Origin of the sequence: Ensifer sp. M14 (genome assembly GCF_003355565.1) — a bacterium.
In the GTDB taxonomy this organism is placed as follows: domain Bacteria; phylum Pseudomonadota; class Alphaproteobacteria; order Rhizobiales; family Rhizobiaceae; genus Ensifer.
The window spans coordinates 3057429-3112126 of sequence record NZ_QJNR01000004.1 but is presented as its reverse complement, the minus strand read 5'-3'; the positions used below and the strand labels follow the sequence as shown (position 1 = coordinate 3112126).

Sequence of the window (54698 nt, the reverse complement as noted above, 5' to 3'; positions counted from 1 at the left end):
GGTAGCTTCACGACGCTGTTTACCGCCTATATGGTCACACGCCGGATCGCCAAGGCGTGGCTGCGCGGCTGGAAGGCGCAACATCTGCCGAAGGGTATTCGCACCGGACGCTTCAGCGATCTCGACATCCGCTTCATGGCGATCCGCAACCCGGTGTTTATCGTCATGGCGGCGCTGTCGGTTGCTTCCGTCCTGCTTCTTGGCAGTCTCGGTCTCAACCTGGGTGTCGACTTCAAGGGCGGCTCGATCATCGAACTCGAAAGCAAGGCCGGAAACGTCGATATAGCCGACCTGCGCGTGCGGCTTGACGAGTTGAACCTGGGCGAAGTGCAGGTGCAGCATCTGGGGTCGGGCAACGGCGTTTTGGTACGCGTGCCGTCACAGGAAGCCGGCGACAACGCCGAGCAGACGGCGATCGGCGTCATCCGGGCGGAACTCAGTGACGAGTATGCCTTCAAGCGTGTCGAGGTTGTCGGTCCGGTGGTGTCGGGCGAACTGACCCGTGCGGGAACGATCGGTCTTGCCGTCTCCTTCGCCGCGATCCTGCTCTATGTCTGGCTACGTTTCGAGTGGCGCTTCGCACTCGGCGCGATTGTCGCGACCCTGCACGATGTACTGCTGACGATCGGTTTCCTTGTGGTAACCGGCATCGAGTTCAATCTCGGCAGCATCGCCGCTGTCCTGACCATCATCGGCTATTCCCTGAACGACACCGTCGTCATCTATGACCGCATCCGCGAGAACCTCGGCCGCTACAGGAAGATGCCGCTCTCGGTGCTGATCGACGCTTCGATCAACCAGACACTGTCTCGCACGATCCTGACGGCGCTGACGACGGTGCTGGCGCTGACGGCGCTCTACCTCTTCGGTGGTGGTCTTATCCGCGCTTTCAGCGTTACCCTCTTGTTTGGCGTTATCGTCGGCACGATCTCTTCGATCTATATCGCTGGTCCGATCCTCATTCTCTTCCGCAAGCGGACGGACCATTTCCAGGGCGGGGAGAACGCCTCCGGCCCGGGCGCCGGGGCGGCGCAAACGGCAAAGGGTTCAGTCTGAAATGCCAAGGGGTATCGAGATCCGCGAAGCGCATTTTCCGGGGCGCGCCCCGATCGATGCCTATGGCAATGGCGGTTTCCGCTTTGCCGACATGTCGCACCGCGGCTCCGTGCTGATGTTGCCTTCGGGCGTCTATGCATGGGATGTCGCAGAGGGCGATCCGCTGGCGGTTGAAAAGTTCCAGCGCGTGCTGGACGAGGCGCGCGATATCGAAGTTCTGCTCGTCGGCACCGGCCGTGACATCCGCCCGCTGCCGGCCGAGCTGAAGACCGCCCTGCGTGCGCTGAACATCTCGTCCGATCCGATGAGCACAGGGGCTGCCGTCAGAACCTACAATGTGATGCTGGCCGAAGCGCGCGCGGTTGCCGTGGCGCTGATTGCCGTCTGATCGCGGCCAGGGAAGACTTGCGTGCAAGAAATCGATACCCAGATCCTGAGCGACCTCAGGGACATTGATCGTGACCGCTACCTCGCCTGCCTGCTGGCGCCTGCAGCCAGTCAGGCGTCACTCGCTGCACTCTACGCGTTCAACGCCGAGCTCGCCCGTATTCGTGAGTTGGTGCATGAGCCGATCCCGGGTGAGATCCGCATGCAATGGTGGCGGGAGTTGCTGGAAAACGAAGATGCGACGGGTGTGGGGCACCCGCTCGCACGTGCGCTGCTCGATTGCATTCGTAAGCATCGACTTCCCATCTCAGTGTTTCAGAACATGATCGACGCCAGGATCTTCGATCTCTACGATGATCCGATGGAAGACCGGGCGGCATTCGAAGGTTACGCCGGCGAGACTGCATCGGCGCTGATCCAGCTGTCCTGCCTTGTTCTTGATCCGCAAAATGCAGCGAAGTCCGCCGAGGCGGCCGGCCACGCCGGCGTCGCGCAGACGGTGGCGGGTGTGCTGCTGCTGCTCCCGCAGCATTGCCGCCGAGGGCAGGTCTACCTACCGGCCGAGCTCCTGCGGGCAACTGGCCTCGACAGGGAAACACTGCTCGCCGGGCAGGATCATGACGCGATCGGAAGGGCGGTCAGGGCGTTTGCGGGCTACGGCCGGGACCACCTAACCAAGGCGCGTGCCCGGCTCGACACGATCACCCCCAGCAATTTCGCCGGCTTTGTTCCCCTGGCACTCGCCGAGCCGATCTTCGACCGTGCCGAGACCGTAGGCGCGGGGGTGTTGCGCGATCCGATCAGACCGGCGCAGTGGCGCCGGCAATGGTGGATGTGGTGGGCGAGCAGGCGCAGGCGGTTCTAAGTGGCCCGAGCGGGCATCAGATGGCGCAGCATATGGTCAAATTGGCGCAAGGCTCACACCGTATAGAAGCAGTTTATCGGCTTCTTGCCCACTGAAGGGGTGCCCGTCTGATGCTCTGGCTGCTTTTGATCATCGTCGTCATTCTTGCCGGCTCGTTCTACATGTGGATGAACGCGCGGGCGGAACGGGATTGGAATGATCCGGATGCCGGCTCGGCGATGGTCGAGTTCGGGCGGGCCTTTCCGGACGAGGCAATTCGCGCCCTTCATTCGACCGCGGACCGCAAGGCGATCTTCCTGCGACTGCATGACGGCAAGGCCGGTTTCATTCAATCACATGGCACGCATTACGTTTGCCACGTCATTCAGCCGGGAAAGGTCCGGGTCAACAGTTCCGAAAGCGGCCACGGGTTGATCGTTCATTTCCCCGACTTCGCTTATCTCGACAATGCGTTCGAGTTTCACAACGCCAGTGAGGCGGCAGAAGTCTCGCTCTGGCTGCTGGGCAGCTTCAGCCCGAAATCGGAATTCGTCGCCGATGAGGCGGACGTGCCATCGCCGGCGAAAGCGAGCGAATAGCAAGCATTTGGCAGCAGCCGTCGCTGCCACCGGCCCTGATCGGTGCAAAACTGCAAAAGGAAAAGACCTGCAAATCGGGGGTGATCCGGATTGCATCAAATGATGACTGCATGTTTCCTTAAATCGTCTCCGGTTTAAGGATAAAAACATGCAGCAATTCAAAGTGCCACAACGACCTTTGCGCGTCTGACAAGACGCGCGGCGCTGGAGTGCCTGATCAGCCGTTCAGCCAGGCTGCGCAGTCGCTGAGCGCGCGCGCGGCAGTCGCCTGCTTCTTCGCCGCAGCCTTTTCCTTGCCGCGGAAGCGCTTGACGCCCTCAGGCTTGGTGATGGCGCCCGGGTCGAGTGGCGGGAACAGCCCGAAATTGACATTCATCGGCTGGAACGAGCGTTTACCCGGCTCGTCGTCGGAAACGATGTGGCCGCCGGTGATATGGTTGAGCAGCGCGCCGAAGGCGGTGGTTGCCGGCGGTACGGCCAAAGTCTCTCCCTTGCGCTCCGCTGCTGCGAACCGACCGGCCAGCAAGCCGATGCTGGCACTTTCCACATAGCCCTCGCAGCCGGTGATCTGTCCGGCAAAACGTAGGCCCGGCCTGGACTTCAACGTCAGCGTTCCGTCGAGCAGCGTGGGCGAGTTGATGTAGGTGTTGCGGTGCAGGCCGCCGAGGCGGGCGAATTCCGCGTTCTCAAGGCCCGGGATCATGCGGAAGACTTCCGCTTGGGCGCCATACTTCAGCTTGGTCTGGAAGCCGACCATGTTGTAGAGCGTGCCAAGCGCGTTGTCCTGTCGCAGCTGGACGACGGCATAGGCCTTGACCGTCGGGTTGTGGGCGTTGGTAAGGCCCATCGGCTTCATCGGCCCGTAGCGCAGCGTTTCGCGGCCGCGTTCTGCCATCACCTCGATCGGCAGGCAGCCATCGAAATACGGTGTGCCTTCCCACTCCTTGAAGCCGGTCTTGTCGCCGGCCACAAGTGCGTCGATGAAGGCGTTGTACTGCTCCTCGTTCATGGGGCAGTTGATATAGTCCTTGCCGGTGCCGCCGGGGCCGACCTTGTCGTAGCGCGACTGGTACCAGCAGATGTCCATGTCGATCGTCTCGGTATAGACGATCGGTGCGATGGCGTCGAAGAAGGCGAGCGCATCGGCGCCCGTTTCCTGTCGGATCGATTCGGCAAGGTCCGGCGCCGTCAGCGGCCCGGTTGCGATGACCGCAAGGTCCCATTCCCGAGGCGGCAGGCCGCGCACTTCTTCCCGAACGACTGTTATCAGCGGGTGCCCTGCAATCGCCGCGGTGACGGCATCTGAAAAGCCGTCCCGGTCGACGGCAAGCGCGCCGCCGGCCGGAACCTGGTTGGCATCGGCCGCCTTCATGATCAGCGAGCCCGCCAGGCGCATTTCGGCATGCAATACGCCGACTGCATTGCTGGTCGCGTCATCGGAGCGGAAAGAGTTCGAACAGACGAGTTCGGCGAGGCCGTCCGTCTTGTGTGCATCGGTGCCGCGGACGCCGCGCATCTCGTGCAGCACGACCGGAACACCGGCCTCGGCGATCTGCCAGGCAGCTTCGGAGCCGGCAAGGCCGCCGCCGATGACATGGATGGGGGAGTGGGAAGAGGTGTCGTTGCTCATGGCCGGCTTCCTACCATGCTCGATCCGTCGTTCCAACCATCGTTGCTATCGCCACAAACGAAAACGGCGCCCGAAGGCGCCGTCTTGGAAGACTCTCGTCGGTCGATCCGATTAACGGAAGGAGCGCGATGCGATGTTGCGGATATCGTAGCGGGTGATGCCGATATCATTGAGAGCGTGGTTCGACAGGTTGCCGAGCTCGCTGACGGTGCGGCGGTAGTTGATCCAGCTTTTTGCGATACGAATCGGGTTCATGACTTTTTCCTCGAAGAGCGGTTTGTCGCGACAGCCATCTGTCTGCGTCGTTGAGGTTCTTATACGCTTGTCTAATTAGAAGGTGGAGTGCAAAGAAAATGCATCTGCTATGCATTTGTGCAGTGCATCGCCAAATTGCTGGGCAGGATTTCCGCCCGCTCGAAAATGCGTCATCCCTTAAAGATTGATTAAAAAGGGAAAGCCTACCGTTAACGATCTGGAATAACGGCATTTTCCGCGCGAGCTACGCGTGGCGTTTGCGGCATTCGCAGCGCGATTCCTGGCCAGATTGTTAGGCTGCCCTTGTTACGGAATCTCCGACCTGCTTTCGCAAGTGCGAACACCAATTGGCTCAACATCTAGACAACGAAAAACGCCCCCCGGAACGAACCGGAGGGCGTTGGTAATGTCCGGCGCGCTGCGCGAAGCAGCGCTCCTGGAAATTACTTGATGGCCTGACGTGCAACGTAGGCGATATCGCCACGGCCGATGCCAAGGTCGCTCAGTTCACGGTCGCTCATGCGGCCGAGTTCGTTGCAGGTCTGACGGTACTTGCGCCAATTGTTGAAAGAGCGTGCGAGGTTCATGATCCTATCCTTTCTAGGGTCGTTTGCCAGCGCTTATCTCTCGGCTGGCCGTCATCTGATGACCCGGAATATAATCGTTTTGAGCAGAAGTTACAGAGATAATGCTGCATCGCACCCATGCAGCTCTTGCAAGCCTCGTTCTGGCAAGTACACCGGCGTAGCATTCCGACGCTGGCGCCCGGAGGCCGTGGTCGTGGCTGGCGAATGTGGAGAAGAGAGGTGGCTGAATCAAACAACGCCCGCTGGGGGAGGAGATCCAGCGAGCGTCGTTTTATTCTGATCGGCAACTGGGAGGAGGAGTGCTGCCGATCCAAATCGAGGGGCGCTGGGAGGAGGAGTGCGCCGCCCCGATCGATGAGTTGAAGATAGTTTAGTCTGCTGAATTTGTGTAGATCAAATGCGTCATGGCACCTATGCGCAGAATGCATGGCTAACTGCAGAGTCAGCGAAAAGGTGCGCAAACATTGTGCAGATACTTCGATCAATCGCGATTGATGAGAGGGGGGAGGCTGAAACGAATAACGCCCGCTGGGGGAGGAGGTCCAGCGAGCGTCATTGAAGGTGATTGGCAACTGGGAGGAGGAGTGTTGCCAACCGTATCGGAGGGGCGCTGGGAGGAGGAGTGCGCCGCTCCGAATTCCATCGAACTTTCGTCCGGGTCTTTCCCGGCTGATCCGGGACGGCTGACCATCGCCGCTGGCGTCCGTGTGGCTGTCTGCCTTCGTTCGCCTCTGATGATTTGAATATAGAACCTTTAAATCGATTTGTGCAGTGCAATATCCGCATGGAAGATATGCGCATCGCGCAAGCCGGACACCGTCGCGAAACCGACGTTCGGTTCTAGCGCTCGAACGGTTGTGTTTTTCTGCCATTGCGTGATTAGTTGGGCGCGATGGTTTCTTGCCTTCAAAGGGGCAGGCGGTCGAAGGAAGTGGGGCAGCATGTATCGCGGTCGTCTGGAAAAGGACTTCAAGCATTGGGTCGGTATGGGGCTTCTGCCAGAGGCGTCGGCGCGACAGATGTTGGCGGAGTATGATGGTCGCGAATCCACCTTTCGGGCCGGACGCGTTCTGCTGGTGCTTGCCGCCCTCTTGCTCTCGGCTTCGATCCTGCTGCTTGTCGCGGCCAACTGGGAGGCGTTGCCACGTCTTGCCCGCCTGATCGGTATCGTCGCCTTGATCTGGGGCTTCCATTTTGTCGGTGCAGTGTTTTCGCAGCGGGGGCATGGCGGTCTCGCTGCGGCGATTCTGGTGCTGGCGGCGATGTCGTTTGGCGCAGGCATCGCGCTTGTCGGGCAGATGTATCATCTCTCCGGCGATGCTGCCGATGCGATCCTGCTCTGGTTTGCCGGGGCCTGCGTGACGGCGCTCGCCTTTCGGTCGGCCGCCGTCACGACAGTGTGCGGCGGGCTTGCCTGGGCCTATTTCCTGACGGTGCTGTCGGAAAACGGACTTGGTGAAATCGTCGAATGGCAGACCTGGATCGTCCCGACGCTCGCTGTCCTTGTGGTCATTCTGGTGCGCGTAACGGATGCAGGTCGCGCCCGCCACCTGGCTTACCTCCTGGTGATGGGGTGGCTGATCTGGCTCTATATCGAAAACTCGTCCCTGGCGTTTGCCGGCGCATTGGCAGGCGGCGGCATCATAGCTTTCCTCGCCGCTGCCATGCCCGGCTCGCCGCTTCGCCCCATGGCGCTCGAGGCTGGTTCCGCGCCGGCATTTTATTCCTTTGCCCTCGCACTCATCGGTTTCGTGGTGTTGCAGTTTGAAGCGGTCGGGCTGTTTACGGAAGTTGCCGCCGGCGCGGCCGTGCTGACCGTCGCTTTGCTCGGGATAGCCCTTGCCGGCGCGCAGAACGGAGCGGTTCGCTATCTCGGCTATGCCGCCTTTGCCGGCGAGCTTCTCTATCTCGCTTTCGAGACACTCGGCTCGATGCTCGGAACCTCCGGCTTCTTCCTGATTTCCGGCCTGCTTGTGGCCGCAATCGCCTGGCTGGTGATAAGGATTGAGGGCCGGCTGATGCGGACGCGGCGCGAGGAGGTTTCGTTATGAGTGATATCGCGCCAAAGCGCCGCTGGCTGCCGCCGCTCGTCGCCGCGCTGATTGCGGCCGTGCTGCAGACGGCAGCGCTGGGCTACATGGTCGAAAGCCGGGCATCGATCCTGCGCAACGGCAAGGAAGTGCTGCTGAAGACGGTGCCTGTCGACCCGAGGGATCTGCTGCGCGGCGACTATGTCATCTTGAGCTATGACATTTCATGGCTTCCGCCGGAGCTTTTCAAGGGCGGATTTCCGGCGGCGCCGAAAGAGGCGACGGTCTTCGTGCGTCTTGGCAAGCAGCCTGACGGCTTCTGGGGCGCATCCGAAGCATCCTTCAAGCCGCTTGCGTCGACGGCTGACAGCGTTGTGCTTCAATCGCAGCCCTTCACCTATTATCCTTCGTCGAGCGAAAACCCTTCGTCGGTCAATGTCGCCTACGGCATCGAGCGATTCTATGTCCCGGAGGGCGAGGGGCGGGCGTTGGAACAAGCACGCAATGCCGAGGCGCTTTCGGTGAACGTTCGCATCAATGATGCCGGGAAGGCGCAGATCAGGCAGATCGCCGTCGAGGGCACGCCTGTTTACGAGGAGCCCCTCTATTGACCGCTCGGTGCGGGATCAAATCGATCTGTCGTGGGTAACTGTATTTTCCCTTTGATCCCGCGAAAACGAGTGATATAGAGACGCCGCGCTCGGGAAAGCCCTGAACCTCAGCATGCCCTTTGTATCCGCGGTGTTTCCGTTGGTTGGTCTTGCGGGAATACGCTCAGTCGGTGCGATTGTCTGAACGCGGGTATGGTGAAATTGGTAGACACGCCAGATTTAGGTTCTGGTGCCGCAAGGCGTGGGAGTTCAAGTCTCTCTACCCGCACCAGGACAATGATCGCACCAAAAGACCGGATTCTGCGTAGATGAAGGGGGCTGGAGTGCCATTTTGCTTGCAAAACGGTTACGGAACTGCGTAAAGCCACTCCCGGCAAATGGATCGGCTCACGTGCTCGCCAGACCTTTCAAGGGGAAGAGCACAGTCAACGTGAAATGAAGGTTTGAACATGCAGGTTATCGAAACGCTCGCTCAAGGGCTGAAGCGCGAACTCAAGGTCGTTATCCCGGCCAAGGACATGGAAGCTCGGATGAACGAGCGCCTGGCCGAAGTGAAGGACCGCGTAAAGATCAACGGCTTCCGTCCGGGCAAGGTGCCGTTCGCGCATCTGAAGAAGGTCTATGGCAAGTCGATCATGGCTGATCTCGTCAACGAGATCGTCCGCGAAAAGCCAACCGAGATCCTTTCGGGCCGTGGCGAGAAGTCGGCGACCCAGCCGGAAATCGCGATGACCGAGGACGAGTCCGAAGCCGACAAGATCCTGAACGCCGAGGCTGACCTCGAGTTCACCGTCGCTTACGAGATCATTCCGGCGATCGAACTCAAGGACGTCAGCGGCATCAAGGTGACGCGCGAAGTCGTCGAGATCGCCGAAGACGAAGTCAACGAGCAGATCCTTCGTATCGCTGAAAGCGCCCGCACCTACGAGACGAAGAAGGGCAAGGCCGCCAACGGCGACCGCGTCACCATCGACTACCTCGGCAAGGTTGACGGCGAAGCCTTCGACGGCGGCAAGGACGAAGACGCTGAGCTCGTTCTCGGCTCCAACCGCTTCATCCCGGGCTTCGAAGAGCAGCTCGTCGGCGTCAAGGCTGGCGACGAAAAGACCATCACCGTGACGTTCCCGGCCGATTACCCGGCAGCGAACCTCGCTGGCAAGGAAGCCACCTTTGACATCACCGTCAAGGACGTCGCTTCGGCCCAGGACATCGAAATCAACGACGAACTGGCCACCAAGCTTGGTCTCGAATCGGCTGACAAGCTGAAGGAAATCGTTCGCGGCCAGATCGAGAGCCAGTACGGCTCGCTGACCCGCCAGAAGGTGAAGCGTCAGATCCTCGACCAGCTGGACGAACTCTACCAGTTCGACACGCCGGAGCGCCTCGTCGAAGCCGAATTCGAAAACATCTGGCGCCAGATCAACACCGACCTGCAGCAGGCCGGCAAGACCTTCGCTGACGAAGAAACCACTGAAGAAGAAGCCCGCGCCGAATACCGCAAGCTCGCTGAGCGTCGCGTTCGCCTCGGCCTCGTTCTCTCGGAAATCGGCGAAAAGGCCGGCGTTCAGGTCAGCGACGACGAACTGCAGCGTTCGCTGTTCGAACAGCTGCGCCAGTTCCCGGGCCAGGAAAAGCAGATCCTCGACTACTTCAAGAACACCCCCGGCGCCGCTGCTTCGCTGCGCGCTCCGCTGTTCGAAGAAAAGGTCGTCGATCACCTGCTCTCCGAGATCTCGGTAACCGACAAGACGGTTTCCAAGGAAGAGCTGACGGCTGACGACGAAGAAACCGAAGGCAAGGCTGACAAGAAGGCTCCGGCTAAGAAGAAGGCCGCTGCCAAGGCTGACGCCGCTGAAGGCGAAGAAGCCGCAGCTCCGAAGAAGAAGGCTCCGGCCAAGAAGAAGGCCGCTGACGACAGCGCCGAGTAATCGTTTCTTCGATTGCCTGAAAATCGAGGCCCTGCCGTTTTACGGCGGGGCCTTTTTCGTTGTGGAAATGTCTGTTGGGCGCGCGGCGGCGCAGAAGCGATCTTCTCTACCGTAGATCCAGCAGCAGAGCGCGGTGATCCGAGACTTCCGGCTGTTCGACGACGTCGAAACCAACCACCTCGACATCCGGTGTCGCCAGCATGTAATCGGCGAAACGTCCTGATTTGCCGTAGTACGACGTGCGCGTATCGGTATAGCCGCGGCCGGTGACGAGATCGAATAAGCCAAGTTTGCCGAGTGTGCCAAAGGTGGCGCTATCCGGCAGGACATTGAAATCGCCGCAGACGATCAATCTTTCGTCTCCGGGCCAAACGCAGCGGACGAGTCGCTCCAGTGCACCCGCCTGCGCCTGCCGTTCCGGGGTGTCGCCCTTGCCATCTGTGGTTCGCAGGCCATGCATCTGTGCGATGGTTATGGCGAAGCCGCCGTCATAATCGAAAAGCCGGAGGCAATGGGCATTTCGCGGGCGCGGATGTTCGCCCCATCCGTCCGGCGAGAATTGGCCATGGACGAAATCCAGCGCCTGGCCGATGACGGGTAGGGATTTGCGCACGAATGTCGCCAATCCGAACTCGGCATGAACCATGCGGTTGCCATCGTGAAGTTCTCCTCTCGACGTCGGGCAGAAATAGCCATCATGATCAGGTAGGGCGCTGTTTATCTCATCGAACAGGTTCGCGCGCTGCGGCAGCTCGACATCGCCGTCCCGATAAAGCAGCCAGTGGGAGGTCGTCTCGGGTGAACGCACAACCTCCTGGAGGCACAGAACGTCAGCATCTGCCTCGACGAGGTAAGGGATCAGCGGCGCATGGAGCTTGCCGCCCCAGACATTCAGGGAGAGGATACGCATTGCCATGGTCAAACACTCGCCGGAATAAGCTGCCGTGAGATGCGCGGTGCTCTCTGCGGCAGGCATGAAAACGAGGATCGGGGCCGATGGCTTGATGATGCGGCCAAGCGTGCGGCCCTGAGAAGGTCAGGACCGCGAAGCTATCTGATTCGCGGGGCAGTGTTGGAGGCCGGCACGGCCAGCCTCGCGGTTTTTCACGCCGTCGGCTTGATCTCGCCCATGCGGTTCCAGGCGTCGAGCCCGGCAATCTTGTAGGCTTCGGCAAGCGTCGGGTAGTTGAACGTGTTCTCGACGAAGTATTCGACGGTGCCCTTGAGGTTCAGCACGGCTTGGCCGATGTGAACCAGCTCCGTCGCGCCTTCACCGATGATGTGGACGCCGAGCAGACGGCGTGTCTTCAACGAGAAGATCATCTTCAACAGCCCGGAATCGAGGCCCATGATGTGGCCGCGCGATGTCTCGCGGAAGCGTGCCATACCGCATTCATAGGGAATGCCGCGATCCTTGACCTCTTCTTCCGAAAGGCCGCAGGTCGAGATTTCCGGCACGGCGTAGATGCCGTAGGGGAAATACTTTTGTGGTTCCATGGCGATCGCGCCAACAGCGACACGAGCCGCGATGCGGCCCTGTTCCATCGATGTCGAAGCAAGGCTCGGAAAACCGACCACGTCGCCGGCGGCATAGATGTTCGGCACGGAGGTCTGGAAGGTTTCGGGGTTGACCTTCAGCCGCCCGCGGCTGTCCGCTTCAAGCCCGGCGGCGGGAAGGTTGAGCGTGTCGGTAGCGCCCATGCGGCCGGCGGCAAAGAGCACCATGTCACTCGTGATCCTGCGGCCGTTGTCGAGCGTCAGCAACACCTTGCCATTGTCTAGCCGCTCGACCTTGTCGGCCTTCTGCCCGAGATGCAGTTTCATGTTGCGGTCGCGCAGCTGGTAGATGAAATCCTCGACGATTTCCTTGTCGATGAAGTCAAGCATCGTCGTTTTCGGGTCGATCACCGTCACCTGCGTGTCGAGCGCGCTGAAGATCGTCGCATATTCGATGCCGACGACGCCGGCGCCGATGACCACGAGCGAGCGTGGCAGCTCCGAAATGTCGAGCAGTTCGTCGCTGTCGAGGACGGTCTTGCCGTCGAACGGCATGTAATCAGGGCGGAAGGGTTTTGTGCCGACGGCCAGCATGATGCTGGTACCTGAAACGAGCGAGGTCTCGCCGTCATCCTTGACGACTTCGAGCGTCGTCGGATCGACGAAGCTTGCCCTGCCGCGCATCTGCTGCACCCGGTTGCGGGCAAACTGATGTTCGAGAACTTCGACTTCGTGATTGAGGGTGATGATCAGCCGCTGGCGCAGGTCGTCGGCGCTGATCTCCTCCTTGACGCGGTAGGACCGGCCGTAAAAGCCGCGCTCGCGCCAACCCGACAGATTGAGAGCCGTTTCGCGCAACGTCTTCGAAGGGATCGTGCCCGTGTGCACCGAAACGCCACCGACGCGTTTGCCCTGTTCGATGACGAGAACCTTCTTGCCGAGCTTGGCGGCCTGGATAGCGCCGCGGCGGCCGGCGGGTCCGCTTCCGACGACGATGAGATCGAACTGGTTCATGGGAGTTCCGTCAAAAAAGGAAGAATCGTTGTGCGCTGCGAAAAGTCTCGCCCGGATGCGTCTATATCGTCAATCGCACAGTTAGATGAAGTGTTTTCGCGTTCGAAACCTGTTGCGTGCGAATGTGAGGAAAGACGCGTATGCTTGTCGGCCCAATGGCATACCGTTCGATGAAACTCTTGCGGGTGTGGGAGGTCTTCTATGGCGCTGGACCTGGCGAATGAAGCAAGATCGAATAGTTCGCAGATGACTGAAGCGTCGCATGCGGAAGAACGGCAGGGCGTGATCGCTGCCGCGGTCTACGAAAACGGTGTGCGCATCCAGGATATCCATGTGGAAGACGCCGGCAAATGGCGAAGCCGCGCCGGCGCCGTGGTTTGGATCGGCCTCCACGAACCGGACGCTCAGCTGCTTCGGCAGGTGCAGCGCGAGTTCGATCTGCACGATCTCGCGATCGAGGACGCCTGCAAGGCGCATCAACGGCCGAAACTGGAGATTTACGGCGATTCGATCTTTGTCGTCGCCCGGACCGCCCATATGGTCGGAGACGAAATCGCTTTCGGAGAAACCCATCTGTTCGTCGGGCGCGGCTATGTCGTGTCGGTTCGCCACGGCGCCTCGACCTCCTACATGGCCGTTCGACAGCGGTGCGAGGCTTCGCCGGCGGCCCTTGCCCATGGCGAGAATTACATTCTCTATTCGATCCTCGATTTCATCGTCGACAACTACATGCCGGTGATCGAGGCCATTCACGAAGAGGTTGAACGGCTCGAGGATCGCCTGCTTCGCCAACGCCTGGAGAAGGAGGATATCGAACGGCTCTACCTGCTCCGGCGTAACCTGCTCCGGCTTCGAAATGCGGCCGTGCCGCTGGTCGACGTGTGCCGGCGGCATGAACATATCGATTTGCCCGGTATGGAGGCGGCATTGCAGCCGCTGTTTCGCGATGTGACCGACCATGTCCGCCGCGTGCAGGAAGATATCGATGCGCTGCGCGAAGTTCTGGCCTTTACCTTCGAAGCGAGCCTGATGATGGGGCAATCGGAGCAGACGGAGATTTCGCGCAAGCTGGCTTCCTGGGCGGCCATTCTGGCGGTGCCGACGGCAATTGCGGGGATCTACGGGATGAATTTCGACGATATGCCCGAACTGAAATTCCGCTATGGCTACTTCGTCGTTCTGGCGGTGATCATAGGGCTCTGCCTGACGCTCTTTCGCTTCTTCCGCCGCGCCAGGTGGCTTTGAAGGCCGGTTGCGCGGCTAGAACAGGCGCAGCCCCTTCAAGCTGACATGGCCGTCCTTGCCGATGATGATGTGATCATGCACGGCGATGCCGAGCGGCTTGGCCGTCTCGACGATCAGCTTGGTCATGTCGATATCCGCCCGCGACGGTGTCGGGTCGCCCGAGGGATGGTTATGCGCTAGGATAATTGCGGTTGCCGACAGTTCGAGTGCACGCTTGACGACCTCGCGCGGATAGACTGGCGTGTGGTCGATCGTGCCGGTCTGCTGGACCTCGTCGGCGATCAGCGTGTTGCGCTTGTCGAGAAACAGGATGCGGAACTGTTCCTTGGTCTCGTAGGCCATGGCCGCATGGCAATACTCGATCACGGCCGACCAGGACGAAAGAATGTGCTTCTTGCGCAGGTCGCTCTTCAGCGTCCGGTGGCCGATCGTCGAGACGAGCTTCAGGTCGAGCGCCACCGCTTCGCCGACACCCTTGATTTCCTGCAACAACGCGAGCGGTGCGCCGAACACGCCGGCAAGCGTGCCGAAGCGGGTGAGCAGTGCCTTGGCGATCGGCTTGGTGTCCTTGCGCGGGATCAGCCGAAACAAGAGCATTTCGAGAATTTCATAGTCGGCAAGCGCGGCATCACCATGTTCGCGATAGCGGGTGCGAAGCCGGTCGCGGTGACCTAGGTAATGTGCCTCTGTGGTCACAGTATCCGTTTCCGGAGAAGGTGGAGCCTGCGGCGGGAGATCTGCAAAAAACGATCGTTCATCCGCCGGCTGCGTCGCGTCGCCTGCGGATGAACGGGCGTTTTTCTTCATGCGGCGCCCATAGCGGCCATATCAGGCTTGAAGAGGCCGGCGGGCGAGAGGGTAAAGATCTCACATCCGTCCGCGGTGACGCCGACCGTATGTTCGTATTGTGCCGAGAGAGAACGATCGCGGGTCACTGCCGTCCAGCCATCCGCCAGCACCTTCACATGCGGGCGACCGAGATTGATCATCGGCTCGATGGTGAAGATCATGCCTTCGCGCAGTTCCGGCCCTTCGTTGGCGCGGCCGTAATGCAGGATGTTCGGCGCATCGTGGAAAAGCCGGCCGACGCCGTGCCCGCAGAAGTCGCGCACGACCGAGCACCGTTCGGCTTCCGCATAGGTCTGGATCGCTTCGCCGATCGCGCCGGTGCGCGTGCCGGGCCGCACGGCCGCAATGCCGCGCATCAGACACTCATGCGTCACATCGAGGAGTCGTTCGGCGGCGCGTTTGATCTCACCGACCGGATACATGCGGCTGGAATCACCGTGCCAGCCATCGATTACATAGGTGACGTCGATGTTGACGATATCGCCGTCGCGAAGTGGCTTGTCGTTGGGAATGCCGTGGCAGACCACGTGGTTGATCGAGGTGCAGGACGATTTGGTGTAGCCGCGGTAGTTCAGCGTTGCGGGAAGCGCTCCGTTGTCCATGCCGAATTCGAAGACGAAGCGATCGATCTCCTCGGTCGTCACACCCGGCCGCACGCGCGACACCAGCTCGTCGAGGCAACGCGCCGTCACCTGACAGGCCTTGCGCATGCCTTCAAACCCCTCCGGTCCGTAGAGGCGGATGACGCCGGTGTTTTTGTAGGGCGAAGACCCCGCCTCGATGTAAGTCACCATTCCAGAACTTTCAGTTGTTTCCTGCCTGATTTCATAATGCAGCAGGGGCGGCTTCGTCCACTGCCACGCACTAAAGGGGAACTGATATACGGCGCAGAGCTCAGCATTTCGGCGTCTCGTTCTTTCGCCTGGCCCGTCGTCAAGCCTACCGCGGAACAATGCCTGCGCCTATCCGTAGAATGTTGCAGGTTGGCGAGCGATTGGCGACAAAGGATCGGCCCGGTACGATCGCTCAGGCTGGGTTGCGAAGAGTGCCGACCTTCGCTTCGTCGACGGCGATAAGACCAATGGGCGCGATCTCAGTCGGCGATATCAGGCATTTCACCGCATAAGCCTCGACACCGCGCGCCATCGCGCGATCGAAGGCTGCGGCATAGGCGGGATCATAGTCGCGGCAGATCCTCAGGTTGTCGCAATCGCTGCGTTGCACGAGATAGACCATGATCGCCCGATGGCCGGCTTCAACCATGTCGCCCAGTTCTTCCAGGTGTTTTGCGCCGCGCGTGGTGGGACTGTCGGGAAACTCGGCCACACCGCCGATCCGACTGAAATGCACGTTCTTGACCTCGACATAAGCGGAGCCGCGGGCCGGATCGCTGAGCAGGATATCGATGCGCGAGTTGCGCCCGTACTTCTGCTCGCGAGAAAGCGACGGATAACTATGGAGATCGGAAATCAACCCGAGGCGAATGGCTTCTTCGGCCAAGCGGTTGGGCAGGCCGGTGTTGATGCCGACGAGCGTATCATCGGCCTCGACGATCTCCAGCATCTGCCGGTACTTTCGTGTCGGGCTGTCATGTTCCGACATCCAGATCCGCGAACCCGGTGTCGTCAGCCCGCGCATCGACCCGGTGTTGGGGCAAGAACCCGTCAAGGCCGTGCCGTCCATAAGAGTGGCGTCGAACAGAAAGCGTTTGTAGCGCTGCACGAGCGTGGCGGGCACGAGTGGCCGATCGAAAATCAAAGTCTATTCCACACTTTTGTCAGGCGCGAGCGCGCACGTAGGAGCCAGGTGCCTCTTCCAGCGTGTTGAGCGTGCCGCCGGGCTTGCGCGCCGGCACGCGCTTCTTGTCCAGCTTTTCGATCCACTGGTGCCAGTGCGGCCACCATGACCCCGGGGTTTCCTTGGCCGCCTTGACCCAATCGTCGAATTCGCCCTTGGGCGGCCCGCCGGTCCAGAACTGGTATTTTCCCTTGTCAGGAGGGTTGACGACGCCGGCGATGTGGCCGGAACCGGAGAGCACGTACGTGACCTTGCCGCCGAACGACGAGGAGCCGAGGAAGACCGAGCGCGGTGGGGCGATATGGTCTTCCTTCGTGGCGAGGTTGTAGATCGGGATCTTGACATCGCCGAGCGACACTTGTTTGCCCGCCAGCATCATCTCGCCCTTCGACAGACGGTTCTCCAGGTAGCAGTTGCGCAGGTAGAACGAGTGGTTGGCCGCCGGCATTCGGGTCGAATCGGAGTTCCAGTAGAGCAGGTCGAAGGGCAGGGGCTCCTGACCCTTGAGGTAGTTGTTGACGAAGTAGGGCCAGATCAGTTCGGAGGCGCGCAGCATGTTGAACGCCGTCGCCATCTTCGAACCGTCGAGATAGCCGGTAACCTGCATGTTCGATTCCATCTGGCTGATCTGATCTTCGTCGACGAAGACTTTGAGATCGCCCGCGTGGGTGAAATCGACCTGCGTGGTAAAGAGCGTCGCCGAGCGGATGCGTTCGTCGCCTTCGGCAGCGTGTAGCGCAAGCGTTGCGGCCAGCAGCGTTCCGCCGACGCAATAGCCGATGGCATTGACGTCGCGCTCGCCGGTCGCCTGTTCGACGGTGTCGAGCGCAAAGCCGATTCCTTCGCGCGCATACGCTTCCCAATCCTTGGCCGCATGGCGCTCGTCCGGGTTGACCCAGGAAATGACGAAGACCGTGTGCCCCTGGTCGACCGCCCATTTGATGAAGGATTTTTGCGGGTTGAGGTCGAGCACGTAGAACTTGTTGATCCAGGGGGGGCAGATCAACAGTGGGCGCTTGAGCACCGTTTCCGTCGACGCTTCGTACTGGATGACCTGACAGACGTCGCTCTGCGCGACGACCTTGCCGGGGGTGATGGCGATGTTTTCGCCGATCGCGAACTTGCTGGTATCGGTCTGGCGCATCTTGAGATCGCCCCGACCGGCGACCACATCCTCGGCAAACATCTGCATGCCCTTGACCAGGTTGGCGCCGCTGGTTGCAACCGTTTCCCGGTAGAGCTGCGGATTGGTGGTGACGAAATTGGTCGGCGACAGCGCGCTTGAAATCTGCCGGACGTAGAAGGCGGCCTTGTGCTTGGTATGGTCGTCAAGGCCCTCGGCGTCGCGCACCATCTTGTCGGCCCAGTCGGACGTGATGAAATAGGCTTGCCGGACGAAGTCGAAAAAGGGGTTCTTGACCCAGTCCTCATCGGTAAAGCGCTTGTCGGCGCGCTGCAGGCTGGAAGGATCGGCGGCCGCGGTGTCGCCGGACATGCGATTGAGCGTTCGAGACCACATCTCGAAGAAGCTGCCCATGAGATGGGTCTGTGCTTCGAGTGTGCGGCGCGGATCGGAAAGCCAATATTCGGAAACCCTGGAGAGGGTCTTGACCATGTCGGTGACGGGTTCGGCGAAGACGTCGGATTTTTCGCCGGTTTCGCGCGGCGCAAGCCAGGCCGAAGCCGCCTTGCCAAGTTGCTCCATTGCGCGGGCAAGGTTGACCGCGAGGCCTTCCGGATCCTTGACGATGTAGGGTTCAACGGACTTCGGGTCGAAGCCAGCAAAGCCGTCCTTGCCGGCGTGGCCTTCGGCGTTCCTGTCTGCTGTCACCCGGTTTCCTCCACAGCATCTTGTTTGTTTTGTATTTTTACATTCTGCCCGAAAATGATTACAAGGGCTAGCGCATCGTCGCGCCACGATAACAGAGGTCTTTGCCAGTATGCTCGCCGTCGGAAAACAGCGCTCCATCACCTGGGTTGCCGGGATCATTCTCCTTGGCACGCTCGCGGGCTGCAACACCCAGAAGACCCCGTTCGAAAACTATCCCTCCGTCTATGGTCAGAAGCCGGCGGCGACGCAGCAGATGACCAATGAGGAAGCCACCGATATGCAGGCGCGGTTGAGCTCGCTCGGTGCCGCGCGCAAATCCGGCTCCATCTCGGAAGCTGAGTATCAGCGTCGCATGAAGGAAATGCGTGCGCTTGCCGAAGACCACGGTTCCGACACGCTGAAACAGATCACGAATTAGCACTTGCGTTTCGGGTGATTTGGACGCAAAGCGTTCAATGGCCGCAGTGACGGCCGTTCACCAAAGCGCATGTTTTCGCGACGGCCAACCGCTGGCGGAGAGGTGCGCCAAACGAGGTTTGGAGATGGAAGAGTTTCACAAAGTCCGGCGTTTGCCGCCTTATGTTTTCGAACAGGTCAACCGTTTGAAAGCTAGCGCGCGAGCGGCCGGTGCTGACATCATCGACCTCGGCATGGGCAATCCGGATCTTCCCACTCCACAGTCGATTGTCGACAAGCTCTGCGAGGCCGTTCAGGACCCGCGCACGCATCGTTATTCGTCGTCGAAGGGCATTCCCGGGCTGCGTCGTGCCCAGGCCGCCTATTACGCCCGTCGCTTCGGCGTCAAACTGAACCCGGACACGCAGGTCGTCGCCACCCTTGGCTCCAAGGAAGGCTTCGCCAATATGGCGCAGGCGATCACTGCGCCCGGCGACGTGATCCTGTGCCCCAATCCGACCTATCCGATCCATGCCTTCGGTTTCCTGATGGCGGGCGGCGTCATCCGCTCAATCTCGGTCGAGCCGGACGAGAGCTTCTTCGGACCGCTGGAGCGGGCCGTGCGGCACTCGATCCCGAAACCGCTGGCGTTGATCCTCAACTATCCGTCGAACCCGACGGCGCAGGTGGCAACGCTCGACTTCTACAAGGACGTGATCGCATTCGCGAAGAAGCACGACATCATCGTGCTTTCGGATCTCGCGTATTCGGAGATCTACTTCAACGATGCTCCGCCGCCATCGGTCCTGGAAGTTCCAGGTGCCATCGACTGCACGGTCGAGTTCACCTCGATGTCAAAGACCTTCTCCATGCCCGGATGGCGCATGGGCTTTGCCGTTGGCAACGAGCGGCTGATCGCAGCGCTGACGCGCGTGAAGTCCTACCTCGACTATGGTGCGTTCACGCCGATCCAGGTTGCCGCCACACAGGCGCTCAACGGTGATGGCAGCGACATCGCCGAAGTCCGCAACATCTACAAGCGTCGCCGCGACGTGATGGTCGAAAGCTTCGGCAAAGCCGGCTTCGACGTGCCGCCGCCGGCAGCCACGATGTTTGCCTGGGCGAAGATCCCCGAGAAGTTCCGTCATCTTGGCTCGCTCGAATTCTCCAAGCTGCTCGTCGAAAAGGCCGATGTGGCCGTCGCACCTGGCATCGGCTTCGGCGAGCAGGGCGACGACTACGTGCGTCTGGCGCTCGTGGAAAACGAACACCGGATTCGCCAGGCGGCCCGCAACATCAAGAAGTTCCTGTCCACGGCTGACGAGACAATGCACAACGTCATCTCGCTCAACGCGCATCGGTAAAAGACGGGGGCGTGCGGCGAGCGCGCCCCTTCCACCACGGCCCCGCCGTTCTGGCGGGGCGCCTTCACATGTTAGGAAATGGCTATGGCAGATGCCCTCAAAATTGGCATTGCGGGCTTGGGTACCGTCGGTGCCTCGCTCGTGCGGATCCTCCAGGATCGTCGCGAGATGCTGGCAACGACATGTGGCAGGGCAATCGAGATTACAGCCGTCACGGCGCGTGACCGCTCCAAGGACCGTGGCGTCGATCTTTCCAAGGCGACCTGGTTCGAGGACGCGGTTTCGCTCGCTGCCAATGCCGATATCGATGTTTTCATCGAGCTGATGGGCGGCTCCGGCGATCCGGCTTATGCCGCCGTCAAGACGGCGCTTGGTCGTGGCATCCATGTCGTCACCGCCAACAAGGCGCTGCTGGCAGCCCACGGCATCGAGCTTGCAGCGATTGCCGAGCACAAGGGCGCGCTGCTCAACTACGAAGCAGCTGTCGCCGGTGGCATTCCGGTCATCAAGGCGCTGCGCGAATCAATGACCGGCAACACGATCTCGCGCGTTTACGGGATCATGAACGGCACCTGCAACTACATCCTGACGAAGATGGAAAAGGAAGGACTCTCGTTCGGGGCCTGCCTGAAGGAAGCCCAGCGGCTTGGCTATGCCGAGGCCGACCCGGCCTTCGACATCGAAGGCAATGATACCGCGCACAAGCTGTCGATCCTGACGAGCCTTGCCTTCGGAACCGCGATCGCAGCCGACGACATCTATCTCGAAGGCATCACCAATATCTCCATCGACGATATCAATGCGGCCGCCGACCTCGGCTACCGCATCAAGCTTCTCGGCGTCGCCCAGCGGACCGAAAGCGGCATCGAGCAGCGCGTGCATCCGACGATGGTTCCTTATGACTCGGTGATCGCCCAGGTCGATGGCGTCACCAATGCGGTCGCGATCGAATCCGATATTCTCGGCGAACTGCTGATGGTCGGCCCCGGTGCCGGCGGCAACGCCACGGCATCTGCCGTTCTCGGTGACGTCGCCGATATCGCCAAGAGCCGCCCGGGCGCCCAGCACGTGCCTGCATTTGGCCGTCCGACCAATGCGCTGCTGCCCTACAAGCGCGCGCAGATCCAGAGCCATGAAGGCGGTTACTTCATCCGTCTGAAAGTCGTCGATCGCACCGGTGTGTTTGCAAGCATCGCATCGCGCATGGCCGAAAACGGCATCTCGCTGGAATCGATCATGCAGCATTCCAAGCACCCGAAGGAATCGGACGAACCACAGACGATCATCCTTGTGACGCACGCGACCGCGGAGCACTCGGTGCGCGATGCGATCGTTGCAATCAAGAGCGAAGGCTATCTGGTCGGTGAGCCGCAGGTCATCCGCATCGAGCGGCCCAAGGCGGCCTAAGTCCAGGCGCAAAACTGTTGAGAAAGGGCCCCATCGACCACTGGCGTCGGTGGGGCCTTTTTCATGCCGGGTTTTGCATGCGCGCATTGTTCGCTAAGAACGAAAAATCATGGGCAGGTGGACAGCATGGAAGAACCGGTAGATCCGATACAGCGAGCGTTCCTTGGCGTGGAGCGATCGATCAGCGGCCAGCGCTGGGTGTCCCGCCTCGATCAGGCCGGCCAGAACCGGGCGCTGGCGATCAGTCAGGTCCACGGCTACTCCGATCTGATCGGCCGCGTTCTCGCCGGACGTGGCGTTTCGCTCGACGATGCCGCGACCTTCCTCGACCCGACGCTTCGCGCGCTGATGCCGGATCCCGATACCTTGACCGACTGCCGCAAGGCGGCGGAGCGTTTGGCGCTGGCGATTTCCAGGCGCGAGAAGGTGGTGGTCTTCGGCGACTACGACGTCGATGGCGCCTCTTCGTCGGCATTGATGGCGCGCTTCCTGGGGCATTTCGGGCTCGAAGCCGAGATCTACATCCCCGATCGGATATTCGAAGGTTACGGCCCTAATCCGCAGGCGATCGAGCAACTGATCGACAACGGGGCGAGGCTCATCGTCACGGTCGACTGTGGCTCGACCAGCCATGAGTCGCTTGCTGTTGCTGCAAAGCGCGGCATCGACGTCGTTGTCATAGACCATCACCAAGTCGGCGCGACGCTGCCGCCGTGCCATGCGCTCGTCAACCCCAACCGCGAGGACGATCTCTCGGGGCAGGGACACCTTTGCGCCGCCGGCGTCGTCTACCTCGTGCTCGTCAATACGGTGCGTGTGCTGCGCGCCGCCGGTGACACACGCGTCGCATCCTTCGATCTGCTGACGCAGCTTGATCTCGTGGCGCTTGCGACGGTGTGTGACGTGGTGCCGCTCAAGGGGCTCAATCGCGCCTATGTCGTCAAGGGGCTGATTGCAGCGCGACACATGGGCAATGTCGGGCTGGCGGCTCTGTTGCGCAAGGCGGCCATCGGAGGTCCGGTGACGCCGTATCATCTCGGCTTTCTGGTCGGACCGCGCATCAATGCCGGCGGACGCATCGGTGACGCAGCGCTTGGCAGTCGCCTCCTGACGATGGAGGACAGCGCTGCCGCGGAAACGATCGCAGCTCGGCTCGACGAACTCAACCGCGAGCGACAGGCAATGGAAGCCGCAATGCTGGCCGAGGCAGAGGCGGAGGTTCTGGCCGAATACGGGACGGGCGAGGGCGCCTCTGTGATCGTGACGGCGCGGGAGAACTGGCACCCGGGCATCGTTGGGCTGATTGCAGCAAGGATCAAAGAAAAGTTCCGCCGTCCAACCTTTGCCATTGCCTTCGATCCGAATGGTCGCGGCACGGGATCGGGCCGGTCGATCGCCGGCTTCGATATGGGCAAGATGGTTCGTGCCGCCGTCGATGGCGGATTGTTGGTGAAGGGCGGCGGCCATGCGATGGCGGCCGGCCTGACGGTCGAGCGGTCAAACCTCGGCCGGTTGCGGCAATTCTTCGAGGAGAAAGCCGAGGCGGCTGTCCGTGACCTCGTTGCGGTGCAGACGCTCAAGGTCGATGGTGCGCTGGGTGCGTCGGGCGCGACATTTGAACTGATCGATCTGCTGGAGCAGGCAGGCCCCTATGGCTCCGCCCATCCACAGCCGGTCTTTGCCTTCCCGTCGCATCGGCTGCGCGACTGCCGCCAGGTCGGGGCCAGCCACATCAAGGTGACGCTTGAGGGCCAGGATGGCAGCCGGCTCGACGGCATCGCTTTCCGGGCTGTGGAAACGCCGCTCGGCGACTTCCTGTTTGCCAGCCGCGGTGCATCGATCCACGTTGCCGGCTCGGTTTCGGCCGATCTCTGGCAGGGCCAGCGTCGCGTCCAGTTGCGCGTCAGTGATGCTGCCAAGGCATTCTAGCCGGCGAGCCTGCGCGCGAACCTCGATTTCTCACGATCTGCGGTGCTGCTTGAACGGCACTGTTTTCCGCCGGCATGATTCTGCCGGGTGGCCGTGGGGCGCCCGCATGGCAGGCGAGGGAGCACTTTGTCTGCCGGGATGGAGTGTGGACGAATGGAGCCCTGCGATGGCGGGCAGATCAAATCGTAATAATGTCAGGGAAAGATCACAGTGGCACGCCCTAGGGGAGTGCCATTTCTCTTTTGGATCAATGGCTTGCAAAATAGTTCCCCAACAATCGTTCTCGTCCCGTTCATGGGTTTCCCATTCGATGTCGGGGAACCTTCTCCCATGTTGGGGAACCTGATCGCCCGCCACGGGTGACGAGCCTGTGGATTGTGTGAATGACGGGTATGTCACAAATCACCCCGTCGTTTTCTGGCCGGAGTGGTTGCAGCGAATCTAAAACACGCGCTTCCTTTTGTTAATGCAAACCACAAAAGGAACCGTGCATGACATTCAATGCAACTGAAACCCTCTCTCTATCCTTTATCGAAACCGATGCCGGAAAGTTTGTCGCCCGGGCAAAATGCTTTCTCGAAGGCGCGAATCTCCTGAAAATGGAGTTGGTGAACGGCAACCGGATGCTTTTCGCTCCCGCACTTCATCTAGCCGGTCAAGGCTTAGAACTTCTCCTCAAAGGTTGTCTCATTCATCACGGCGCAACGGAACGCGATGTCAAAGACATGTACGGGCACCGCATCAACGAAATGTGGAATCAGCCACAATGCGACCAGCTGAGAGCCGCAGCCGCGATTAACGCTGCAATCACTCACGAAGAGGCTTTAGGTTCTGGCGTGTATCCAGATGCCGCTAAGGTAAATGACCCTGCGTCCCTATTTGAGGAATACTGCGGTGCGCTTGGCACGCTTCACGCGGGCGGCGGCTTTCCCCTTCGCTATCCCACCGAACACGACAGAATGGCTCCACGCACGCCCCTCTTGATCGGAACGCTTTGGCGGACCGCCGACGACTACGCAAAGCGACCCACAGAGTTTCTTTCGGCTTTAGGATGAAGTGGCGCGCTTCGTCCAACTCATGCCCTTGGCACCCAATTGCCAAGCAGCAGGTCGTTCATCCACTGCGGCACTTGCTCGACACTGTAGGACGTGACGCTTTCGCGGGCCTCATAGTAGAAAGCGGCCACCCGGAAACTGATGTCGATGACCGATGGCGGCAAGGATGCCATGTCGGCATAGCCAGCGGTCAACGTGTTTTCCAGCCCCGCTGGAATGACGCCGCCGTCTTTACGCTCAAGGAACCAAGGCGTCGTTGCCGTAGATCCGCGAAGCATCCGGTACTCGTCTGAGATATCGACGCTGTCGAGACTGACGGTGAAGCTCGAAACAGGCTGCACCGGTAGTGCGACGCGTGTCGTCGTCGCTGTAACGAGCGGTACCCAAACGGTCGTGTTGCCGAACACGAACCACCCCGCATGGCGTTCGAACAGGTCGATGGATCGCATCAGGCAAAGCGTCAGATAGGCGTCGTCGTCGGCGAACGTCACCCGGCAATGCGTCTTGAACATCGGCAGCATTTCATCGGGAAGCGTGGTGCGATCAACGTTTAAGACAAACCAGTTATTCGACATCACGCACCCAATCCATCAAGTGTCGTCGGGATGATGAACGGCACCCAAACGCCGTTTTGCATCGCGTAAAAATTGCCATCGCTCGGTGGCATCGGCAGGCCGGGACCGGGTGGCCCTTGGATGCCCTGCGGTCCTTGCGCGCCAGTGTCACCCTTCACGCCTTGTGGTCCCTGCGGACCGGCTGGACCTGCCGCGCCATCGGCACCGGGCGGACCTTGCGCCCCATCCGCGCCCGGATCGCCCTGCGGTCCCTGTGGTCCGGGATCGCCCTGTTGCCCTGGTAAACCGCTTGGACCTCGCGGACCGGGTGGCCCCGGTGGACCTTGCTCGCCAACACCACCACCACTGCCGCCACCTTTGATGACGACCCATGCGCCAGCTTGCCGACCGAATGGCCCACCGGCTTCCGGCGCTTCCTCGATCAGTTCGACGCCGTTGACGATGACTTGCCCGGCCACGGTGTCGTAAAGCAAACCTTCGTCGCCCAAGACGCTGCCGTCGTCGCCGAGCAACGCGATGCGCTTTATTTGACTCAGGGAAGCCCGTACGCGTGCAAGAACGTTCACTGCACTATCGCCCCTTGCTCGGCGCTCCGAGCGCGCCTGCGCTCGTCCCTGTCCCGCATTTCGCGGATATGCGCTTCAAGTAGGGCAACGCGCCTCAGCAAGTAGACACTTGAGCCCGCATCGATCGATGTGATCTTCATGCGCAACTCGTTTTGCATGCGCCGGATCAGCTTGAGTTCCTGTCGCACCTCGGCTTTCAGGACTTCGACATCGTATTCCGTCATCGCGAATACTCCTCACGCTTCGGCACGGTGGCGAGCGCCCGCTTCAGCGCCTCCATTTCGGCCCGCAACGTCTCGATTTCCTCGCGTTCGGCTTGGCGGCTCGCCGTGACTTCCCGCCTGATGCCGTCCGCTTGCTGCCTCGCATACTGCTGGCGAAGGCCGCGCAATTCGCCAAGACGGGCGGAATGCTCTTTGGTGAGGGTGGCGACTTCGGCCTTCATCTCATCAAGAGCCGTCTTGAGGGTTGCCCGTTCCTCGCTGCGGGCTCTCGCTGAAATGGCGTCGAGTTCGTGCGCCGACTTGCCCGCTGTTGGCGCTGCCGGTGCTTCCTGCCGTCCGACTTCCCATGCCGACAGCGGAACGACTTGTTGCTGTACTCGCGGTTCGTCGCCGTAAGGTACGTCCGGCAAGTCTTCGGAGTTGCGTGCCTCGTTCGGCGACATGATGCCGGAAATCACGGCCTTCGACAGCGCGTCGTACCTGTCCTTTTCCATCGGACGCAGAAGAGCGCGGGTGTCCAGTTCGATGTATTCTTCCGGGAAGCCATCAAGGTCAAAGAACTGATCAAGGGCGGTTTCGACATGATCGATGACGAAGCCGAGCCCGGATGACAGCCAGCTTTGAATGAGCGCTTCCGTCGAGCCGTAGGAACTGCGGTCCGTCTGGCCTAGGATTGCCGGTGGCACGCCCAGACACATGAATATCTGATCCTGTGTCAACTTCGATGCATTGGCGAGTTCCGCTTCCTGCGCCGTCATGGAGATGCCCTTGAACTGCAAACCGTTCGTCAGGATCGGCGGGCCGGAGTTGATGTCATCGACGCCGCGCCACGTCTCATTGATCTTGGCGCGCAACTCGGAAATCTGGCTCGCCGTCAGGTTCAAGGATGTTTCGATTACGCCGGGCGGCTTGCCCATGCTGGCAAACATCGCGATCAGGCGTTGGCCGATCATGCGTTGCGCAATGATGGCGTCCGTGGCGTGCCGGAGCGGCGACAGACCTTTCAGGTACTCGCCCTTCTCGGTCTGTAGCTTGACGTGCAAGCAGTCGCGGGCGGGCACAAGCAACCGCTGCCGGGCGTTGGCATAGCCGGAGAAGAAACCGCCGTTATCGCCTTGCAGCACGCTGTTGCCGTCGAGTTCGTACCAGACGGATTCCGCCTCGCCGACGATAGCCTTGCTGCGACGCGGATCGAAGGGATGGAGACTATCGACCTCATAGCGAAGGTTGCGCCTGCCGAGATGATAGCTGTTGCCGTGATAGAAGAGATCGCGGACAAGCTGGTAGATGAGATCGGACCGGCTCATGTAATCGTTGGGGTGTTTCAACACCCTGTATGCCGCCGAGTTCACCCGCTCGCGCCCGCCGTCTGGCAGCGCCCGCCAATGCGTCGCCGGGCATTGCGCGATGGTCTGCGCATAGGCATTTACACATGCCTCGACGACCGCGACAGAGCCGATACCGTCAATCGGATCATGGCCCATCTGCCAGAAGTTCCACGACTTGCCCCACGAGTCCGGCAACAGCCCGTCAGGCCATGAAACAAGCCACGGCCCATCGCGTGGTTCGCCTTCGACGGCCTTGACCGGTTGCGAGGTGGCAGGGATGCGGACGCGCGGTTTCACCATTTCACACCTGTTGCGGTCGATGCCTTCGAAAGCAGTTGCCAGCTGATGTCTTCGATCAGACGAAGACCCTGACAATCCTGCTGCCACAGCGACATTGCAGGCGATCCGGTCATGACGTCAGCGACGGGTGCCGTGTCGCTATGAACTAGAGCTTCGGTGCTGACAGAAGCGTCGAACGAATCCGGCGCGGCACCGCTGGCAAAATCCGCCGCATCGACTGCCGAGACCGTGCCAGCCGGGACAAATTCGCTCGTGACCACCGCGAGGTTTGCACCCGGAAACATCAAGTCGAGCGCAACACTTTGCTTCACGTTCATGATCAGCACTGGCCGTTCGGCTGGCAGCGGATCGGCAAGCGCCGCGATCAATGCAGCGATATCTTCGGCAGCCGCTGTCGCCGGATCGGTCGACGTGGACGGCGGGACGACCGTTGCGCCATTCAGGATGCCAGCCGGGCGGCTCGTCGTCGCGGCGCTCGCGGAGATCAGAACCTTATCCACGCTTCGCATTATGTCTTGCGCCAGCAACCGCGTCAGAATGGCCTCGATCGTCGCCGGGCCTTTCTTGATCAGATCGCCCGTCGTGACGGTCAACAATGCCGCCTTGAAGGATGCAAGCGGATGGTTCTCAAGGAACCGGCTTCGCGCCGGGATCGCGCCACCTTCGCTGACGAAGACGTCAACCGGATCAGCATCGACCTTGGCTGTCGGGATGCGGACCGCGCCACCTGACGACAGCAGTTCGACGCGAAGACCGGCAGCGGTTAGCTGGCCGTAGACCGATTGCGGCGCAAGGATCGCCAGCGCGGACGTAAGGACTTCATCGCCGACCAGGTCGCCAGCCCAACTTGGCACTGTCGTCATTGCTGGAGAGATCGCGGCCTTGACGCGTGTCAGGCCGGACAGGGACCGCATCGAAGGTGCGCCGTTGCCGAACAAGTGCTTTGCCAAAACGTCGAGATCGGTGCCCGGCTTTCCGACCGCAACGAGCTTGACGGCAATGGATCGCACCAGCTGCTTTTGAGCTTCACGAAGTGGGTTGATGGCACCCCGCCTCAGTCGACGCTCAATGCCGATGGAAAGGCTTTTGACGGCGGCGATGTCGGCGGCGATGTCAGCCATAGTAAAAAACCCCACGTTTTGCGCGGGGTTCGGACGATCCACATTCTGTGTTCTAGACACCTGCCCCGCGAAGGACATGGGTCAAGTGTAGTCGTTTCGCTTCCGAAATGATATTTCCTAGAAGGTAGGTTTTGAAAGGAGATGACCATGGCCGGGAACATGAACTCAGGCGGGCGGAACCGTAAGAGCGCAAAGATCAAGGTCATCGAAGGCGGACGAGGTCACAGGCGCATTGAGCCAGAGATCGAAGCAACCGGCGCGCCGAAGATGCCCGACTATTTCAGCCGCGATCAGCAATCGCTATGGAATGACCTAATCGCATCCATGCCAGTTGGCACATTCAAGGCTGCCGACAGCGCATTGCTCGAAATGTTCGTCATAGTCTCGCTTAGGCTGCGGGAAGCCGAGATGATCGTCGCCGACAGCGGCCTTCTCATCGCTGGCGCACAAGGCATCACCCGAAACCCGGCGCTGATGATCATCACGGCGGCTGAAAAGCAAATCGTCAGCCTCAGCGACAGGCTCGGCCTCAGTCCCGCCGCTCGCACCCGACTTCACGTCGGGAAAGATGAGGATGCCGACGAGATGGCGTGGTTGATGAACTGATCAGGCACAACCAAAACCCACTTTTTTGCCCATTTGCCATTTGCTGCGGGCGTACGCGCAAGTCTGGGCCGCCGGTCTTTACGCACGCGTGCGAGACAAATCTTCATGCCCCCCGTCAGCCGCCGCCCTGCCTGTTCTTCGTTGCCTCTCCACCCATGACGCGCACGACAGCGTCATCCCACGGTATGGTTGGATCAGCGATCAGCATGGCGCGCACCTGCTCTTCAAGGTCGTCGGGAATGGCGATGTCGATATCTTCTCTAGCCTGTTCGCGGCGGATCACCTGCTGAAGTCTGGCGATCTTCGCTGCGCGGGTGGCGGCAAGGTGCAATGTCGCCTGATCAGGGACCACCTTGCGGACACCGTGCTCTTCAAGTTTGCGCTCGATAAAGTTGATCATCTTCGGCGACGACATCGCGTTAAGTTCGACGCGCTCGCGACCCTTGACCAGGAAGTCGATTTCGTCCTCGGTCGCACCGTAGCGGCGCAACGTGGCGATGTGCGCGTCACGCGCCTTCGGTTCGATCGCGACCTTCTCGCGCCCCAGTCCATCGATGTCGGCGAGCCGGAGCCCGATGTCGATCACCGGAAATTCACGGTCGAAACGGAAACGGCGCGTATCGTTCTGCAATGTGCCAGCGATGACCATGCCGGAGATGTCGAAGTCGTGCATGACCAGCAGCGGCACGCCGTCGCCACATATGCTCTGAGCCAGACGGCGCATTGCCGTTGTGCTCATACCCTTCGTGCTTGCAATGGCGATGTCAAAGCGTTCGGCGATTCGCGCGCTCTTGATGAGCGGATCGAAGCCTTGCTTTTCGATAAACAACAACGCGCCGAAGCGATGGCTTGGACCGTCGGTCGGAAAGCCGGTATCGAGATGAAAGCCCGGCACGGCTTCCGGTAATTGATAGCATTCGGCGTTGTCGAGATATTGCCGGACCTGAAGCGTGCCAAGCGGTACGCGCCTGCCAGTATGCGGCTCGACGAAGTCGCCTCTCGCGTCGTAGACGACGTCCCAATCCAGATCATGTTCATCGACATGTTCCGCCAGCAGCTGTGAGAAATAGCCGTAGTTGAGTTCCTTACCGGTGAGATCGGCGACGGCCTCACGGATGGCGTAGTAAATCTGCCGACAGGACGCTGGCAGCGCGCCGTCGCCTGATGCTTTCAGCCATGCGGATTCCGCGTACATTCCCACGGCGTTTTTCGCTGTAACGCGCCGACTGCGTGTCAGCCGGTCACGCCGGTTAAGCCAAGCCGATGCGTTGCGTTCCTCCTGCTTACGCTGTTTCGCCCATTTCGCGGTAACGCCGACGATGGCGTCTATGATCGTGTCGCTCTTCATGACAGCACCACCGACGATTTGCCGCGATCGAGATATTCGACGCGCGGACATGACACGTGCAGAAAGATGACGACCGGCTCATCTCGCGTGCAGCGCTGCCCCGCCAGGATGGTGTCGAGCGATTGCCCGTATCCGCCGATGGTCCGAAACGGGTTGTTGATGCAGGCCGACCAGTTGATGCCGGTGACGATGCTGCGGCAATCGCCGAAGTGCGCCAGTCCCGTTTCGCCCAGATAGGCGAACGCGGTCTCGGTGATGAACGGCAGACCGTCGTCGCTGTAGTCCTCCGCCTTGCGATACTGGAATGTTTCCATGTCCGCGCCGATCGCCATGCAGCGCTCGAACAGGTGATCGCGGCCAATGGAGCCGAGAAGTTTCGGCTTCACCGGAGCCGAGTGCTCTGCCATGACGGCGAACAATCGTGCGGCCATGTTCTCGTCAACCGCGCCACCCCTCACCAGCGCGGTAAGCGGCGCGCGCAAGAGATCGAGTTCATCCAATACCGTTTTCTGCTTTGCCGAACCGGAGAAGCCGCGAAACTGTCCGACGAACTCGCGCAGGGTCCGGCCCCGGCCGTTATCAGCGTCGTGGCTGAGAAGTGCCGCGATCAGCCGGACCTGGCGGTCGCGCGAATACCAGTGCGGCGAGGTCGGATCGCTTGTCTTCCATTTCGACCAGCCTTCGTCGGTCGCCGTGATGACATGCCGATCCTCAAGCAGATCGACAGTCATGCTGAGGTTTGGATTGAGCCAGCAATAATCCTTGGCGATTTGTAAAAACCGATCCATCGCGCGTTCGAGTATTGAGCAAGCTTGATCCGGCCACGGAATCCGAATTTCGGTGCCTTTTTTCCAATCCACCGCTTCGACGCGATAATCGATCTGCGGCTCCTGCCTGATCTGATCGACCTTGAAACCTATGCTGTGACGCTGATCGCGGGATGTGATCGAGATCACTTGAGCCTCTTCCTGGTCGAGCGCGAACGGCATGGCGACGAGCGTCTTCAGCGCGTTGCCCTGCGCGCCGCGCGACGGCGAGACCCAGGCTTCGCGCGACGAGACCCGCATAGTGAAGTCGAGAATGCTCTCGATCGTCGAAGCCGGAAGGCCGGGACCGTTGTCGGTGACGACAATGGAACCATCGCCGTGAACGGCGATGCCGATCACCGGCACGATGTTTGCGTCCTCGCAGGCGTCAAGCGCGTTATCGACGAGCTCCTTCAGGATCACCAGCGGCCAGTCGGAGACGTCATGGCCGGTCTGCGCCTGAAGCTCGCGGCGACCGACGAAGTCGAGCAGCCGGGATGTGCGGATGGTGTCGCGTTCAAGGATGTGCTTCGTCATGCCCTTTCTTCCTTCATTGCCGAACAGCTGAACAACACGGAACAGTGTTCATGTTTGTTCTGCCTGTTCATGTGCTTGTCTGGGGGAACGAACAGACGAACATCCCTTCTAGGGAGATGTTCGTTCTGTTCGCCCCTACAGCACCAACCAAACATGACTGTTCCATGTAGCTATCTTATTGGTATTCAATAGTTTTTCGCTTGCTCGCTTGAAGGACATTCGAACCGCGTCGTCGTTCCCTCCCGAACATAGTCCGCGAGCGATTGCATGAGCCCTCCAAGAATCAATAGAAGTTGTCCTTGTCCGGCTTGGAATGTGGTTGTTTTCCGGTGGAACACTCCCGCGCTCGTTGACGAGTTCGACGAGTGCTTCATAGGCGATCTTCGCCGCTCCGGTAGGTTGCCAGACCTTGCGCTCTGTCTTCCTGACTTCCGGCTGCGACAACTCAGCGATGACGCATGTGGTGGTGCCGTCCGCCATCTCGACTACATCGAGATCGAACGTCATCGACAGATCGCCTTCGCCGTCGCGCATCTTGGTCAGCTTCGCCGAGCGCATGCCGCCATCGTCCTTGCGCACCCACCATTCGCAATCGGTCGCCCCGTTGATGGCTGACGAGCCGCGCATGCCGCGCCCGTCATCCTTGCCGGTGTGATGGACGCCGACGACGATGCAGTCGAAGTGGCGGGCTATACGGTCGGCATTGGCGATGAACGCGCCCATGTGCATGACGCTGTTTTCGTCGCTTCCAGGCGTGACGCGGGCGACCGTATCGAGAAAGATCATGCCAAGGTTCGGGATGCGGGCGGCTTGGATATCAAGGATCAGCCGATTGCTGTCGTTGGGATTGGCGAAGCCGAGATTTGGCGCTTCGGTGATCAGGTAAAATTCAGCGTCGGTAACGCCGAGCCGGTCGCGGGCCGCAATTATCCGTTTCTTGATGCCGTTGCCCGCCTCTGCGGCGATATAGACGACGCCGCTCCTTTCAGTCTCGCAACCGAAGAACGGCAAACCAGCGGCGACCGTCAGCCCCAGATGGATGGCCCAGAAGGTCTTACCGCAACCGGGTGGCCCGTAGATCGTGGCAAAGCCGGTTCTTGGCATGAGACGCTGGACGCGGGTTTCCGGCTCCGGCTCGTTCTCGTCGAGTTGCGAAAGGTGGATCAGTTGGAATGGCGGGCGTGTATGGCCGTCGTAGTTGCCATGCATGGAAAAATTCCTTCAAGTCTTGCGAAGGAATGGTAGGATGAGCGCGGAACACGTTCATCACATTCCCTCGACAGGAAACATACCGGTGGCCCCTCGCCACCGGTTTTTGTTTGCGGTCTTGCTCCTGTCGGGATGGTCACGATCTTCCGCCGCGATCCGGTTTATGCTGCGTCGTTGCCGAGCATTTTTTCGAGCGGCTTCTTCAGCACGCGGTAACTGCCACCTATTTTGATCGCTGGAATTTCGCCGCGATGGATGGCCCTGTAGGTCTCATTAAGTCCGATGCCGAGAATGCGCCTCGTCGTGGCAACAGAGATCGTTTCGGCCTCTTCAGTCTCGTCATGTTCTTCCATCGCTATTCCCTTCGGTATCCAATCGAAATGAAGATCAAATAAGAAACGTTAAATATCAAGTATAAACTGCCAATATTAGCAAAGTTACCTTTCTGGTAAATGCATTACCTTTTAGGTATATTGTGTGCAGCGTTGATTTTCTATTGTCGAAACCTCGATTTGAGTTTTACAGTGAAGGAAAATGACAATCCGTGGAAATCGACGATGAAAAACGATCCGCTTGCTTATCCGCCGCGTGGCTTGTGCCGCGAGGAAGCCGCCCGGTACATCGGTGTCGGTCCCACGAAGTTTGACGAGATGGTCGCCGATGGCCGCATGCCAAAACCGAAGCGCGTCGATAGCCGGACGGTCTGGGATCGCGTCGCACTCGACGCCCACTTCACGGCCCTGTCGGAAGAGAAAGACGACCTCGACGCACTGGTCGCCCGTAGCCGAAAAGTTACGCGCATTGCGTAATACGCGAAATGCGTATACAAACATTGCAGGCAACTCGAATCAGGGAACCTGCAATGACACCAGAAGAGAAGCGCGATCTCGCCGACGCGCTGAAGAAATGGCGAGGATCAGCACCGGCAAGCGCCGCCGCCAACGTGCTTGGCATCCCACGGCGCACCCTTGAAGGCATCGAACAGGGCAGGGGCTTTTCCTACCCGGTTCTTCTGCGCCACGCGCTTAAGACCATGGAGCCGCCGCATGGCAACGCATCCTGAATATCCCGGCGCATCGTCGAAGAAGGATCGTCACGGCAAGGAACGCTGGCGCTACCGTGGCAAGGGCAGAGACGGTAAGGAAGTCTCGTTGCCGGGCCAACCGGGCGACGAAGCATTCGAGCAAGCCTATCAGGCGGCAACGCTTGGCACGTCCGCGACGGTTTCCATGCTTCCGGGCAAGATCGTGCCGCAATCGTTCATGCATGCCTACACAATGCTGAAAGCATCGCCTGAATGGCTGGCGCTCGACTCGAAGACGCAAAGCTACAACGTCCTTCAGATCGAGACCTTTCTGGCCGCTCAAGTCGATCCGGCGCACGAACTTACGTGGCGCGATGTGCCGATGAAGATGATGACGCACAAGCACGTCAGAGCCTTCCTGAAGCCCTATCACGTCAACGTGTCGGCATCGAAGGCGAAGCATCTTCTCGTCGGCATGCGCAAGTTGATCGGCGTCGCTATTCTTGAGGAATGGATCGAACTCGATCCGACCAGCAGTTACAAGATCACGATTCCGCCCACCGATGGCTTCAAGGCTTGGCCGCGCGAATATCGCGAACGGTTCGAGGCGCACCATAAAGTCGGCACCTCGGCGCGTACCGCCTATGCGCTCGCTATGTGGCTCGGCAACCGTCGCGGCGACATCGCGAATCTTCGTTGGGATCAGCTGGTCGAGGAGGAGGTCGAGCTAGCCGGTGGTGTGGTCGAGAAGATCACCGCCTTCGATTTCCGGCAACGCAAGAATGCCAAGCGGACGGGCGGCAAGGAAATGTTCCTGAAGGTCACGAAGGCGCTTGCCGACGCACTGGCACCGCTCGACAGGTCGAAGGGCGGAACCGTACTCTTAAGCGCCTATGGCGAGGCGTACAGCGAAAAGGGGCTCGGCAACCGGATGCGGAACTGGTGCGAGCAAGCGGGCATCCCGGCAGGATATACACTGCACGGCTTGCGCAAATCACTCGGCGTGCACCTCGCCGAAAACGGTGCGAGCGCGCGCCAGATACAAGACGTTCTCGGTCACTCGTCGATGAAGGAATCAGACAAGTACATCGAGGCGGCGAACCGGAAGCGGACGGCGACCGATGCGCTGAGTGTGATCGAAAAACAGGAAGCGGAACGGGCGGCAAGGCCGAAGCTTGTCGTCGTCAGATGATGTCGGGGAACCGTTGGGAACCGGTTTCTATCCCATTGATTTAAATCACAGATGGCACGCCCTAGGGGAGTCGAACCCCTCTTCCCAGAATGAAAATCTGGTGTCCTAACCGATAGACGAAGGGCGCACTTGCTGTGTGCGCGTCTTATAGTCAGCCCCTTTGCCGGCTGCAAGCGCTAATGTCGATATTTTTAAGGTTTTCTGTGAAAAATGCTGGAAGAATCAAAGGCTAAGAATGCGACGCTCATCGTCGAAACGAAGAGGCGTGCGGTCGCCGCAATCGGGCCAAATCGGAAATAAGTATGGTGGGGAAGAGGATCACAGTGGCACGCCCTAGGGGAGTCGAACCCCTCTTCCCAGAATGAAAATCTGGTGTCCTAACCGATAGACGAAGGGCGCACTTGCTGTGTGGGCGTCTTATAATCAGGCGTTTTGATTACCGCAAGCGGCAATTTTCATTTTTCTGTAAAAAATGCACAGGTTGGGAAAGATACAGAGCGCCTGTGGATTAGCTCATGGAAACAAAGGCTTGCGTTCAGCCCTTGCCGCGGCGGCAGCGCCAGTTCCAGTCGCGCTGGGCGCCAATGTCGATATGGACCGATTCCGTATGACAGTAGGTGCCGACACCGCCGCGCCCGGGAATGCTGCGCAGGAAATCGGCCAATTCCCATTTGCTGACGCCCTGGACCTGAATGTCGGCGGCTTCGCAGCGCGTATGCAGCGATTGCTTGGCGCGGTTGACCTTGATCGGGCGCAGGCCCGACGTCACCATGACTTGGCGGCCGTAATGCGTTTCGACCTGCTTCAGCATCTGCATCAGCTCGGGCTTGAAACAGCCCGCATCTACCTTTTCGGTCTGCAGAATAAGGCCGCTTGGCGCCAGTCGAGCAAGACCGGAAAGCGATGCGACCTGAACCGGAGCGTCCTCTTCGTCGGCGGCATGGTCTTCATGCGCGACGCTGAACAGTGGGCTCATCTTGACGCCGGGCAGGCTGCTATAGGCAAGCGAGGCCATCTGCGGCTGGCTGGCATTGCTCGTGGTGATGGTCTTCTTTTCGGCCGGCAGGGCTGCGCGCGCCGCCTCCTGCTGCTGCTTTTCTTTGCGCTTCCCAGCAAAGAGGCTCGCAAGCGTCCAAGCCTTGGGAACCTCCTTCTTATCGCTTTCGCTGGTCTTGTTGTCTGGCGGTATTGTCGCGGCCTGAGCCAGGTCGGTTGACGGCTGTGCCTGCTCTGCGGCTTGCACCGGCTGCAGCACGCGCGACGTCTTGCCGCCGATGGCTGCCTGCGCGCTCAAAGGCAGCGGCACCGAGGCGGGAAGGGTGGCTCCTTCCGGGACGGCGTAAGCCATCACGGTCGTATCGGAGGGCGCACCGTTGGTCTCGTTCAGGGCGCCCTGCTTGGGTTGGATGATCGGTTGGGGTTGTGGTTGCAGCTGTGCGGGGCTGGTGCCGAAAAGACTGTTCGTCGTCGCGTTCACGGTCGGCTGGGCGGTGCCTGTCGCCGGGATCGAGCCTGTCGCTTGCGGCTGCGTGCCCACAGTTGCGGCTTGTGCACCAGCTGCCGGAGCCTGTCCGTAGATGCTGGAGGAGGCTGCTCGCAAGCCCGTGCTCTGCATGGCCAGCGGTCCGCCCTGCTGGGCGGGATCTTGCCCTGGCGCGAGGGCGCCATTGGCTTGTCCTGCCTGCGGATTGCTGCCGGCGGCCGACACCTGGGCGTCGCGAACCGCTGCCCCGGCCTGGGTCGAATCGGCGACCTGCAGCGATTCCTGCGTTTGCTCGACCGTCAGCGCATTTGCCGCTTCGCTGTCCGCGACCGCAGAAACGCAGCCGCCCAGGGCGAGCAGTGAAACGGTTATCGCGGCTGCGCGGCTGATAGACGACAGCAGCGCCCTCTTGGTTTCCCGATATTGCAACGTCCTATCCCCGCTCTCCGTGCATGATCGGTGAGATCGTCACCTTTCCATGCATTAAGTCTCAGTTCCGAAACATCGCTCAGAACAAACAAACACGAATTTCGCGCAGCGGCCCAAACGGATCGCTGCGGGAAGGATTAGGCCAAATACAGTCTAGGGGGCATTGCCACGAGACATCGCGGATAGGACCCCGTATCAACGTTTCGCGCGGAAAGTTACTGAACGATACGTGATTTGTAAACTGGCGCTAACCTTGAGCCCACATGCGCCCAGCATGCGAAGGCCCGGTGTCGGTGCCGGGCCTCGGATCATTCATCATTTCCTGGGATCCGCGACTCGACTGTGCGAAGCCGGAATTGCCGGCTGCAGACATCAAACATCGGCGGCTAAAATTGTGCGAGGCTTACCAGGCGCCGGTATTGGCCATGGAGGCCCAGGGCTCCTGCGCTGGCAGGTTGTCGCCCTTCTGCAGGATTTCGATCGAAATGCCGTCGGGCGAGCGCACAAAGGCCATGTGGCCGTCGCGCGGCGGGCGGTTGATGGTCACGCCGTTGTCCATCAGGTGCTGGCAAAAGCCATAGATGTCGTCCACCTCATAAGCCAGGTGACCGAAGTTGCGCCCGCCTGTATAATCCTCGCTATCCCAATTGTAGGTGAGCTCGAGGCACGGGGACAATTCGCCCTTTGCCCGGTCCAGATCGCCGGGAGCGGCCAGGAAGACGAGCGTAAATCGGCCCTTTTCGTTCTCATAGCGACGGATTTCGCTGAGGCCGAAGAGTGTGCAGTAGAATTTCAAGGCCTCGTCCAGATTTTTGACGCGAACCATCGTGTGCAGATAACGCATTGCAATGTCCCTGTTTCGAAGAAGATGGCGTATACTTATCTGCCAGCAAGCCAGAGGCAAGGCTGCGTCCGTACATTTGACCTGGGCCAAAATACGCCGAGGGTCTTGCGCATCAGCGGCGGGACGATGTTATTCTGGTCAATAAGAATCAGTTAACCGTAGTCAGTAGTCGCGCGTAAACGAGGGGCTGGGAGAGAATGGCGGATAGGACATCTTCAAAAGACGTCATGCAGGATGACGACTTTGGCAGCGACGCCCTCGACCTCGTCGAAATCACCGGCGTGATCAAATGGTTCGATGTCGCAAAGGGCTTCGGCTTCATCGTGCCTGACAACGGCATGCAGGACGTGCTGGTGCATGTGACCTGTCTCAGGCGAGACGGTTATCAGACGGTGCTGGAAGGCGCCCGGGTCGTGGCGCTCATCCAGAAGCGCGACCGTGGCTATCAGGCCTTCCGCATTCTTTCGATGGATCAGTCGACGGCCATCCATCCCTCGCAGCTGCCGCCGATCAGGACCCACGTGCAGGTCACGCCGACGAGCGGCCTTGAGCGTGTCCTGGTCAAGTGGTTCAACCGGACCAAGGGCTTCGGCTTCCTGACGCGCGGTGAGGGCACGGAGGATATCTTCGTTCACATGGAAACGCTTCGTCGCTTCGGCCTGACGGAGCTGCGCCCCGGGCAGGTGGTTCTGGTGCGCTTCGGCGACGGCGAAAAGGGCTTGATGGCGGCCGAGATCCATCCAGACGGCCCAACGCCGACGAGCCGCTCGCACTAATGACGATGGCTCGAACCTTTTCTGCAAGAAGCGCCGCCATGGCGCTTTTTTTGTCGCTTGTCCTGTTTGCCGTTGCCGCACTTGCGGACGTAGCGTTCACGACCGACCGGATGCGGTTGCTGACAGCCGACAACAAGAGCCACGAGTTGACGGTCGAACTTGCCATCGACGCGGACCAGCGGGAGCAGGGGCTGATGTTTCGCCGGTCGATGGCGCCCGATCACGGGATGCTGTTTGATTTCGGCGAAACGCGCCGTGTCATGATGTGGATGAAAAACACGCATCTGGCCCTCGACATGTTGTTTGCCGACAAGACCGGCGTTGTTCGCACGGTCCATGAGAATGCGGTGCCATTCTCCGAGGCGATCATCGATTCGCGCGAGCCGGTAGCGTTCGTGCTGGAACTCAACGCCGGCACGATCAAGCGTCTGGGCATCAAACCTGGCGATCGGCTGGAAGGCGCTCGAATCGGCGGCAATTGATCCACCGGAGAGCAAGGTTCCGACACTATCAGGTTCGCCGGTTCCAAGGACCTTTAATGGCCTGATTTGGAAGCGCATTTCATTATTCTTGCGCTTCGGCGAGCCTTTTCGGCAGACGCGCCCTACATATGTTGGTAATCTTTCTGTCGGACCAACAGGAGCATCTGTGATGATCAGGCCTGTGCTTGTTGCAATCTTTGCTGCTGCCGCTTTTGCGCCCGCTGCATCGGCCGCCGATCTGACCGAAAATCTCGAGCCAGCGCCGCTGGTGGAAGCGGCCCCCACTTTCGTGTGGACCGGCGGGTATGTCGGTTTGCAAGGTGGCGGCGGCTGGCTCAACGGTGATTTCAGTGCGGCGGGTACAAGCGCTTCGCAGGATTTCAACGGCGGCCTTCTCGGCGCATTTGCCGGTTTCAATTATCAGCAAGGCGATTGGGTCTACGGCATCGAGGGTGATGTCAGCTATAATTGGAACGACAAGACCTTCGATATCTTCGGCGCCGCACCGGACGTGGGAACCGATGTGTCCGGTTCCGTCCGCGGTCGTCTCGGCTACACCGTCAATGACAAGGCGTTGCTCTATGCCACGGGTGGCTGGGCGATTACGCGCGGCTTCGTCGATGTGCCCGGGGCGTCAAAGGAAAAGGAAACCTTCAACGGCTGGACGATCGGCGCCGGCGTCGACTACGCCTTCACCGACAGCCTGTTTGGCCGGGCTGAGTACCGATACAACGACTACGGCGACAAGGACATCGGCGGCTTCAACGTCGACCTCGACCAGCATCAATTCACGGTCGGCATCGGCGTGAAGTTCTGAAGAGTCCCGCTGCATGTTTCCTTAGATCGTACGCGGTTTATGGATAAAGACATGCGGCAATTTAAAACGCGACAGCAACCTTTGCGCGCCTGACAAGACGCGCGGCGCTGCAGACGGAAGGAAGGCCCCGATGGCTTCGGAGCCCTCTTCGTGATGGTGACATCCACACCACTCGCGCGCAGGCCGCCGCCGACGCCTCACGCAATCCCTGGCTAAGGTCCGGCGCGGCTGAGGATCGCATTGCGATCAGCTTCGCTTGCAAGATCGATGGTGACGCGCATTTCGTCCTTCACCGGCCGTCGCAATGCGTTCTTGCCCGATGGTGTCGTGGAAATGCGCCCGACCTGTTCAAGCATGGCGATCCGTTTGCGTGACAGGCCGAGTTCCATCGAGAGCAGCCTCTCCGTTCTGAGCATTGTTTTCATTTCCAGGTTGAGAGCGATCTCCAGGTGCTGGGCTGGTTCGACTGCTGCCTTCAGAATCGTCTTTTGCAAACGGACCTCGGCGAATTCTTCGACACGCCCCGCATCCCGGCGCAATCCGTCGATATCGAAGGCGACTTTCTCGATCCAGCCGTGATCGTTGTTCTGCAACGCGTGCAGCGTCGCCTGATCGATATCGCTGACATGTCGACGCTCGAAGATCGGACGGTTCCAGGTGCTGTCGCAACTGCTGCAGCGATAGATCAGCCAGGCGTCCAACCGCCGGCCATTGGCATTGAGCCGCGTCTTGCCGCTCGTCGCAAACGGCCGTGTCGTTCGGCAGCGATTGCAGGCGAGCCAGGGGCGTGGCGCGATTTTCGGCGTGATGGTCCATTGGACCAGGAATGTGTGAGACATGTCGTCTGGTTCTTCCGATTGGAAGTCCATCAAGACGACGGTTTGAGCACCCGTTCAGGGGACGCGGTCTGGCAGCGTTTTGGTGATGGTTCGATCCGCACGAAGAATCATGCGGCGACAGGTCGGCAATGCCATTCCGGTCTCGAACCGTCACCTCGACGAACGCATTGAAATGCGATCCGACAGCGATGATCGCTATCGGGTGTGCGTGGTGAAACAAGCGAGACCGGGGTTTACAAAGGCAAAGCAGAACTCCAGGAAAGACAACGCAATTTGCTGCGCAACCCTCCTAGCCGAATATCTTTGCTACGGGAAGTAGCAGTCGCAAAAAGGTCGCGTTTTCGGATTTCGGCCTTGAGTGCGACGCGTTACGCCATGCGATGCTGAAGCCTGAAAATGGCTAGTGAGCCGCCTTGGCTCTCGCCAATCCGTGCTCGATCATCAGGCCGATAAGCTCAGGATAGGATATACCGCTTGCGGCCATCGCCTTCGGGTACATGCTGATATCGGTAAAGCCCGGCATGGTGTTGACCTCGTTGATCACCGCGCTCATATCAGCACGAACAAAAAAGTCGACGCGAGCCAGCCCTTCGCAGCCAAGCGCGATGAACGCTTTTTCGGCCATATCCTGCAAGCGTTGCGTTACCTCATCTGGCAAAACGGCCGGCACGCTGATCGCGGCGCCATCTTCATCGATGTATTTTGCCGCGTAGGTGTAAAAACCGTGGCTGGCATTGGCTGCGATCTCGCCCGGGACGGAAACCATCAAGGCTCCGTCCGGCCTTTCGAGCACGGCACACTCGATTTCGCGTGCCTTTACGAACTCCTCGATCAGAACCTTCGCATCGAACTTGAAGCCTTCGTCGAGCGCGTCTCGCAGTTCTTCGGCCGAGCGCGCTTTGCTGACCCCGACCGACGACCCCTGCCGCGCAGGTTTGACGAACACCGTCTGTCCGAGCGCCGCCGCTATGTCCTCATAGTCTGGACGTTGGTCGGGCCCGACCGTGATGGAGCGGGCAACCGGCAGCCCTGCTTCGCGCAGCAGTCGCTTGGTCATGTCCTTGTCGATGGCATTCGCCGATCCCAGGATCCCGCAGCCGACCAACGGAATGTTGCAAACCTGCGCGAGACCCTGCACCGACCCATCCTCGCCATGCAATCCGTGCAGGACCGGAAACAGGATATCGATTGCCGGCGGATGAGCAGTCTGCGCAGGCGCGTCGAATGCAAGCATGCGACCGCGCCCGCCGGGAACCAGGCAGACCTTGGTGCCTGAATAGGCGATGGCGGCGGGCAGGGTGCCTTGTATCGTTTCGATCAACAGCCATTGACCGGTCCGGTCGATGAGGATCGGCACCACCTCGTATTTGTTCGGGTCTATGGCCTTCACAACGTTACGCGCCGAAAGAATGGAAACGTCATGCTCTGAGGATTGGCCTCCGAAGAGCACGCCGACACGCAATCTTGAGGTCATGAAAGGTCCTTTCTCGGAGGATGAAACAGTCGCTGAGCTTCGTTGTACCCGACCAATTGCAACCGAATTGAGATGGTTCCAGCCTTGCTCCACGCGCTTTGCGCTCGCCCAAGGGCTTATCCGGCGGTATCGCGTTGAGTTTCGGAAGGCATGTTGCCCCTGAAGCCGGATATCGCCGCGGTCCCTTCAGGCGCCGACGGCCGCCGAGCGCATGGGATCATGGCCTGGCATTGGTCTCGAAGCTGAGACGATGGCGTCAACTGCGAGCCAATTGTTGCGCGCCAACCCGATCAGGGCTTCTGCGGGCTCCTCGGGCGCCCAGTCTGCCGCAGGGACCAAGGCAAAAGACATCAAATTTGCCGCATTGAACCCGCTGATTTGTGGAACGGTTTCAGCGATCAAGCGTTATTCTTGCCAGGCAGCGTAAGCCCGCAGGCAGAGGCTGCCTGTGTCTCTGAGGCGGGGCTGAAACCCCACCGGAGATGGGAGCAACGCCATGAGAATTTCCGCGAAGATGTCATGCGTCGCATTTGTCATCACCTTTGCCGGGACCACGGTGCCGGCTTTTGCCGAGAACGACTATTATGAGCCGGCACCCGGAGGCGTCTATGTTGATCCCATGCCGATGGGCAGCGTGTACGTGGAGCCGGTGCCGATCTACGACGCATACGGTTATGATCGTTCCCCGGCCCTGACCTTGGGTGACGAACGGGAACGCTACACCAACGAGTACATGGGTGGTGGTGGTGGTGATTACTACCAGGGAATCACCCACCCGGCACCAGTTCCCTGAGCGCCCGATCGCTCAGCAAAACATAACGCTAACACCCTCTCCGGGACTATTCGGCTGATTGTCGGGAGTGCAATGGCAAAACGTTCCGTTTCGGGCAAGCACGTCATCCGTACCGTTCTCGAAAAAAAGCGTCTAATTTCAAGGAGGTAAGTGGCGACCCCTGCAGGATTCGAACCTGCGACAACCTGCTTAGAAGGCAGGTGCTCTATCCAACTGAGCTAAGGGGCCGTTGCGGGCAGTGCCCGTCGAAAACGGCTCAAGGACCTCAATGAGTCCAGGGCTGCATCCGGCTGAAACGGAAATTGTCCGGGTAGGACACGGTCTTGCGGGTCGCGTCCTTCGGGGCGATCACGCGGTACTCGATGCCGTTGCGCTCGGCATAGGCGATTGCCTGCTCCGCACTTTCGAAGGTCAGTCGCAGCTGCTGCAACGTATCGCCCGAGCTGGTGTAGCCCATGATCGGGTCGATGGTGCGCGGCTTTTCCTGATCAAACTCCAGCAACCACAGATTCGTCTTGGCTTTGCCAGACTGCATGGCGGTCTTTGCTGGACGATAGATCTTTGCGGACATGGTCTCGAGCGGCTCCGTTATTTCGCTGCTGAAGCGTTTTCCTGCCCCAACATGCGTCATCCCATAGCGCAGAATGATTTAAAACGGAATGACTTTCAGACGGATAAATCTGGCTTTTCGCCCGTATTCTGTCAGCGGCATGCGATGGGACGTTGGCCAGGGGGGCGGCAATGTCATCGCCGCCAGTCACGATCATCGGACAACAAACGTCGAGGGCGCTCCCAGATCGACATATGCCAATGTTGCAGCCGACGAATAAATCAATATTTTCAGGGATTTCGTTGGTCGGAGTGGAGAGATTCGAACTCCCGACCCTCTGGTCCCAAACCAGATGCGCTACCAGACTGCGCTACACTCCGTGCCAACGGCGCCCGAGATACACGCTTCACCCACGCCCTGCAACATGAAATTTCATCCCGGCCGAGCTTACGGGGAAAATGTCACGCGCTTATGGGATGCCCGCGTGGCCAATATGCCGGAAATTCGGGCTTTGGCGCCCGATTTCTCATTTTCATTTAGTAATCCCTAAACTCCATGCGGTAGAGGCCCGGCGACAAACAACCAGTCCGAGCCGGATCTATGACCGCCCAACTTGACCTCGCAACTGTGCTGCTGCTCCACAAATCGTCGTTTCTGGTCGGCGCGCTGTGCTTTCTTTATCTCCGGTGGCAATCGCCCCGGAACGAGGGGCTCGGGATTCTTGCGATCGGGTTTCTTTTTCTCACCTTGGCATCCACACTTGCAGGATACGGCGAGCAAAAGCTGCTGCCGGCTTTTCTGTGGACGCTCTCAAGTTTTACGCTCGGCCTTACCGGCTACGCTCTCTTCTGGATTGGGCTATGCCGGCTCAGTGGACAAAGGCGGCAACGGGCCGATTGGCTGGCACTTGCTATTCCCTTGACGGGAGCGATCGTCGGCTTGATCACGCATTTCCATGTCGTCAACTATGCACGCGCAACCGCCTTCAACACCGGTGCTTTCCTCTTTCTCGCGGACTCCGCCTTCAAAGTCGTCTCGGACCGGAGGGATGAGCCGTTGCCGGTACGGGCAATCTTTGCGGCGTCTCTGGCGGTCGCGGCCGCTCTTTGCCTTGCTGTCGTGGTTGGCCTGCTCAAGCCGGATATGCTGCCGGTCACCACGACCTACGCCTTTTTCCTGCTAATCATCAGCCACTTCGCCATCGCGCTCTTTGCGCTGGTGCTCGTCAAGGAGCGTGCGGAAGCGGCATTGCGGCGGACGGCCGATACGGACATGCTGACGGGGGTCGGAAATCGCCGATGGTTCCTGTCGCAACTGCCACGCTTGGGTTTCGAGGGCGATGCCCTTGCGGTCTTGGACCTCGACTTCTTCAAGCGCATCAATGACCGATTTGGCCACCAGGCAGGTGATAAGGCGCTGATCGCCTTTGCCGAAACGGTGCGCGCAAACCTGCGTTCGACCGATTGTTTCGCCCGGCTCGGAGGCGAAGAGTTCGGGCTCTACCTCCCGAAAACGAGCGAAGTGCAAGCCCAGGCCATAGTCGAACGGCTCCGCCTTGCCATCGAGCAATTGGATATCCGATTCGATGACCGTCGCGTTGCTCTCAGCGTCAGCATCGGCGTTGTCGCCGGCCGCGGCGCCGAACGCAGCTGGGAGGAGCTTTTCAGCATGGCCGATGCCGCACTCTACCAGGCGAAGGATGCCGGCCGTAACTGCGTCGTCGCCTATGCTTCGCCACCGGCGTCGTTTGCGAGGAACATATCAAGCGCACGGGCAGGTTGAGAGCATTGCCAGACGGCACCGATCTGCCTGCCTGTGAGCGTCAGCGCTGCTGCGCCGGGTGGCAGTAACGCCCTCACTCCCGGCCTCGTTCAAGGTCGTGGATAAAAAAACGGGCCGGCGGAAATGCATCCAGCCGGCCCGTTCCGGCAATCTCGCGGAAAGGGGAACGTCTCTGCGCGGGGCTGCAGCGCCGCGCGAAGGGAGATCGATTGCCACCTGATAATGCCTGAATGCGGCTTGCCCAATTGACATTTTACGCCGGAAATTTGACATTTCTCGCATGGATGGCGCAGAGAAAATACAATCTGTGATCGATGTCGTGGTTGTCGTTCTGCCGGAATCGTCAATCATGTCACTGGCTTCTGTGCTCGATCCGATGCGCGCTGCCAATCGGGTCTCAGGCCGCCAGGTCTTTCGCTGGCGGTTGTTGTCCGGGGGCGGCGAGCCAATCACCCTGACGTGTGGCATTCCGATCGCCGTCGACGGCAAGTTCGCCTTGCCGCTTGAAGGCGATGTCCTGCTGGCGATCGGTGGCTTCAACCTCGACAGGCATGTCGGAAGCAGGTTCATCGCGACGCTTCAGGAGTGCGCCCGCCATTTTGACATTGTTGCCGGTATCGAATCGGGCTGCTGGCTGCTCGGCCGCTCGGGCCTCCTCAACGGCCGCAAGGCGACAGCCCACTGGGAAGAGTTGGAGGATTTCAGTCAGGCATTCCCGGCATTGACGGTGCTGGGCGATCGTTTCGTCACCGATGGAAAGTTCTGGACCTCGGGCGGCGCATCACCAACCTTCGACATGATGCTGCATCTCATCACCCAGCGCCTCGGCTCTGCCTTGGCGCTCGATGTCGCCAGCATCTTCGTCTACGACCAGACCCACAGCGCGACGGACGTCCAGCCGGTGGTTTCTCTCGGGCGGATGGAGACCCTTGATCCTGGTCTGGCGGGGGCGATCCGTCTCATGGAGCGCACGCTCGAACGGCCCCTCACGGTTTCCGCGCTTGCACGTCGCCTGTCCGTGTCGCAGCGAAAGCTGGAGGCTCTATTTTCAAAGGGTCTTTCGACCAGCCCCGGCGCCTATTACCTGCGCCTGCGCCTCCAGGTCGCCCATCGGCTTGTGCGTGATTCGGGCAGCCCGATCCGCGAGATCGCGCTGCGCTGCGGCTTCGACAGCCTCTCGGCCTTTTCCCGCGCCTACAGCCGCGAATACGGAGCGAGCCCCTTGAAGATGCGCGGCAGACACCGCGGCGCGGTTGCGATATCGCAACGCGGCGAGGGGATCTGAAGATGGTGAGTGCGCCTGATCCTTCGCTAGCGGTTGCTATGCTTGGAGGTCGCGCAATCGGACACCTGGTCTGCTGTCATCGGCAGCGGGCTTCGTACCGGCGGCCATAGCGATCACGATAGATACAATAGCCTTGGCGGTCCTGGGAACGACCAATCAGGTTTCCCATGAGTCCCCCGGCCACAGCGCCGATAGCCGCACCGCCCCAGCTGTCGCTGACGACACCCCCGATAAGGGCGCCGGTACCGGCGCCGATTACGGTCCCTTTCTCTGTCTGAGTGCAGGACGCGAGGGTCGCAATCATTCCAATCGCAATGATAAGGTTTTTCATGCTTTCATCCCTTTGCTCGATACTAATCTGGACTATCTCGATGGGAGTCTTTGCAATAACGCCACACAACTTAGCATCTACGGAATGCGCTCAATTGTCGATAGTGCGGATTCCTGAAGGGATTCGGCGCGCTGCCGCATGGAGCGAACACGGGAACGTCCGCTGACAGTGTCCGCACTTGCTGGCGCGACGCTGCCGGAGATCTGTGCGGTCACCGGTCACTTCCTGCGGGTGCGCATATCATCCTGAAACATCATCTCGCAGGTTGGTGTTGATAGCGGTAGGGCCGAGAGCAGCGAGCCGTCCGGCGCAAAGATCGCTTGCGTGTGAAGGTCGGACGCGAGCGACGAAATCCTTGCGCATCCCCGTGTCGACGGAATGCAAAACTTCTCAGGCAAGATTATTTCGGAAGGGCTCGGCCTGTTCGCTCATCCGACAAAGGATTGAGTGTCGGATACGCTTTTAAGATCGGGCAGGAAAGCCAAAAAATTCAAAAAACCCAACGAAAACAAGAATTTTAGTGGTGAGCGCGCAGGGATTCGAACCCTGGACCTACTGATTAAAAGTCAGTTGCTCATATTTGCCGTAAGTTTCCGTCTGTGTCAATAAACCTTTATTTTCCGGTACTTTGTCGCTATATATACTCCTTGAATGTCACGGCGTTTCGCAGTCTTTCAATGCACGGTGGCGACTCGGTGGCGACTCATAGGGGTGTATTTTGCCGACGATCAAACTGACGCGTAAAGCTGTTGCTGCAATTGAACCGGGCGAGAAGCCCGCTACCTACTTCGATGAGACAGTAAAGGGATTTGGCCTGAAGGTCATGCCGACAGGCGCACGATCGTGGATCTTAGAATATCGGCCAGGGGCGGGTGGCCGTGGCGTGGCGAAAAAGAGATTAAAGCTTGGCTCCCCAGCGACGATGTCACCTGAAGAGGCTAGGGATGAGGCGATCCGTACGTTGGCTCGTGTGACGCTAGGGGGTGATCCTGCTGGGGCCAGATCTGACGAGCGCTCCTCGCCGACTTTGTCTGAAGTGGTCGACGCGTACATGCGAGATCATGTGGAGACCAAGCGCAAGCCCAAGACCCAGAAGGAGTATCAAATTATCGTGAACCGGCACATCAAGCCGGTGTTGGGCAGCATGCGCGCGTCATCGATCGTGGCTGCTGATGTCGCGCGGCTACAGGCCCACATTACCCGCGGCAAATCCAACGCAGGCAACGGCGGCAGGACGATGGCAAATCGGGCGCTGGCTGTTCTGTCAGCGGCTTTCAATTGGGCTCAGAGTATGGGTCTGGTCCCGGAAGGGCACAATCCCACCAAACGCATTGAACGATTCAAGGAAAACCGGAAGGAGCGCTTCCTAACCAACGCTGAACTCTCGGCATTTGGTGATGCGCTGGTCGAGGCAGAGACGATCGGTCTGTTGTATGAGATCGATGAAAACAAGCCGAAGGCGAAACATGCGGCGAAGCCGGAGAACCGGCGAACTGTTTACGGGCCGCACCTAGTTGCAGCGTTTCGCCTATTGCTCCTGACCGGCGCACGGAAAAGTGAGATCCTCAAACTGAAGTGGAGCGAGGTTGATTTGCAGCGGGGTGTGCTGCTCTTGCCAGACTCAAAGACGGGGCGGAAGACTGTGGTTCTATCTACGCCGGCGCTTGCCATTCTTGAAGGACTGCCAAGGGTAGGAGTGTTCGTAATCGCAGGCGATACGGCCGGGACTAAAGAAGAGAAACCTAGAGCGGACCTCAGCAAGCCTTGGGCGGCACTTCTAAAACGCGCTGGTCTTGAAGATGTCCGGTTGCATGATCTTCGGCACTCGTTTGCTAGCATTGGTGTTGGCGGAAGCCTTGGCTTGCCAATCATCGGCAAACTGCTGGGGCACTCACAAGCAGCAACGACCGCGCGATATTCGCACCTGGATGTCGACCCGCTAAAGAAGGCGGTGGATACGATCGGCGACAAGATTACCTCAGCGATGGGACGGAAGTGATGGCGAAGCTACCGGAGGGCTTTAGCCTGCAGGCCATGCCGATCGAGGCAGCATTGGCCGAGGGCCGCGATGAGGACGCCAAGCAGGTGATATTCGAGATACTGTCGAGTGGAACGGCCGACCGCGTAACCCAACGGCTGGCCGCAGAGATGTTGAAGCCGCCGAAGAGAAAACGTGGGCGTCGAAAAGAGCTGCCAAAACACTGGTATTTGATCGCTACCCGTTACCTGGACTTGCAATCACAAGGCGTGAAATATGATGACTTGATCGAGACCCTTGAGAAGGAGTTTCGGTTCTCTGAGAGGCATATCCTGAATGCTCTCGCGGAGTACAGATCCGCCAAGGCAGCTCACGATGAGGCAACGCAGGCGTACCACGACGACCGCACTTAATAGCGATTTGATTGCCGTGATCTAAATGTAAAGCCGTCCTACAACTGGCATCAACCTGAAACAAAGGAGATGCCAGTGAAGAACATCCGCGTAAAAGAAGCCGCCACCTATGTCGGCCTCTCCAAGAGTTCTCTCGATAAACTCCGCTGCTTCGGCGGCGGACCGCGATACTTTAAGCTTGGCCGCTCGGTCGTTTACGCTGTTGCCGACCTCGATGCTTGGATGTCCGAACGCTCGCGCTCGTCAACATGGGGCGAGAACGATAATCGGCTGCTGCAACAGTCCGCAGCATGATCCTCAATCAAATTACTGGAATCGCAGAGCGCTTTCACTAAATCGCCTTCTGCATCCCTTGACGCTTTTCGAGCGTCCACGGTTAATAATACCACTCGACCACTTCACAATTCACCATCACCAGCCGACCGGCGTCTTCGCCGGCGAGAGGAGACCTGCGCCTATGGATCTGCATGCTCTGAAATTCGAGAAGGCCAGCGACAACTGGAAGCTTTTATCCGTCGACCGAGTGACCGCAGCCGAAATCCAACCAGACGACGCTCGCATTTTTGTTGCGCGTGAATGCGACATCGATTGGGTCTCGGCTGCCGTGGAAGCCTCGCTGAACAAGGAGGGCGGCCGATGAGCAAGGCTGAAACACGTCCTGTTCGCGGATACGGCTTGATGCTTTACAGCGACGGCAATCGAGAAGTCTGCGGGTTCCTCGACGGCTCTCCGGTTCTTGTTCCTGCCCGCGTCGAACGTGATGGGAGTAGGCGCCGCTTTCGCTTCTCCGAGGGCGCCCATCTGCTTCGCAATCTGGGCGATGTTTTCTGCCCAGACGTGGCAATTGCAGGCTTCGTTCGCGAGGCGATCAACGAGAAGCTCGAACGTGACCGCGAAGCTGCGAACGCTTTCCGCATCACTGGCACAAAGGTTTCGAGGCGTAATCGATATCTCTTCGTGCGTGTCGACGTGTTCATTCTTAAGACAGGTGAATCCAACGACTTCACCTTCGTCCTTGAGGCGCCCAGCCTTGAAGTGCAGGAGGACGGCCAGCGCGAGTTCGGCGAATTGGTGGAGGCGGTCGGACTGACAGAAGTTGAAGACAGCGACGAACTCCTAGGCCGAACGGCGACGTTTGAGCGTTATGGCGACGTCGTCACCTTCAAGAGCTGGGTCGCCTGAAATGCAGGTGCTCAACCTCAAACCCGCTGCCAATTCGGGCGGCGGGGCGATGAAGCTCATCGCGCAGTTCGATCTCGTGCTCTCGGATGATGTTCGTGTCTACGGCCTGAAACTCATGCAAACGCCAAGTGGCCAGCACATCGTGTCCGCGCCGAATGGCAACGGAGGCAGACGCCTCGCCACATTCTCGCCGACGCTGGCGACAGCGATCACCCAAGCCGCAATTTGCGAAATCAAGGGGCATGATACCGCCGATGGCACCACTTCCAAAAACTGAACCGACTACCACCCCGTCTTTCGATGAGCCGGCGATCCGCGAGCACGTCGAGATGCTGCACCGCTTGGCTCACGGAATGAATGGCAAGTTCGTGGTTTCGACCTTCTTCGCCAATCCGACAGGCGAAGATAAGGCCGGAGGCATCATCAGCCACCACCCCGTCAGTGACGTGGAAGGCATGGTAGACGCCATCATGGCGCACGCTTCTACACCCAATGCCAACTGCTACGTATGCCCGAACCTGATGCGGACGTCGCTCGAGCGCGGCAAAAAGGGCGCAGAGGCGGACGTCCTTGCTGTGTTGGCACTGGTTGCCGACCTTGACGATGATACCGGCCGATCAGGTACCATGCCGATCGAGCCCAGCTACGTCGTTGAGAGCTCGCCCGGCAATTACCAGTGCTTTCTGCTGTTGGATCGACCACTGACGTCCGACGAGGCGAAGCCGCTTGCGAAGGCCCTGAAACACGCTGCCAATGCAGATCACTGCACCGTCGACCTGTCGCACGTCTGGCGGGTGCCTGGTGGCTTGAATTGGCCAAACGCGAAGAAGCTCGCACGCGGTCGTCCGCCTGAACCGGCCGCGGTCGCAATCGCCGAGGCGTGGGATGGTTCGCTAATTGACGTTGATGAACTTCGGACCACGCTGGCCCCCTGGTCCGGCAAGGAAAGCGGTTCTGGACAGTTGGTGACACTCGGTGAGTTGCCGTCGGTCAGTGACATCGAGATCTCCGAAACAGCGGCTGCGATGCTTGCAGCCGACGACGTTGGCGACAGGAGCGAGCACGCCGCGCGCATCGTCGAACAGTTGGCGTTCGATGGCTTGACCGCTGAGCAAGCTTGTTCGGCCTTCTTGGCGGCCCCCGGTAACTGGTTCCGGCGTTACGACACCAAGGATCCGGTCAAGGACTTTGAACGTATGTGGCCGAAATTCGGAGCTCCGCATGCCGAGGAGCGCGAAGCGGCAAGTCGGGTTTCTTCTAGCCTGATGGCTAAGTTCGCCACAAAGAACCAGTTTCCCGCGGCTGCCAACGACAACGTGCCGGCTGCTGTGGAATCTCCGCGTCCTGTTGATCCATGGGCACAGCGGAAGCACCCTTCGTTACCGACCGGCCTGCTACCGAAGATCATCGAGGAGTACGCCGCTTCGCAGGCGGAGATTATGGGGGTAGACGCTGGCGGGATCGCTGCTGCTGCCTTGGCGGTTTGTGCGGCGGCTATTCCGGACACGATCACCCTGCGCGTCAAGCGACACGACGATTGGGAGGAATCTGCGCGACTATGGGTGGCGTTGATCGGCAATCCGAGTGCTAAGAAGTCTCCCATCATCAGCGCTGCGACAAGGCCGCTGCGAGCAATCGACGACGACATGGTGCGCAAGTACCTCGATGAAAAGAGGGCGTACGACGCGCTCGACAAGGCCGGCAAGAGCGATAAGTCGGCACCAAGGCAGATACGCGTCCGCATAGAGGATGTGACCGTGGAGGCGGCGCAGGAGGTTTTGCGGGATAGCCGCAACGGCGTGCTTTTGATCCGCGACGAGCTGTCAGGCTGGTTTGGCTCGATGGAGAAGTATGGATCTAGCAAGGGCGCGGCTGCAGATCGGAGCTTCTGGCTGCAAGCGTTCAACGGCGGAAGTTATAGCGTCAATCGTGTCGGGCGGGGCGTCGTTGCTATCGACAATCTTTCGGTATCCATGCTGGGAGGCATTCAGCCCGAACCTATTAGGCGCATTGCTGCGGATGCGGCTGACGATGGCTTATTGCAGCGACTTTTCCCGATTTGTCTCGGTCAGTCTTCCGTCGGGCTCGACGTCCCGCCGTCAGCAGCTGTTGGGCAATATTCTGGTCTCGTGCGTCGGCTTCATGAGCTGCAGCGCCCGTTTCAGGGGTCGCAAAAGGAAGTGCCGTTGAAGTTCGACGGTGCGGCCCAAGACCTTCGCCAGGAACTATCAGAGCGTCATCACGAGATGCAGGGATCTTGGGAAATTCTCAATAAGAAACTTGCTGCGCACATTGGCAAGTTTGACGGCCTGTTCGCCCGTCTCTGTGTTGTGTTCCACTGTATAGAATCGTCGTCGCCGCGTCCGTCGTCCGTCATCACACATGACACCGCAAAACGTGCCGCTGACTTTTTACACGATTTCTTGTTTCCGCATTCGCTCGCCTTCTACCAGAACGTTCTCGGCTTGTCGGATCGCCACGACGCCGTGTTGGCAACGGCAGGATGGATTCTCGCCCATCAGCCCCAGAAGATTACCGTACGCGACGTGCGCCGCGGCGATCGCACAATGCGGGAAATGGACGTTGACCAGGCCGAGGAGGTGCTTCGCAAACTTGACGCTATGTCATGGGTCGAGCCCTTGCAGTCCCTACGTCGAGACTCGGTGACGTACGCTGTTAATCCGGCAGTGTTTGAGGACTTCGCGCAGCGAGCCGAAAAGGAGAAGGCTCGGCGGGAGCGGGTGCGGGACCTGATCGCGTCTTCATAGCGCGCCAGTGGCACCAAGTGTCCCTTGCGCGCGCAGCAACACGACAGAAATCAATCTCTTTTTCATATCCCACCGCCCTGTTGGTACCGCGCGTACACAAGGGCCAGTTGGGGACACTTTAAAACTCGGAAGGAGGAACAACTTGCGTTTCCCATCAGCAGCAGAATCAATCCAGGGAGCGAACTCGTGAACGTCGCTTCCTTCTTAATGCGGAACCCGCGCCAAAAACGCGAGGATCTCGGCGACTACGTTCTCCGCGTAGTTCTTGAATCTCTTCAGCAGAAAGACGCGAGGGTCAGGGCAGAGTTGGTCGATGAGGCTCTATCGTTCTATCGGGGACGGATCGTCGATAGCGTGGAGGAGGCCGCCGAAGAGAGAGCTGGCTCTGAAAAGCGCAGATTGGAAGCGCAACTGGCTGAGCTGAAGGCCAAACATCAGACGCTCGGAGCCACGCATCAGCGCCTCGTTACTTCCTATCCCATGTCAGTGCCCGTGCGTGAGGCAGAGGAGGCCAGGCTGGGTGCCTACCGGTTGGCTCGGGAGAGGGCGGCCCTTCTGGCGGAATATCCACCAGGCACACCAACCATGATGTCTGAGGACATCCGCGAGAAAGTCAAAGATCCAAAACCCAAGTGGGCAAAGTCATGAGCGTCAGCCAGAATAAAGGAGATTGCGACTTGAACAAAGCAGCACAAAAGCCGGTGATTCACCGAGACCTGTCGAAATTATCCGAGCTCTTGGCCGCAGGTCGCCAGGTCGCCGCAAACGACAACGAACCACAGCGAAAGAAGAGGCCCTACCGCCATCGCGGCACGCTGCCAGCGCTGCGTTGGCTTTTCGACAATCATCCGGACCTCGCACCTGCGCTGGCGTCTGCGCTGCCAAAACCGGATACGAACTGGTCACCAGACGCCATCGACAACGATCAAAAGATCCGACCGACCATCGGCGAGTTGCTGAAGGCGGCCAGTGACGCATTTCGCGTCTATGTCCGAGACGGCGCTCGCCACGTCGGAGCCGGGCTGGCGATGGAGATGGACGATGACATCGAGCACATAACCTTCGGCTCGATGAAGTTCCGCGACGGCCGATTGGTCGAATGGGCGCGAACAAAAAAAGGCCACAAGCTGGGGCCGGTGGATCGCATCGCGGTCGGGGAAAGCGAAAATACGCATGGGAATCCCGAGCGCTACCTCAAGACAAAAGCGACCGCTCAATCTCCGATGCACGCTTCGTCGTTGCCACGTAACGTGTCTGACCGGCCGGTGCTGCCGCCCATGTTCGACCCGCAAGCGGGTGTCGAAGCAAACCGGGAGCTTCTCCGT

At 59.7% G+C, this 54698-nt stretch carries 56 protein-coding genes and 5 tRNA genes (2 of these 61 cut by a window edge); 33 read left to right on the top strand and 28 right to left on the bottom strand.

Translation table 11 applies throughout. The features are described from left to right. From secDF to BLJAPNOD_RS15055, 4 genes are all read left to right on the top strand, one after another. Window positions 1-1056: the end of a protein translocase subunit SecDF gene (gene secDF, locus BLJAPNOD_RS15070; protein ID WP_115420382.1), read on the top strand. The gene continues 1515 nt to the left of window position 1, outside the view; only the last 1056 of its 2571 coding nucleotides appear in the window; the start codon falls outside the window, past its left edge; it ends in the stop codon at window positions 1054-1056. Window position 1057: 1 nt separating this feature from the next. Continuing rightward, window positions 1058-1444, top strand: coding sequence for an Mth938-like domain-containing protein (locus BLJAPNOD_RS15065; RefSeq protein ID WP_077498256.1), 387 nt, complete (start codon window positions 1058-1060; stop codon window positions 1442-1444). Window positions 1445-1465: 21 nt separating this feature from the next. Continuing rightward, a complete protein-coding gene (locus BLJAPNOD_RS15060; protein ID WP_115420381.1) occupies window positions 1466-2308 on the top strand; it encodes a phytoene/squalene synthase family protein in 843 nt (280 codons plus the stop codon). A 110-nt stretch (window positions 2309-2418) separates the two neighbouring features. Further along, on the top strand, window positions 2419-2886 hold the full coding sequence (locus BLJAPNOD_RS15055; RefSeq protein WP_115420380.1) for a hypothetical protein: 468 nt from the start codon (window positions 2419-2421) through the stop codon (window positions 2884-2886). A 217-nt stretch (window positions 2887-3103) separates the two neighbouring features. Here BLJAPNOD_RS15055 and trmFO read toward each other — a convergent pair whose 3' ends face one another. The 3 genes from trmFO to BLJAPNOD_RS15040 form a co-directional block, all read right to left on the bottom strand. Continuing rightward, on the bottom strand, window positions 3104-4516 hold the full coding sequence (gene trmFO / locus BLJAPNOD_RS15050) for a methylenetetrahydrofolate--tRNA-(uracil(54)-C(5))-methyltransferase (FADH(2)-oxidizing) TrmFO (RefSeq protein ID WP_115420379.1): 1413 nt from the start codon (window positions 4514-4516) through the stop codon (window positions 3104-3106). A gap of 111 nt (window positions 4517-4627) precedes the next feature. Then, a complete protein-coding gene (locus BLJAPNOD_RS15045; protein WP_065781539.1) occupies window positions 4628-4771 on the bottom strand; it encodes a DUF1127 domain-containing protein in 144 nt (47 codons plus the stop codon). A 443-nt stretch (window positions 4772-5214) separates the two neighbouring features. After that, window positions 5215-5358, bottom strand: coding sequence for a DUF1127 domain-containing protein (locus BLJAPNOD_RS15040; protein ID WP_065781538.1), 144 nt, complete (start codon window positions 5356-5358; stop codon window positions 5215-5217). Between the two features lie 941 nt (window positions 5359-6299). Here BLJAPNOD_RS15040 and BLJAPNOD_RS15025 point away from each other — a divergent pair. The 4 genes from BLJAPNOD_RS15025 to tig all read left to right on the top strand — a co-directional run bounded on the left by BLJAPNOD_RS15025 (window position 6300) and on the right by tig (window position 9927). Beyond that, on the top strand, window positions 6300-7409 hold the full coding sequence (locus BLJAPNOD_RS15025; protein WP_115420377.1) for a DUF2157 domain-containing protein: 1110 nt from the start codon (window positions 6300-6302) through the stop codon (window positions 7407-7409). Then, on the top strand, window positions 7406-7999 hold the full coding sequence (locus tag BLJAPNOD_RS15020; protein WP_115420376.1) for a GDYXXLXY domain-containing protein: 594 nt from the start codon (window positions 7406-7408) through the stop codon (window positions 7997-7999). The genes BLJAPNOD_RS15025 and BLJAPNOD_RS15020 overlap by 4 nt, the downstream gene beginning before the upstream one ends. Before the next feature lie 186 nt (window positions 8000-8185). Continuing rightward, a tRNA-Leu gene (locus BLJAPNOD_RS15015) sits at window positions 8186-8270 on the top strand. A 178-nt stretch (window positions 8271-8448) separates the two neighbouring features. Further along, entirely contained in the window at window positions 8449-9927 is a 1479-nt protein-coding gene (gene tig, locus BLJAPNOD_RS15010; RefSeq protein WP_077498250.1) for a trigger factor, read from the top strand. A 106-nt stretch (window positions 9928-10033) separates the two neighbouring features. Here tig and BLJAPNOD_RS15005 read toward each other — a convergent pair whose 3' ends face one another. Continuing rightward, the gene (locus tag BLJAPNOD_RS15005; protein ID WP_244610947.1) at window positions 10034-10843 is read right to left on the bottom strand and encodes an endonuclease/exonuclease/phosphatase family protein; all 810 of its coding nucleotides are present in this window, start codon (window positions 10841-10843) and stop codon (window positions 10034-10036) included. A 188-nt stretch (window positions 10844-11031) separates the two neighbouring features. Then, window positions 11032-12438 carry a Si-specific NAD(P)(+) transhydrogenase gene (gene sthA / locus BLJAPNOD_RS15000; protein ID WP_115420375.1) on the bottom strand — a complete coding sequence of 469 codons (1407 nt, stop codon included), beginning with the start codon at window positions 12436-12438 and terminating at the stop codon, window positions 11032-11034. Between the two features lie 246 nt (window positions 12439-12684). On the opposite strand from sthA, the gene BLJAPNOD_RS14995 reads away from it, so the two are divergent. Further along, a complete protein-coding gene (locus tag BLJAPNOD_RS14995) occupies window positions 12685-13683 on the top strand; it encodes a magnesium and cobalt transport protein CorA (RefSeq protein WP_244610946.1) in 999 nt (332 codons plus the stop codon). Between the two features lie 15 nt (window positions 13684-13698). Here the strand turns inward: BLJAPNOD_RS14995 and radC are convergent, their stop codons facing one another. From radC to phaC, 4 genes are all read right to left on the bottom strand, one after another. Next, window positions 13699-14490 carry a DNA repair protein RadC gene (gene radC / locus BLJAPNOD_RS14990; protein ID WP_077498246.1) on the bottom strand — a complete coding sequence of 264 codons (792 nt, stop codon included), beginning with the start codon at window positions 14488-14490 and terminating at the stop codon, window positions 13699-13701. Further along, window positions 14487-15326, bottom strand: a complete 840-nt coding sequence (gene map / locus BLJAPNOD_RS14985) for a type I methionyl aminopeptidase (RefSeq protein ID WP_077498245.1) — start codon at window positions 15324-15326, stop codon at window positions 14487-14489. Before map ends, radC begins: the two co-directional genes overlap by 4 nt. A gap of 232 nt (window positions 15327-15558) precedes the next feature. Continuing rightward, on the bottom strand, window positions 15559-16290 hold the full coding sequence (sfsA, locus tag BLJAPNOD_RS14980; protein WP_115420374.1) for a DNA/RNA nuclease SfsA: 732 nt from the start codon (window positions 16288-16290) through the stop codon (window positions 15559-15561). A 19-nt stretch (window positions 16291-16309) separates the two neighbouring features. Then, a complete protein-coding gene (gene phaC / locus BLJAPNOD_RS14975) occupies window positions 16310-18160 on the bottom strand; it encodes a poly(3-hydroxyalkanoate) polymerase subunit PhaC (RefSeq protein WP_244610944.1) in 1851 nt (616 codons plus the stop codon). Window positions 18161-18269: 109 nt separating this feature from the next. On the opposite strand from phaC, the gene BLJAPNOD_RS14970 reads away from it, so the two are divergent. The 5 genes from BLJAPNOD_RS14970 (at window position 18270) to BLJAPNOD_RS14950 (ending at window position 24311) form a co-directional block, all read left to right on the top strand. Then, on the top strand, window positions 18270-18578 hold the full coding sequence (locus BLJAPNOD_RS14970; RefSeq protein WP_115421301.1) for an SHOCT domain-containing protein: 309 nt from the start codon (window positions 18270-18272) through the stop codon (window positions 18576-18578). Between the two features lie 124 nt (window positions 18579-18702). Beyond that, complete coding sequence (locus tag BLJAPNOD_RS14965; RefSeq protein WP_077498242.1) at window positions 18703-19920, top strand: LL-diaminopimelate aminotransferase; 1218 nt, start codon at window positions 18703-18705, stop codon at window positions 19918-19920. 84 nt (window positions 19921-20004) lie between these two features. Further along, entirely contained in the window at window positions 20005-21327 is a 1323-nt protein-coding gene (locus tag BLJAPNOD_RS14960) for a homoserine dehydrogenase (RefSeq protein ID WP_115420372.1), read from the top strand. A gap of 126 nt (window positions 21328-21453) precedes the next feature. Beyond that, window positions 21454-23256 carry a single-stranded-DNA-specific exonuclease RecJ gene (gene recJ / locus BLJAPNOD_RS14955; RefSeq protein WP_115420371.1) on the top strand — a complete coding sequence of 601 codons (1803 nt, stop codon included), beginning with the start codon at window positions 21454-21456 and terminating at the stop codon, window positions 23254-23256. A 491-nt stretch (window positions 23257-23747) separates the two neighbouring features. Beyond that, the gene (locus BLJAPNOD_RS14950) at window positions 23748-24311 is read left to right on the top strand and encodes a hypothetical protein (protein WP_115420370.1); all 564 of its coding nucleotides are present in this window, start codon (window positions 23748-23750) and stop codon (window positions 24309-24311) included. Window positions 24312-24331: 20 nt separating this feature from the next. Here BLJAPNOD_RS14950 and BLJAPNOD_RS14945 read toward each other — a convergent pair whose 3' ends face one another. From BLJAPNOD_RS14945 to BLJAPNOD_RS14925, 5 genes are read right to left on the bottom strand one after another with little or no spacing between them, the layout of a single operon-like run. Then, window positions 24332-24886: a hypothetical protein gene (locus BLJAPNOD_RS14945; RefSeq protein ID WP_115420369.1), complete on the bottom strand. Its 555-nt coding sequence runs from the start codon at window positions 24884-24886 to the stop codon at window positions 24332-24334. Then, entirely contained in the window at window positions 24886-25452 is a 567-nt protein-coding gene (locus BLJAPNOD_RS36430; RefSeq protein WP_147294552.1) for a hypothetical protein, read from the bottom strand. Before BLJAPNOD_RS36430 ends, BLJAPNOD_RS14945 begins: the two co-directional genes overlap by 1 nt. After that, window positions 25449-25676, bottom strand: a complete 228-nt coding sequence (locus BLJAPNOD_RS14935; protein ID WP_115420367.1) for a hypothetical protein — start codon at window positions 25674-25676, stop codon at window positions 25449-25451. The genes BLJAPNOD_RS36430 and BLJAPNOD_RS14935 overlap by 4 nt, the downstream gene beginning before the upstream one ends. Then, complete coding sequence (locus BLJAPNOD_RS14930) at window positions 25673-27301, bottom strand: phage portal protein (protein WP_244610943.1); 1629 nt, start codon at window positions 27299-27301, stop codon at window positions 25673-25675. Before BLJAPNOD_RS14930 ends, BLJAPNOD_RS14935 begins: the two co-directional genes overlap by 4 nt. Beyond that, window positions 27298-28425, bottom strand: coding sequence for a phage major capsid protein (locus BLJAPNOD_RS14925; protein ID WP_158556131.1), 1128 nt, complete (start codon window positions 28423-28425; stop codon window positions 27298-27300). Before BLJAPNOD_RS14925 ends, BLJAPNOD_RS14930 begins: the two co-directional genes overlap by 4 nt. 147 nt (window positions 28426-28572) lie before the next feature. Between BLJAPNOD_RS14925 and BLJAPNOD_RS14920 the strand changes: the two genes are divergently transcribed. Further along, window positions 28573-29031, top strand: a complete 459-nt coding sequence (locus tag BLJAPNOD_RS14920) for a phage terminase small subunit P27 family (RefSeq protein WP_158556130.1) — start codon at window positions 28573-28575, stop codon at window positions 29029-29031. Between the two features lie 115 nt (window positions 29032-29146). Here BLJAPNOD_RS14920 and BLJAPNOD_RS14915 read toward each other — a convergent pair whose 3' ends face one another. The 4 genes from BLJAPNOD_RS14915 to BLJAPNOD_RS14900 form a co-directional block, all read right to left on the bottom strand. Further along, window positions 29147-30379: a DUF2399 domain-containing protein gene (locus BLJAPNOD_RS14915; protein WP_158556129.1), complete on the bottom strand. Its 1233-nt coding sequence runs from the start codon at window positions 30377-30379 to the stop codon at window positions 29147-29149. Continuing rightward, on the bottom strand, window positions 30376-31722 hold the full coding sequence (locus BLJAPNOD_RS14910; RefSeq protein ID WP_115420362.1) for an ATP-binding protein: 1347 nt from the start codon (window positions 31720-31722) through the stop codon (window positions 30376-30378). The genes BLJAPNOD_RS14915 and BLJAPNOD_RS14910 overlap by 4 nt, the downstream gene beginning before the upstream one ends. A 135-nt stretch (window positions 31723-31857) precedes the next feature. Then, window positions 31858-32931, bottom strand: a complete 1074-nt coding sequence (locus tag BLJAPNOD_RS14905; RefSeq protein WP_115420361.1) for a helicase RepA family protein — start codon at window positions 32929-32931, stop codon at window positions 31858-31860. Between the two features lie 161 nt (window positions 32932-33092). Then, the gene (locus tag BLJAPNOD_RS14900; protein WP_115420360.1) at window positions 33093-33284 is read right to left on the bottom strand and encodes a helix-turn-helix domain-containing protein; all 192 of its coding nucleotides are present in this window, start codon (window positions 33282-33284) and stop codon (window positions 33093-33095) included. A gap of 204 nt (window positions 33285-33488) precedes the next feature. On the opposite strand from BLJAPNOD_RS14900, the gene BLJAPNOD_RS14895 reads away from it, so the two are divergent. From BLJAPNOD_RS14895 to BLJAPNOD_RS14885, 3 genes are read left to right on the top strand one after another with little or no spacing between them, the layout of a single operon-like run. Further along, complete coding sequence (locus BLJAPNOD_RS14895) at window positions 33489-33740, top strand: hypothetical protein (protein ID WP_115420359.1); 252 nt, start codon at window positions 33489-33491, stop codon at window positions 33738-33740. 53 nt (window positions 33741-33793) lie between these two features. Further along, the gene (locus BLJAPNOD_RS14890; RefSeq protein ID WP_115420358.1) at window positions 33794-33994 is read left to right on the top strand and encodes an XRE family transcriptional regulator; all 201 of its coding nucleotides are present in this window, start codon (window positions 33794-33796) and stop codon (window positions 33992-33994) included. Beyond that, the gene (locus BLJAPNOD_RS14885) at window positions 33978-35147 is read left to right on the top strand and encodes a site-specific integrase (protein WP_115420357.1); all 1170 of its coding nucleotides are present in this window, start codon (window positions 33978-33980) and stop codon (window positions 35145-35147) included. Before BLJAPNOD_RS14890 ends, BLJAPNOD_RS14885 begins: the two co-directional genes overlap by 17 nt. 52 nt (window positions 35148-35199) lie before the next feature. Here the strand turns inward: BLJAPNOD_RS14885 and BLJAPNOD_RS14880 are convergent. From BLJAPNOD_RS14880 to BLJAPNOD_RS14865, 4 genes are all read right to left on the bottom strand, one after another. After that, window positions 35200-35274, bottom strand: a tRNA-Glu gene (locus tag BLJAPNOD_RS14880). A 197-nt stretch (window positions 35275-35471) separates the two neighbouring features. After that, window positions 35472-35546 (bottom strand) — tRNA-Glu (locus BLJAPNOD_RS14875). A gap of 136 nt (window positions 35547-35682) precedes the next feature. After that, the gene (locus tag BLJAPNOD_RS14870) at window positions 35683-37059 is read right to left on the bottom strand and encodes a YcbK family protein (protein WP_115420356.1); all 1377 of its coding nucleotides are present in this window, start codon (window positions 37057-37059) and stop codon (window positions 35683-35685) included. Between the two features lie 403 nt (window positions 37060-37462). Continuing rightward, a complete protein-coding gene (locus tag BLJAPNOD_RS14865; RefSeq protein WP_077498238.1) occupies window positions 37463-37903 on the bottom strand; it encodes a VOC family protein in 441 nt (146 codons plus the stop codon). A 197-nt stretch (window positions 37904-38100) separates the two neighbouring features. Here BLJAPNOD_RS14865 and BLJAPNOD_RS14860 point away from each other — a divergent pair, with 197 nt between their 5' ends. From BLJAPNOD_RS14860 to BLJAPNOD_RS14850, 3 genes are all read left to right on the top strand, one after another. Then, window positions 38101-38679 carry a cold-shock protein gene (locus BLJAPNOD_RS14860; RefSeq protein ID WP_077498237.1) on the top strand — a complete coding sequence of 193 codons (579 nt, stop codon included), beginning with the start codon at window positions 38101-38103 and terminating at the stop codon, window positions 38677-38679. Next, complete coding sequence (locus tag BLJAPNOD_RS14855; RefSeq protein ID WP_115420355.1) at window positions 38679-39161, top strand: DUF192 domain-containing protein; 483 nt, start codon at window positions 38679-38681, stop codon at window positions 39159-39161. Before BLJAPNOD_RS14860 ends, BLJAPNOD_RS14855 begins: the two co-directional genes overlap by 1 nt. Before the next feature lie 169 nt (window positions 39162-39330). Next, on the top strand, window positions 39331-39978 hold the full coding sequence (locus tag BLJAPNOD_RS14850) for an outer membrane protein (RefSeq protein ID WP_115420354.1): 648 nt from the start codon (window positions 39331-39333) through the stop codon (window positions 39976-39978). A gap of 212 nt (window positions 39979-40190) precedes the next feature. Here the strand turns inward: BLJAPNOD_RS14850 and BLJAPNOD_RS14840 are convergent, their stop codons facing one another. Then, window positions 40191-40817 carry a DUF1062 domain-containing protein gene (locus BLJAPNOD_RS14840; protein ID WP_115420352.1) on the bottom strand — a complete coding sequence of 209 codons (627 nt, stop codon included), beginning with the start codon at window positions 40815-40817 and terminating at the stop codon, window positions 40191-40193. Between the two features lie 400 nt (window positions 40818-41217). After that, window positions 41218-42291 carry a D-alanine--D-alanine ligase family protein gene (locus BLJAPNOD_RS14835; protein ID WP_115420351.1) on the bottom strand — a complete coding sequence of 358 codons (1074 nt, stop codon included), beginning with the start codon at window positions 42289-42291 and terminating at the stop codon, window positions 41218-41220. Between the two features lie 496 nt (window positions 42292-42787). Here BLJAPNOD_RS14835 and BLJAPNOD_RS14825 point away from each other — a divergent pair, with 496 nt between their 5' ends. After that, window positions 42788-43084 (top strand): hypothetical protein, encoded by a 297-nt coding sequence (locus BLJAPNOD_RS14825; RefSeq protein WP_077498230.1) that lies wholly within the window; start codon window positions 42788-42790, stop codon window positions 43082-43084. Window positions 43085-43235: 151 nt separating this feature from the next. On the opposite strand, the gene BLJAPNOD_RS14820 is transcribed toward BLJAPNOD_RS14825, so the two are convergent. The 3 genes from BLJAPNOD_RS14820 to BLJAPNOD_RS14810 form a co-directional block, all read right to left on the bottom strand. Next, window positions 43236-43312 (bottom strand) — tRNA-Arg (locus tag BLJAPNOD_RS14820). A gap of 37 nt (window positions 43313-43349) precedes the next feature. Next, window positions 43350-43655: an ETC complex I subunit gene (locus BLJAPNOD_RS14815; protein ID WP_077505795.1), complete on the bottom strand. Its 306-nt coding sequence runs from the start codon at window positions 43653-43655 to the stop codon at window positions 43350-43352. A 282-nt stretch (window positions 43656-43937) separates the two neighbouring features. After that, window positions 43938-44014 (bottom strand) — tRNA-Pro (locus tag BLJAPNOD_RS14810). Window positions 44015-44234: 220 nt separating this feature from the next. On the opposite strand from BLJAPNOD_RS14810, the gene BLJAPNOD_RS14805 reads away from it, so the two are divergent. Together BLJAPNOD_RS14805 and BLJAPNOD_RS14800 are read left to right on the top strand one after the other, a co-directional pair. Continuing rightward, window positions 44235-45416 (top strand): GGDEF domain-containing protein, encoded by a 1182-nt coding sequence (locus BLJAPNOD_RS14805; RefSeq protein ID WP_115420349.1) that lies wholly within the window; start codon window positions 44235-44237, stop codon window positions 45414-45416. Window positions 45417-45696: 280 nt separating this feature from the next. Further along, window positions 45697-46701: a GlxA family transcriptional regulator gene (locus tag BLJAPNOD_RS14800; protein WP_115420348.1), complete on the top strand. Its 1005-nt coding sequence runs from the start codon at window positions 45697-45699 to the stop codon at window positions 46699-46701. 76 nt (window positions 46702-46777) lie between these two features. Here the strand turns inward: BLJAPNOD_RS14800 and BLJAPNOD_RS14795 are convergent, their stop codons facing one another. Then, window positions 46778-47032 (bottom strand): glycine zipper domain-containing protein, encoded by a 255-nt coding sequence (locus tag BLJAPNOD_RS14795; protein WP_077505789.1) that lies wholly within the window; start codon window positions 47030-47032, stop codon window positions 46778-46780. 718 nt (window positions 47033-47750) lie between these two features. On the opposite strand from BLJAPNOD_RS14795, the gene BLJAPNOD_RS14790 reads away from it, so the two are divergent. The 9 genes from BLJAPNOD_RS14790 to BLJAPNOD_RS14755 all read left to right on the top strand — a co-directional run. Beyond that, window positions 47751-49031 (top strand): tyrosine-type recombinase/integrase, encoded by a 1281-nt coding sequence (locus BLJAPNOD_RS14790; protein WP_115420347.1) that lies wholly within the window; start codon window positions 47751-47753, stop codon window positions 49029-49031. After that, window positions 49031-49423, top strand: coding sequence for a hypothetical protein (locus BLJAPNOD_RS14785; RefSeq protein WP_115420346.1), 393 nt, complete (start codon window positions 49031-49033; stop codon window positions 49421-49423). The genes BLJAPNOD_RS14790 and BLJAPNOD_RS14785 overlap by 1 nt, the downstream gene beginning before the upstream one ends. A gap of 75 nt (window positions 49424-49498) precedes the next feature. Further along, on the top strand, window positions 49499-49717 hold the full coding sequence (locus BLJAPNOD_RS14780; protein ID WP_244610942.1) for a helix-turn-helix domain-containing protein: 219 nt from the start codon (window positions 49499-49501) through the stop codon (window positions 49715-49717). A gap of 163 nt (window positions 49718-49880) precedes the next feature. After that, entirely contained in the window at window positions 49881-50063 is a 183-nt protein-coding gene (locus BLJAPNOD_RS14775) for a hypothetical protein (RefSeq protein ID WP_115420344.1), read from the top strand. Further along, window positions 50060-50605: a hypothetical protein gene (locus BLJAPNOD_RS14770; protein WP_115420343.1), complete on the top strand. Its 546-nt coding sequence runs from the start codon at window positions 50060-50062 to the stop codon at window positions 50603-50605. The genes BLJAPNOD_RS14775 and BLJAPNOD_RS14770 overlap by 4 nt, the downstream gene beginning before the upstream one ends. A 1-nt stretch (window position 50606) precedes the next feature. Next, the gene (locus BLJAPNOD_RS35395; RefSeq protein WP_113568745.1) at window positions 50607-50882 is read left to right on the top strand and encodes a hypothetical protein; all 276 of its coding nucleotides are present in this window, start codon (window positions 50607-50609) and stop codon (window positions 50880-50882) included. Continuing rightward, window positions 50860-53373 carry a DUF3987 domain-containing protein gene (locus BLJAPNOD_RS14765; protein ID WP_158556128.1) on the top strand — a complete coding sequence of 838 codons (2514 nt, stop codon included), beginning with the start codon at window positions 50860-50862 and terminating at the stop codon, window positions 53371-53373. Before BLJAPNOD_RS35395 ends, BLJAPNOD_RS14765 begins: the two co-directional genes overlap by 23 nt. Before the next feature lie 186 nt (window positions 53374-53559). Then, window positions 53560-54021, top strand: coding sequence for a hypothetical protein (locus BLJAPNOD_RS14760; RefSeq protein ID WP_115420341.1), 462 nt, complete (start codon window positions 53560-53562; stop codon window positions 54019-54021). Window positions 54022-54050: 29 nt separating this feature from the next. Continuing rightward, window positions 54051-54698, top strand: the 5' portion of a protein-coding gene (locus tag BLJAPNOD_RS14755) for a hypothetical protein (RefSeq protein WP_115420340.1). 360 nt of this gene lie beyond the right edge of the window; the window shows 648 of its 1008 coding nt (coding positions 1-648); its start codon is at window positions 54051-54053; its stop codon lies beyond the right edge, outside the window.

Excerpts from the sequence above, each read along its gene's own strand:
- sthA (WP_115420375.1), bottom strand. The coding sequence starts at position 12,438 with ATGAACCAGTTCGATCTCATCGTCGTCGGAAGCGGACCCGCCGGCCGC.
- BLJAPNOD_RS14910 (WP_115420362.1), bottom strand. The coding sequence starts at position 31,722 with ATGACGAAGCACATCCTTGAACGCGACACCATCCGCACATCCCGGCTG.
- BLJAPNOD_RS14890 (WP_115420358.1), top strand. The coding sequence starts at position 33,794 with ATGACACCAGAAGAGAAGCGCGATCTCGCCGACGCGCTGAAGAAATGG.
- BLJAPNOD_RS14825 (WP_077498230.1), top strand. The coding sequence starts at position 42,788 with ATGAGAATTTCCGCGAAGATGTCATGCGTCGCATTTGTCATCACCTTT.
- recJ (WP_115420371.1), top strand. The coding sequence starts at position 21,454 with ATGGAAGAACCGGTAGATCCGATACAGCGAGCGTTCCTTGGCGTGGAG.
- BLJAPNOD_RS14950 (WP_115420370.1), top strand. The coding sequence starts at position 23,748 with ATGACATTCAATGCAACTGAAACCCTCTCTCTATCCTTTATCGAAACC.
- BLJAPNOD_RS14855 (WP_115420355.1), top strand. The coding sequence starts at position 38,679 with ATGACGATGGCTCGAACCTTTTCTGCAAGAAGCGCCGCCATGGCGCTT.
- BLJAPNOD_RS14895 (WP_115420359.1), top strand. The coding sequence starts at position 33,489 with ATGAAAAACGATCCGCTTGCTTATCCGCCGCGTGGCTTGTGCCGCGAG.
- BLJAPNOD_RS14915 (WP_158556129.1), bottom strand. The coding sequence starts at position 30,379 with ATGAAGAGCGACACGATCATAGACGCCATCGTCGGCGTTACCGCGAAA.
- BLJAPNOD_RS14925 (WP_158556131.1), bottom strand. The coding sequence starts at position 28,425 with ATGGCTGACATCGCCGCCGACATCGCCGCCGTCAAAAGCCTTTCCATC.
- BLJAPNOD_RS14765 (WP_158556128.1), top strand. The coding sequence starts at position 50,860 with ATGGCACCACTTCCAAAAACTGAACCGACTACCACCCCGTCTTTCGAT.
- map (WP_077498245.1), bottom strand. The coding sequence starts at position 15,326 with ATGGTGACTTACATCGAGGCGGGGTCTTCGCCCTACAAAAACACCGGC.
- BLJAPNOD_RS15005 (WP_244610947.1), bottom strand. The coding sequence starts at position 10,843 with ATGGCAATGCGTATCCTCTCCCTGAATGTCTGGGGCGGCAAGCTCCAT.
- BLJAPNOD_RS14835 (WP_115420351.1), bottom strand. The coding sequence starts at position 42,291 with ATGACCTCAAGATTGCGTGTCGGCGTGCTCTTCGGAGGCCAATCCTCA.
- BLJAPNOD_RS15065 (WP_077498256.1), top strand. The coding sequence starts at position 1,058 with ATGCCAAGGGGTATCGAGATCCGCGAAGCGCATTTTCCGGGGCGCGCC.
- BLJAPNOD_RS14960 (WP_115420372.1), top strand. The coding sequence starts at position 20,005 with ATGGCAGATGCCCTCAAAATTGGCATTGCGGGCTTGGGTACCGTCGGT.
- BLJAPNOD_RS14805 (WP_115420349.1), top strand. The coding sequence starts at position 44,235 with ATGACCGCCCAACTTGACCTCGCAACTGTGCTGCTGCTCCACAAATCG.
- BLJAPNOD_RS15020 (WP_115420376.1), top strand. The coding sequence starts at position 7,406 with ATGAGTGATATCGCGCCAAAGCGCCGCTGGCTGCCGCCGCTCGTCGCC.
- BLJAPNOD_RS14860 (WP_077498237.1), top strand. The coding sequence starts at position 38,101 with ATGGCGGATAGGACATCTTCAAAAGACGTCATGCAGGATGACGACTTT.
- BLJAPNOD_RS15040 (WP_065781538.1), bottom strand. The coding sequence starts at position 5,358 with ATGAACCTCGCACGCTCTTTCAACAATTGGCGCAAGTACCGTCAGACC.
- BLJAPNOD_RS14965 (WP_077498242.1), top strand. The coding sequence starts at position 18,703 with ATGGAAGAGTTTCACAAAGTCCGGCGTTTGCCGCCTTATGTTTTCGAA.
- BLJAPNOD_RS14865 (WP_077498238.1), bottom strand. The coding sequence starts at position 37,903 with ATGCGTTATCTGCACACGATGGTTCGCGTCAAAAATCTGGACGAGGCC.
- BLJAPNOD_RS14945 (WP_115420369.1), bottom strand. The coding sequence starts at position 24,886 with ATGTCGAATAACTGGTTTGTCTTAAACGTTGATCGCACCACGCTTCCC.
- BLJAPNOD_RS14935 (WP_115420367.1), bottom strand. The coding sequence starts at position 25,676 with ATGACGGAATACGATGTCGAAGTCCTGAAAGCCGAGGTGCGACAGGAA.
- BLJAPNOD_RS14900 (WP_115420360.1), bottom strand. The coding sequence starts at position 33,284 with ATGGAAGAACATGACGAGACTGAAGAGGCCGAAACGATCTCTGTTGCC.
- BLJAPNOD_RS15025 (WP_115420377.1), top strand. The coding sequence starts at position 6,300 with ATGTATCGCGGTCGTCTGGAAAAGGACTTCAAGCATTGGGTCGGTATG.
- BLJAPNOD_RS35395 (WP_113568745.1), top strand. The coding sequence starts at position 50,607 with ATGCAGGTGCTCAACCTCAAACCCGCTGCCAATTCGGGCGGCGGGGCG.
- BLJAPNOD_RS14795 (WP_077505789.1), bottom strand. The coding sequence starts at position 47,032 with ATGAAAAACCTTATCATTGCGATTGGAATGATTGCGACCCTCGCGTCC.
- BLJAPNOD_RS14800 (WP_115420348.1), top strand. The coding sequence starts at position 45,697 with ATGGATGGCGCAGAGAAAATACAATCTGTGATCGATGTCGTGGTTGTC.
- BLJAPNOD_RS14920 (WP_158556130.1), top strand. The coding sequence starts at position 28,573 with ATGGCCGGGAACATGAACTCAGGCGGGCGGAACCGTAAGAGCGCAAAG.
- BLJAPNOD_RS14905 (WP_115420361.1), bottom strand. The coding sequence starts at position 32,931 with ATGCATGGCAACTACGACGGCCATACACGCCCGCCATTCCAACTGATC.
- tig (WP_077498250.1), top strand. The coding sequence starts at position 8,449 with ATGCAGGTTATCGAAACGCTCGCTCAAGGGCTGAAGCGCGAACTCAAG.
- BLJAPNOD_RS14785 (WP_115420346.1), top strand. The coding sequence starts at position 49,031 with ATGGCGAAGCTACCGGAGGGCTTTAGCCTGCAGGCCATGCCGATCGAG.
- BLJAPNOD_RS14815 (WP_077505795.1), bottom strand. The coding sequence starts at position 43,655 with ATGTCCGCAAAGATCTATCGTCCAGCAAAGACCGCCATGCAGTCTGGC.
- trmFO (WP_115420379.1), bottom strand. The coding sequence starts at position 4,516 with ATGAGCAACGACACCTCTTCCCACTCCCCCATCCATGTCATCGGCGGC.
- BLJAPNOD_RS15045 (WP_065781539.1), bottom strand. The coding sequence starts at position 4,771 with ATGAACCCGATTCGTATCGCAAAAAGCTGGATCAACTACCGCCGCACC.
- BLJAPNOD_RS14850 (WP_115420354.1), top strand. The coding sequence starts at position 39,331 with ATGATCAGGCCTGTGCTTGTTGCAATCTTTGCTGCTGCCGCTTTTGCG.
- BLJAPNOD_RS14775 (WP_115420344.1), top strand. The coding sequence starts at position 49,881 with ATGGATCTGCATGCTCTGAAATTCGAGAAGGCCAGCGACAACTGGAAG.
- BLJAPNOD_RS14840 (WP_115420352.1), bottom strand. The coding sequence starts at position 40,817 with ATGTCTCACACATTCCTGGTCCAATGGACCATCACGCCGAAAATCGCG.
- BLJAPNOD_RS14995 (WP_244610946.1), top strand. The coding sequence starts at position 12,685 with ATGACTGAAGCGTCGCATGCGGAAGAACGGCAGGGCGTGATCGCTGCC.
- radC (WP_077498246.1), bottom strand. The coding sequence starts at position 14,490 with ATGAAGAAAAACGCCCGTTCATCCGCAGGCGACGCGACGCAGCCGGCG.
- BLJAPNOD_RS14970 (WP_115421301.1), top strand. The coding sequence starts at position 18,270 with ATGCTCGCCGTCGGAAAACAGCGCTCCATCACCTGGGTTGCCGGGATC.
- BLJAPNOD_RS15055 (WP_115420380.1), top strand. The coding sequence starts at position 2,419 with ATGCTCTGGCTGCTTTTGATCATCGTCGTCATTCTTGCCGGCTCGTTC.
- BLJAPNOD_RS14770 (WP_115420343.1), top strand. The coding sequence starts at position 50,060 with ATGAGCAAGGCTGAAACACGTCCTGTTCGCGGATACGGCTTGATGCTT.
- BLJAPNOD_RS14885 (WP_115420357.1), top strand. The coding sequence starts at position 33,978 with ATGGCAACGCATCCTGAATATCCCGGCGCATCGTCGAAGAAGGATCGT.